General features: G+C 73.8%; 37 protein-coding genes (1 of these 37 running past the window's edge). 26 read left to right on the top strand and 11 right to left on the bottom strand.

The window, feature by feature from the left end; genetic code table 11:
- The coding region (locus tag GYH36_RS19175) for a DUF8453 domain-containing protein (protein WP_203231471.1) at positions 1–625 on the top strand (625 nt) is incomplete at its 5' end.
- Between the two features lie 339 nt (positions 626–964).
- On the opposite strand, the gene GYH36_RS01200 is transcribed toward GYH36_RS19175, so the two are convergent.
- Positions 965–1,759, bottom strand: coding sequence for a sigma-70 family RNA polymerase sigma factor (locus GYH36_RS01200; RefSeq protein ID WP_162288871.1), 795 nt, complete (start codon positions 1,757–1,759; stop codon positions 965–967).
- A gap of 166 nt (positions 1,760–1,925) precedes the next feature.
- On the opposite strand from GYH36_RS01200, the gene GYH36_RS01205 reads away from it, so the two are divergent.
- Complete coding sequence (locus tag GYH36_RS01205; protein ID WP_312028452.1) at positions 1,926–2,411, top strand: MarR family winged helix-turn-helix transcriptional regulator; 486 nt, start codon at positions 1,926–1,928, stop codon at positions 2,409–2,411.
- A gap of 183 nt (positions 2,412–2,594) precedes the next feature.
- The gene (locus GYH36_RS01210; RefSeq protein ID WP_162288872.1) at positions 2,595–3,800 is read left to right on the top strand and encodes an SGNH/GDSL hydrolase family protein; all 1,206 of its coding nucleotides are present in this window, start codon (positions 2,595–2,597) and stop codon (positions 3,798–3,800) included.
- A 75-nt stretch (positions 3,801–3,875) separates the two neighbouring features.
- Here the strand turns inward: GYH36_RS01210 and GYH36_RS01215 are convergent, their stop codons facing one another.
- Positions 3,876–4,277 (bottom strand): hypothetical protein, encoded by a 402-nt coding sequence (locus GYH36_RS01215; RefSeq protein WP_024840891.1) that lies wholly within the window; start codon positions 4,275–4,277, stop codon positions 3,876–3,878.
- A gap of 202 nt (positions 4,278–4,479) precedes the next feature.
- The gene (locus GYH36_RS01220; RefSeq protein WP_034604514.1) at positions 4,480–5,514 is read right to left on the bottom strand and encodes a LacI family DNA-binding transcriptional regulator; all 1,035 of its coding nucleotides are present in this window, start codon (positions 5,512–5,514) and stop codon (positions 4,480–4,482) included.
- A 620-nt stretch (positions 5,515–6,134) separates the two neighbouring features.
- On the opposite strand from GYH36_RS01220, the gene GYH36_RS01225 reads away from it, so the two are divergent.
- The 8 genes from GYH36_RS01225 (at position 6,135) to GYH36_RS01260 (ending at position 26,257) form a co-directional block, all read left to right on the top strand.
- Complete coding sequence (locus GYH36_RS01225; RefSeq protein WP_162288873.1) at positions 6,135–9,125, top strand: family 20 glycosylhydrolase; 2,991 nt, start codon at positions 6,135–6,137, stop codon at positions 9,123–9,125.
- 222 nt (positions 9,126–9,347) lie between these two features.
- The gene (locus tag GYH36_RS01230) at positions 9,348–12,980 is read left to right on the top strand and encodes an alpha-L-fucosidase (protein WP_162288874.1); all 3,633 of its coding nucleotides are present in this window, start codon (positions 9,348–9,350) and stop codon (positions 12,978–12,980) included.
- 138 nt (positions 12,981–13,118) lie between these two features.
- On the top strand, positions 13,119–16,184 hold the full coding sequence (locus GYH36_RS01235) for a glycoside hydrolase family 84 protein (protein ID WP_162288875.1): 3,066 nt from the start codon (positions 13,119–13,121) through the stop codon (positions 16,182–16,184).
- 232 nt (positions 16,185–16,416) lie between these two features.
- Complete coding sequence (locus GYH36_RS01240; RefSeq protein ID WP_162288876.1) at positions 16,417–17,724, top strand: ABC transporter substrate-binding protein; 1,308 nt, start codon at positions 16,417–16,419, stop codon at positions 17,722–17,724.
- A gap of 174 nt (positions 17,725–17,898) precedes the next feature.
- A complete protein-coding gene (locus GYH36_RS01245; RefSeq protein ID WP_024840897.1) occupies positions 17,899–18,843 on the top strand; it encodes a carbohydrate ABC transporter permease in 945 nt (314 codons plus the stop codon).
- A complete protein-coding gene (locus GYH36_RS01250; RefSeq protein ID WP_024840898.1) occupies positions 18,840–19,793 on the top strand; it encodes a carbohydrate ABC transporter permease in 954 nt (317 codons plus the stop codon). Before GYH36_RS01245 ends, GYH36_RS01250 begins: the two co-directional genes overlap by 4 nt.
- The gene (locus GYH36_RS01255; RefSeq protein WP_162288877.1) at positions 19,790–21,721 is read left to right on the top strand and encodes a glycoside hydrolase family 35 protein; all 1,932 of its coding nucleotides are present in this window, start codon (positions 19,790–19,792) and stop codon (positions 21,719–21,721) included. Before GYH36_RS01250 ends, GYH36_RS01255 begins: the two co-directional genes overlap by 4 nt.
- Positions 21,722–21,916: 195 nt before the next feature.
- A complete protein-coding gene (locus GYH36_RS01260; protein ID WP_162288878.1) occupies positions 21,917–26,257 on the top strand; it encodes an endo-alpha-N-acetylgalactosaminidase family protein in 4,341 nt (1,446 codons plus the stop codon).
- A 55-nt stretch (positions 26,258–26,312) separates the two neighbouring features.
- Here GYH36_RS01260 and GYH36_RS19475 read toward each other — a convergent pair whose 3' ends face one another.
- Positions 26,313–27,926, bottom strand: coding sequence for a helix-turn-helix transcriptional regulator (locus GYH36_RS19475; RefSeq protein ID WP_162288879.1), 1,614 nt, complete (start codon positions 27,924–27,926; stop codon positions 26,313–26,315).
- 337 nt (positions 27,927–28,263) lie between these two features.
- On the opposite strand from GYH36_RS19475, the gene GYH36_RS01270 reads away from it, so the two are divergent.
- A complete protein-coding gene (locus tag GYH36_RS01270) occupies positions 28,264–34,581 on the top strand; it encodes a CLIPPER-2 domain-containing protein (protein WP_162288880.1) in 6,318 nt (2,105 codons plus the stop codon).
- Between the two features lie 107 nt (positions 34,582–34,688).
- Positions 34,689–35,219: a hypothetical protein gene (locus GYH36_RS01275; protein WP_162288881.1), complete on the top strand. Its 531-nt coding sequence runs from the start codon at positions 34,689–34,691 to the stop codon at positions 35,217–35,219.
- 37 nt (positions 35,220–35,256) lie between these two features.
- Here GYH36_RS01275 and GYH36_RS01280 read toward each other — a convergent pair whose 3' ends face one another.
- On the bottom strand, positions 35,257–35,715 hold the full coding sequence (locus tag GYH36_RS01280; protein WP_155098148.1) for an SRPBCC family protein: 459 nt from the start codon (positions 35,713–35,715) through the stop codon (positions 35,257–35,259).
- A gap of 25 nt (positions 35,716–35,740) precedes the next feature.
- The gene (locus tag GYH36_RS01285; RefSeq protein ID WP_162288882.1) at positions 35,741–36,475 is read right to left on the bottom strand and encodes a hemerythrin domain-containing protein; all 735 of its coding nucleotides are present in this window, start codon (positions 36,473–36,475) and stop codon (positions 35,741–35,743) included.
- Positions 36,476–36,812: 337 nt separating this feature from the next.
- Here GYH36_RS01285 and GYH36_RS01290 point away from each other — a divergent pair, with 337 nt between their 5' ends.
- The 8 genes from GYH36_RS01290 (at position 36,813) to GYH36_RS01325 (ending at position 44,726) form a co-directional block, all read left to right on the top strand.
- Entirely contained in the window at positions 36,813–38,093 is a 1,281-nt protein-coding gene (locus tag GYH36_RS01290; RefSeq protein ID WP_162288883.1) for an extracellular solute-binding protein, read from the top strand.
- Positions 38,094–38,158: 65 nt separating this feature from the next.
- A complete protein-coding gene (locus GYH36_RS01295; RefSeq protein WP_162288884.1) occupies positions 38,159–39,148 on the top strand; it encodes a carbohydrate ABC transporter permease in 990 nt (329 codons plus the stop codon).
- Positions 39,145–40,071, top strand: a complete 927-nt coding sequence (locus tag GYH36_RS01300; RefSeq protein WP_024840908.1) for a carbohydrate ABC transporter permease — start codon at positions 39,145–39,147, stop codon at positions 40,069–40,071. Before GYH36_RS01295 ends, GYH36_RS01300 begins: the two co-directional genes overlap by 4 nt.
- Positions 40,068–40,916, top strand: coding sequence for a DeoR/GlpR family DNA-binding transcription regulator (locus tag GYH36_RS01305; RefSeq protein ID WP_024840909.1), 849 nt, complete (start codon positions 40,068–40,070; stop codon positions 40,914–40,916). The genes GYH36_RS01300 and GYH36_RS01305 overlap by 4 nt, the downstream gene beginning before the upstream one ends.
- A gap of 63 nt (positions 40,917–40,979) precedes the next feature.
- Complete coding sequence (locus GYH36_RS01310) at positions 40,980–41,876, top strand: SIS domain-containing protein (protein WP_024840910.1); 897 nt, start codon at positions 40,980–40,982, stop codon at positions 41,874–41,876.
- Positions 41,873–42,928 (top strand): ROK family protein, encoded by a 1,056-nt coding sequence (locus tag GYH36_RS01315; RefSeq protein WP_162288885.1) that lies wholly within the window; start codon positions 41,873–41,875, stop codon positions 42,926–42,928. The genes GYH36_RS01310 and GYH36_RS01315 overlap by 4 nt, the downstream gene beginning before the upstream one ends.
- Positions 42,925–43,890 carry a 1-phosphofructokinase family hexose kinase gene (locus GYH36_RS01320; protein ID WP_024840912.1) on the top strand — a complete coding sequence of 322 codons (966 nt, stop codon included), beginning with the start codon at positions 42,925–42,927 and terminating at the stop codon, positions 43,888–43,890. The genes GYH36_RS01315 and GYH36_RS01320 overlap by 4 nt, the downstream gene beginning before the upstream one ends.
- Positions 43,890–44,726: a class II fructose-bisphosphate aldolase gene (locus GYH36_RS01325; RefSeq protein WP_024840913.1), complete on the top strand. Its 837-nt coding sequence runs from the start codon at positions 43,890–43,892 to the stop codon at positions 44,724–44,726. Before GYH36_RS01320 ends, GYH36_RS01325 begins: the two co-directional genes overlap by 1 nt.
- Positions 44,727–44,812: 86 nt before the next feature.
- On the opposite strand, the gene GYH36_RS20195 is transcribed toward GYH36_RS01325, so the two are convergent.
- Complete coding sequence (locus GYH36_RS20195) at positions 44,813–47,806, bottom strand: discoidin domain-containing protein (protein ID WP_162288886.1); 2,994 nt, start codon at positions 47,804–47,806, stop codon at positions 44,813–44,815.
- Positions 47,807–48,103: 297 nt separating this feature from the next.
- Between GYH36_RS20195 and GYH36_RS01335 the strand changes: the two genes are divergently transcribed.
- The 5 genes from GYH36_RS01335 to GYH36_RS01355 all read left to right on the top strand — a co-directional run bounded on the left by GYH36_RS01335 (position 48,104) and on the right by GYH36_RS01355 (position 55,064).
- Positions 48,104–52,237 (top strand): NPCBM/NEW2 domain-containing protein, encoded by a 4,134-nt coding sequence (locus GYH36_RS01335; protein WP_162288887.1) that lies wholly within the window; start codon positions 48,104–48,106, stop codon positions 52,235–52,237.
- 134 nt (positions 52,238–52,371) lie between these two features.
- Positions 52,372–53,640 (top strand): hypothetical protein, encoded by a 1,269-nt coding sequence (locus GYH36_RS01340; RefSeq protein ID WP_162288888.1) that lies wholly within the window; start codon positions 52,372–52,374, stop codon positions 53,638–53,640.
- Between the two features lie 61 nt (positions 53,641–53,701).
- Positions 53,702–54,262, top strand: a complete 561-nt coding sequence (locus GYH36_RS01345; RefSeq protein ID WP_034604515.1) for a universal stress protein — start codon at positions 53,702–53,704, stop codon at positions 54,260–54,262.
- Complete coding sequence (locus tag GYH36_RS01350; protein WP_312028453.1) at positions 54,250–54,693, top strand: CrcB family protein; 444 nt, start codon at positions 54,250–54,252, stop codon at positions 54,691–54,693. The genes GYH36_RS01345 and GYH36_RS01350 overlap by 13 nt, the downstream gene beginning before the upstream one ends.
- Entirely contained in the window at positions 54,690–55,064 is a 375-nt protein-coding gene (locus GYH36_RS01355) for a fluoride efflux transporter FluC (RefSeq protein ID WP_162288889.1), read from the top strand. The genes GYH36_RS01350 and GYH36_RS01355 overlap by 4 nt, the downstream gene beginning before the upstream one ends.
- A 22-nt stretch (positions 55,065–55,086) precedes the next feature.
- Here the strand turns inward: GYH36_RS01355 and GYH36_RS01360 are convergent, their stop codons facing one another.
- The 4 genes from GYH36_RS01360 to GYH36_RS01375 all read right to left on the bottom strand — a co-directional run.
- The gene (locus GYH36_RS01360; RefSeq protein WP_115941495.1) at positions 55,087–55,692 is read right to left on the bottom strand and encodes a flavodoxin family protein; all 606 of its coding nucleotides are present in this window, start codon (positions 55,690–55,692) and stop codon (positions 55,087–55,089) included.
- 117 nt (positions 55,693–55,809) lie between these two features.
- Positions 55,810–56,208, bottom strand: a complete 399-nt coding sequence (locus tag GYH36_RS01365; RefSeq protein ID WP_162288890.1) for a PRC-barrel domain containing protein — start codon at positions 56,206–56,208, stop codon at positions 55,810–55,812.
- Positions 56,205–56,621 (bottom strand): hypothetical protein, encoded by a 417-nt coding sequence (locus GYH36_RS01370; protein WP_024840921.1) that lies wholly within the window; start codon positions 56,619–56,621, stop codon positions 56,205–56,207. Before GYH36_RS01370 ends, GYH36_RS01365 begins: the two co-directional genes overlap by 4 nt.
- On the bottom strand, positions 56,618–57,671 hold the 3' portion of the coding sequence (locus GYH36_RS01375) for an NRAMP family divalent metal transporter (RefSeq protein ID WP_162288891.1). It continues 176 nt past the right edge of the window; the window shows 1,054 of its 1,230 coding nt (coding positions 177–1,230); its start codon lies off the right edge, out of view — the gene reads right to left on this strand; the stop codon is at positions 56,618–56,620. Before GYH36_RS01375 ends, GYH36_RS01370 begins: the two co-directional genes overlap by 4 nt.

Below are 57,671 nucleotides of genomic sequence, written 5' to 3' on the forward strand. Positions count from 1 at the left end.
TCCACCTGGGCCTGGCCGACCCGCTGACCCCCAACTTTCCCGAGACCCAAAACCTGCCAGCAGCTTGACGCGGGACAAACCCCAGGTTGTTGCGTACCTTGAGCAGGACCCCGACATCCCGGAGGCGGTCGAGATCGTCATCGGAAACTTCGGCACAACGGCCGCTACAGATGTCAGTGTGAGAGCGAGCGTTCCCGTGCGTGGAACGAGCGGTGCCGGGCCGGAGAAGGCGCCCGTCGCGGTGGCTATCCCGTCTCGCTTCGGAACGCTTGCACCGGGCCAACGGTGGCGCACCATGTGGGACTGGGGGCCTGCGCGAGCGGCTCACTCCGCCCTCGCGGACGAGAACTCCGTGACTCTGACGTTCGAGTACGTCGGCGTTGACGGCAAGGTCCAGACCAACGTTTCCTACCTGGACTGGTCTGAGATAAACGCCCGGACTTACGCAGTGAAGAAGTCTGTGCATCATGTCGCCAAAGAAATGGCCAAGATCCAAGAGATCCTCGAGAAGCGAGCGGCGCCCTTACGGCGGAGGGAACAGGGGACCGGTCCGGAGCCTACCCGGCAGCAGCCTGGGGTTCTGGCGAGGATCTACGAGCGTCTGACCGGAGGCCTGGGCCAGTAGTCACGTCCTGGCCGACACCCACCACCCCTGCGGGCAGCCTAGATTTCGTGACTCTGGCGACACGCCCGGGATCACGCAAAGTACAGCGGCGTGTCTGCGCAATCTGCGCTGCACGTCAACAGCGTCTGTGTCGACGTGCAGTCCGTCGACGTGATGTGCAGCCGTGATTGCAGAAATCCTGCACACACGCTGCACGGGGAGTGCTGGAGCTCACGGAGCACTGCCGACTCCTGCGTCGTTCTCCTGCTGCACGCCGTCTTCGACGTCGGCAGCCTTGAGCCAGTGACGAAGGCAGGACTCGTGCTCCCGAAGTCCTTGGTCGGATCGCGCTCCTGGCGGTCAGGCGTCGGCGGTCTGCGGTGTCGCGAGAGCCGGGGCGCGCGACCCGCGGCGCGGTCGGGACACGGCGCGCCGAACGTCCCGGCGGACGGTGCGTGGGCGTCCTCGTCGCGGCTGTTCCGTGCTCGCGAGGACGTCGGCGGCGAGGAAGCGCTCGAAGCGCGCGAGGTCGCCTTCGTGCGTGGCGGCGGTGAGCGCTTCGACGAGCCGCCGGTGCTCGCGGGGGTCGACGGCGACGGCGTCGCGCTGGGCGAGCCGCGCTCGGGCGCGTCGTGCGAGCTGGCGAGTGTTGGCCTCGCTCAGGTCGAGGATCTGGGCGACGTGACGGTGGGGGTACCCGAAGGCCTCGCGCAGGACGTAGATCGCGCGCTCGACGGGCGTGAGCCGTGCGAGGAGCGTGAGAGCCGCGACCTGGATCGCCTCGACGCGTTCGGCGCACGTGGACGGGTCCGGGGACGTGTCGACCGGCTCGGGAACCCACGGCCCGACGCCGGTCTCTCGCCGTGCCCGTGCCGAGGCGCGCACGTTGAGGGCCAGGCGTGTCACCACGGTGGTGAGGAACGCGGCCGAGTTCACGACGCGTGACCGGTCGGTGCCGTGCCACCGCACCCAGGCGTCCTGGACGACGTCCTCCGCCTCCGGGGCGCTGCCGAGGATGCGGTGCGCGACGCCGACGAGCTGCGGCCGGACGGCGAGGAAGTCGGCGAGCGCTTGCGGATCCGGGTCGCGACGGGGTCTCTCCGCCGTCGTTCCCTGCGCGACGTCACGGATGCTCGTGCGTTCGGTCCTGGACATGACGGGTCTCCTCGCGTGCTGCGCACCTCATGTCGCGGAGCCGTCGGGTCGGTCGCTGGCGGGTCGCCGGTGACCTCTCGACGTGCCTCGTGCTCGATTACCTAGCACACCATTACCTCGTGCACGAGTCAATAGCGCACGCTTACCTCGTGGTAGCGTGAAAACCGTGACCGAGCAGCAGGGCGGCTCCGTACCGCTCGACGAGATGGTGTGCTTCAACCTCCAGGCCGCCGCACGCGCGGTCACCGCCGTGTACCGCCCGCTGCTCGAGCCGCTGGGCGTGACGTACACGCAGTACCTCGTGCTCGCCGTCCTCTGGGAACAGGGCGACAGCGCCGTGCGCGACCTCGTCGCCCGGCTCCAGCTCGACTACGGCACCCTCACCCCGTTGCTCAAGCGGTTGGAGCAGCGCGGCCTCCTGACCCGGCGACGCAGCGACCAGGACGAGCGGACCGTCATCGTGTCGCTGACTCCCGAGGGTGACGCGCTGCGCGAGCAGGCCACCGGGATCTACCCGGTGATCTGCGAGACCTTCGGCTTCACGCCCGAGCGCGCGGCCGAGGCGCTCACGGTCCTGACGTCGATCGTCGACCACGCCGCGGGCGCCCACGGCATCGGACCCGACCGGCAGGGGGCGGGCAGCACGCAGTGACGCGGACGCGATCGCCTGTCGCGCCGGGCGGGACGCCCCGGTGGCGACGATGAACGCCTACCGCGACCTCGCGGCGGGCCGACGGCACGCCGCCCGCGCCTGGCCGCACGTCGTCGACGCCAGGGACCGGTTGCTGTCGACAGGGCCTGATCCTTCCCCTGAGTCCACGCCACGGGAGCACCCATGACCGAGCACACCTGGACCTCCGTCCCCCTGACCGACGAGTACGTGCGGGGCGCGGCGCGCCTCGAGCGCACCGCCCGCGGCGTCGCACCGCACCGGCTGCCGGAGCGAGCGGTGTCCCAGGCCGCCGACCCGCAGCTCTCGATGGTCGAGGCGCAGCCCTCCGGCGTGCGTGTCGCCCTGCGCACCGCGGCGACGGCCGTGCAGGTCGTCGGCTTCCGCTCCCGCGTGACGTACACGGGCGTGCCGCCGCGCCCGGACGGGGTCGTCGACCTCGTCGTGGACGAGGAGGCGGTCGCGCACGCGACGACGTCGGGCGGCTCGACGACCGTCGTCGACATGGCCACGGGAAGCACGACGTCGGACGAGGGGGAGGACTTCACCCTCACGTTCGACGGTCTCGCACCGGGGGCGAAGGACGTCGAGCTCTGGTTGCCTCACAACGAGATCGTCGAGGTCGTCGACGTCCGCGCCGACGCCCCCGTCGCGCCCGTGCCCGACGCACGGCCGCGCTGGGTCCATCACGGCAGCTCGATCAGCCACGGCTCCAACGCGGCCCGGCCCACCGGCGTCTGGCCCGTGGTCGCGGCGCGCCGGGCCGGCGTGGACCTGACGAACCTCGGCCTCGGTGGCAGTGCGCTCCTCGACCCGTTCCTGGCGCGCACGATCCGGGACACCCCGGCCGACGTCATCAGCGTCAAGATGGGGATCAACCTCGTCAACGCCGACCTCATGCGGATGCGTGCCTTCCGGGCCGCGATGCACGGGTTCCTCGACACGATCCGCGACGGCCACCCGACGACGCCCCTGCTCGTCGTGTCGCCGATCTTCTGCGCGATCCACGAGACCACCCCCGGCCCCGGCGCGTTCGACCTCGAGGCGCTCGCGGAGGGCAGGGTCGCGTTCCGGGCGACCGGCGACCCGGCCGACGTCGCGGGCGGGCGGTTGACCCTGACGACGGTCCGCGCCGAGATCGCGCGCATCGTCGAGGAGCGTCGCGCCGACGACCCGAACCTGCACCACCTCGACGGCCTCGTCCTGTACGGGGAGGAGGACGCCGCGCTGCGGCCGTTGACCGACGCCCTGCACCCGGACGCGGAGACGCACCGGATCATGGGCGAGCGCTTCGCCGACGAGGTCTTCGTGCGCGGACCCTTCGCCGACGTGGTCCGGGGTCGGGCGACGACGCCCGCCGCCCGGGGCTGAGCGGGTCACCAGGGCGGGTGTCGCCCGGGCGGGCGCCGCGCCGTCGTCGTGGAGGCACCCGGCGGGCGGTCGCGCTCAGGCGGACGGGAGCTCGGTGGCCTTGTCCCACGCGCCGACGACGCGACCGTCGCCGGTCTCGAGGCGGAACGGGGCGAGGGGCAGGTTCCCCGCGCGCCGGCGCGCCCGGAGCACGTCGAGCGCGGCGCCGTCGTCGGCAGCGCCGAACGGCTCCCCGCGGCGCGCTCCGCTCGCGGTGACGACGAGGTACGTCGCGAGCGCGTCGTCGTCGTGGTGGACCTGCTCGGCGAGCGCCGCGACCTCCTGCGCGAGCTCGAGGCTCGGCAGCGCTGCCCAGCTGCGCCGGGGCCCGTCGAGGGTCCACGTGCCGTCGTCGTCCTGACGCGCGACGTACTCGCGCGCGTCGTTGAGCGCGCGCCAGGTCGAGGCGTCGAGTGCGGTCCAGGTGAGCATGTTCATGGCGTCGTCCTGGGTCGGGCGGCGGCCTGGACTCTCGTCGGTCGAGCGTCTCCCCCTGCCTCCGGGTGCGACCCATCAGGCAGCGTACGCGCCGGGCGACCCCGGCGTGTCCTCCCAGAGGCGGACTTCTGCTCGTCCGCTCGGCGTATCCCGCCGACGGCGTCAGGCGCGGCTCACGCGCCGCGGCTCGCCCGGTCGTGGGTCAGGCCGGCGGGGGAGCGGTGCTCGCCCGGACGACGAGCTCGGGGCGCACGACCTCGGGCTCGTGGACCGTCTGCGGGTCCGTGACCAGCGCGACGACGTGCTCGACGGCGCGTCGGCCCATGTCGTGGAACGGCTGGCGCACGGTCGTCAGGGGCGGTGCCGCGTACGGCGCGAGGGCGATGTCGTCCATGCCGACGACGGACACGTCCTCGGGCACGCGCCGGCCCAGCTCGGTCAGTCCGCGGACGACGCCGAACGCCATCTCGTCGCTCGCGACGAACACGGCGGTGACCTCCGGCAGCCGGCCGAGGAGGAGGCCGTTGCGGTAGCCGGACTCGGGCGTCCAGTCGCCGTAGAGGACGGGCGGGACGTCGCGGCCCGACTCCTCGAGCGTCGTCTGCCACCCGGTCGAGCGGCCGAGCGCGTCGTTCCACGACTCGGGGCCGGACACGTGCCAGACCGTCGTGTGCCCGAGGCCGAGGAGATGCTCGGTGGCGAGGCGGCCGGCCTCGACCTGGTCGACGGCGACGATCTCCGTCGCGAGCGAGCGCATGCCGTCCACGACCACGGTCGGGACGTCGCGCGTGACCTGGGCGAGCGCGCCCTCGTCCCGCACGGGGACCGCGATGACGAGGCCGTCGACGCCCTGGTCCAGGAGCCGGGCGGCGGCCTGCTCGATCGCGGCGGACGACAGCGAGGACGTGGAGGCGGTGCTGACGAAGTAGCCGGCGGCGCGGGCGCCGGTCTGCATGCCGAGGAGGAGCGCGCCGCCCGAGTAGAAGTCGGTCTCGTGCGTGATGACCCCGAGGGTCCGGGTGCGGCCGGTGACGAGCGCCCGGGCGAGGCTGTTGCGCCGGTACCCGGTCTCCTCGATCGCCGCGCGCACGCGCGCGCGCGTGACGGCGTTGACGTTGGGGTGGCCGCTCAGGACGCGCGAGACGGTCTGCGCGGAGACGCCGGCGACGCGCGCGACGTCCGCCATCGCGGGGCCTCGGCCGCGGGGCGACGGCTCGGGCGGTGACGCTGGAACCACGGGACCTCCTCGTCGGGTGCACGTCCGCGTGCCCGGCAGCGTAGTGGACGCGACGGACCGTGCCCCGCCGCCGCACCACCGCACGCGGTGCGGATTCGTTGTTGACGATAACAGGCAATGCCTGCCGGAGCGAGAGCCTGGTGCGCGCTTAGGCTGAAGACAACACGGCTCTAGGGGTTGTTATGGATATCAACCCTGTGTCAGAGTGAGCGCGCACGCACAGCATGGTCCCCCCCCTCCGCACAGAGTCGTCAGAAGGAGCGCCATGAGCAGTACGCAGCGCGCGGGCACGCGCGACTGACCGACGCCGCGTCCCCGCACCCCGCCCCTCGGGGCGGTCCTCGACGGCGCACGATCCCTGCAGCCGGTTCGCTGGGTGCCTGCAGCGGGGACCGCGCGCGGTGCGCGCACGGGCCGGTACCGGTCACTACTGGGGGTGACCGGCACCGGCCCGACCCCGCGGCCTCCCCGCTCCGTCGCAGGACGGATCGGCACCGAGCCCGCGAATCCTATGATGTCTGACGTCATACATACTGGTGACCGGCACCGCCGCCGACACCCCTGAACGCCCTCGCCGCGTCCGACGGTCGAGGCCCACCTGGATCGAAGGAGATCGAAGAATGCGGAAACCATCCCGCCACCGCCGGCCGAGGCGGGCAACCGTCGGCGCGGCGCTCTCGGCGGTGCTCGTCGCGACGCTGGCCGTGCCGGTCGCCGCCACCGCAGCGCCCGTCGCGCCCGCAGCCGTCGAGGCGGCCGCCGACCCCGCCCTGCCCGACGTCATCCCGTCGCTGCGCGACTGGACCGACGGCGAGGGGTCGTGGACGCTCGTCCCCGGCACCCAGGTCGCCACCGGCGGCGACGGCGCGCTCGACGGCGCGGCCGACCTCCTCGCGGGCGAGCTCGGCGAGCTGCTCGGCGAGGACGTCCCGGTCGTGGCCGACGCCACGGCCCCGAGCGCCGTCGCGCTCGACCTCGACGCCACGCGCACCGACCTGGGCGAGGAGGGCTACGCGCTGACGATCGACGCGGACGGCGTGACGATCGTCGGTGCGACCGCGCAGGGCGCGTTCTACGGCACGCGCACGCTCGCGCAGATGCTCGTGCAGCAGACGTCGCTCCCGGCGGGGTCGACGGTCGACGTGCCGCAGTACGCCGAGCGCGGCGTGACGCTGTGCGCGTGCCAGATCAACGTCTCGGAGGAGTGGATCGACCGCCTCCTGGAGGAGATGGCGTCGCTCAAGCTCAACTACCTGCTCGTCGAGCTCAAGCTCAAGAGCTCGGTGCACCCCGAGACGGCCACGTGGAGCTACTACACGCCGGAGCAGCTCGGGCGCGTCGTCGAGAAGGCGACCGCGCTCGGGATCGACGTGATCCCCGAGATCAACTCCCCGGGGCACCTGGAGATCTGGCTCGAGAACAAGCCCGAGCTCCAGCTCGTGGACAAGAACGGCGTGCGGGACGAGGTGCGCCTCGACATCACGACGCCCGAGGCGTTCGAGTTCTACACCGACCTGCTCGACGAGTACCTCGGCGTGTTCACGTCGGACTACTGGCACATGGGCGCGGACGAGTACATGATCTCGACCGGCTTCCAGAACTTCCCGCAGATCGAGGCCTACGCGAAGTCGCTCTACGGCCCGTCGGCCACGCCGGACGACGCGTTCGTGAAGTTCGTCAACGACGTCAACGAGTACGTGAAGACCGAGCACGGCAAGACGCTGCGCATCTGGAACGACGGCCTCGTGGGCCGCAACACCCAGCCGGTAGATTCCGACATCGTCGTCGAGCACTGGCTCGGCACGCCCGTCAGCCCGCAGGCGCTGCTCGACGCCGGCCACCCGGTGATGAACTCGTCGTACTCGCTGTACCTCGTGCGCGGCGGGCTCAAGATGAACACGAAGAACCTCTACGACCAGCGTTGGGACGTGGGCGACTTCTACGGCGGCACCGTCGACCCGTCGCACCCCGGCCTCACCGGCGCCAAGGTCAGCCTGTGGCCGGACAGCGCGGCCGCGCAGACCGAGAACTCGGTCGAGGAGGAGATGTTCATGCCGCTGCGCTTCATCGCGCAGACGACGTGGACCGCCGAGTACGCGAAGAGCACGTACGCCGAGTTCGAGAGCGTCGCGCGCTCGGTCGGCCGCCCGCTCGGCTGGGAGAACGTGGACCGCACGCCCGTCGCCGACGGCGCGTACACGCTGACGACCGGCGCGGGCACGCTCGGCGCGACGTCGTCCGGGGCGCTCGCGGCGGGTGCCGACGTCCGCGACGCGTGGGTCCTCACCGCGACGGACGACGGCTATTACACGGTCCGGTCGACGGCCACGGGCCTGTGCCTCGACGTCGTCGACGGCAAGCGCCGCCTCGGTGTGCCCGTGGAGATCGGCGTCCCGGTGGTCGCGTCCGCGTGCGGGACGTCGAACATCCAGAAGTGGCAGCTCCTCGAGGACGCGGACGGCCTGCAGGTCGTCAACGCCTCGACGCGCCAGCTCCTCGCGGTCGACGAGGACGGCGCCGTCGTCCAGCTCCCGCCGGACGTGACGAGCACGCGGTGGGCGGTCGAGGCCGCGGTCGCGGTCGACGTGACGGTCGACGCCACGCGCGTCCTTCCCGGCGCCGCGGCGACCGCGACCGTCACGGTCGAGAACACGACGGACGCGCCGCTCGAGGGCCTCGTCGTGGGTGCGCAGGCGCCCGCGGGCTGGACCGTCGAGGGCGGTGCGGAGCTCGGTGAGCTCGCCCCGGGCGAGTCCGCGTCGGCGACGCTCTCCGTCGCGCCGTCGACGGGCACCTGGGGCCGCGGCACGGTCCCCGTGGCGATCTCGTGGACGACGGACGGCCAGGAGCGGTCGGCCGGCGCGACGCTCGACCTCGTCGCGGTGAGCACCGAGCAGCCGACGCGCCCCGTCGCGGTGATCGACGTCGACAGCGAGGAGACGCAGGGCGAGAACGGCCGGGCGACGAACGCGATCGACGGCGACCCGGCCACGTTCTGGCACACGCAGTGGAGCGCGGCCAACCCGACGCCGCCGCACCACATCTCGCTCGACACGGGTGCGGACCAGCAGATCTTCGGTCTGACCTACACCCCGCGCACGGGGACGAACGCGGGCGTCGCCAACGGCCGCATCGGCGCGTACGAGATCTACGTCTCGGCCGACGGCGAGACCTGGGGCGAGCCGGTCGCGACCGGGACCCTGCCGAACGTGGGCACGCCCTCGACGATCGGCTTCGCGCCGACGCCGGGCCGCTACGTCAAGCTCGTGGCGCTGCGCGAGGTCAACGGGAACCCGTGGACGACGGCCGCGAAGATCGCGGTCGACGTGGCGCCGCTCGCGGCGCCCTCCACGATCACGGCGCAGGCCGCCCCGCGCTGCCTCGGGAGCAAGGCGTACGTCGCGGTGACGGCCAGGAACACCGGGACGGCGCCGGTGGACGTGACGCTGCGCACGCCGTTCGGCGAGCGCACCGTCACGGGCGTCGCCCCCGGCGCCTCGGCGTACCAGTCGTTCGCCACGCGCGCGAAGGCGGTCGACGCCGGGACCGCCGAGGTCGAGTCGTCCGCGGGGACGGTGCACGCGGAGTTCGCCGCTCTCAGCTGCCGCTGAGCCGCGGCTGACGGACCACGTGCGGGGGCCGGTGCCGGCCGGCCCCCGCACGTGCCCACCGCGCCGGCCACGCGAACGTGCGGCTCGACACGAGACGGCGCACATGATTCGATCTCGGACAACAGATGTCTGATGAAAGGCCATCGGACAGGCCCACGGGAAGCGTCCGGCAGCGTCGACCCATCTCCGGCCCGCAACGCGGGCCCGTACGAGAGGATCGTCATGCCCCTGGTACGTCCCCGCACCACCCGCGCGCGGCGCTCGCGCCCGGCCGCGGCGGTCACGGCGCTCGCCGCGCTCCTGCTCACGAGCGTCGCCACGACCGTCCCGAGCACCGCGAGCGCGGCCGAGCCCACGACCCACCTCGACGTCACCTTCAGCGGCGCGTTCTCCTCCGGTGACTCCTACACCGCCGCGACCGGCGAGACGATGAGCGGCGAGCTCCGCCGTCGCACCGGCGCCGAGTCGCTCGAGTTCGGCACGGGCGTCGTGCTCGGCGGGGGCCAGGAGGGCGTCGAGCTCACGCCGGCCGACCTGCCGCTCGGCACCACGACCCTCGACACGGCGCTCGTCGTCGAGACCGTGTTCACCCCCGCCGCGGCGCAGGGGAGCCTCGCGACCGTCGTCGGCGTGGGCGGCAACCTCTTCGCCCGCTACGAGTCCGGGCGGCTGCGCTACGGGTTCGAGCACGACGCCGGCACGGCCTGGACGGCATACGCCGCGACGACGGACGTCCCGTCCGCGGACCAGGCGCACGCGCTCGCGCTCGCGTACGTGCCGCTCCCCGGCGGCGGCGCGACGCTGCGCGCGTTCCTCGACGGGTCGGAGCTGGCGCCCGTCACCGCGGCGGGCGGCCGCGCGACCCTGAACCCCTCCCGGTCCGGCGACGTCGCGTTCGGCAACGACGTGCACCCGCAGGCGCTCGCGCGCGGCCTCTCCGGCTCCGTCGGGGCCGCGCGGCTCGCGACGTTCGACGGCGAGTTCGACACCGCGCTGCTCGCGTACCAGGACGTGCTCCAGGTGACCGACGTCCTCGACGTCGGGTTCGCCGGCACGTTCGAGGGCGCCGCGTACGTACCCGCGGAGGGCGAGACCGTCGCCGGCGCCGTCGAGCGCCGGGCCGGCACGGAGACCGTCGGCGCGTCCGGCCTCGCCCTCGGCGGCGGGACGCAGGGCGCGCACCTCCTCGCGCCGGACGTCGCGCTCGGCACGACGCGCGCCGACGTGCCGTTCGTCGTCGAGACCCGGTTCACGCCCGGCGCGAGCCAGGCCACGATGGGCACGCTGCTCGCCGTCGGGGGCAACTTCTCCGCGCGCTACCAGGACGGCCGTCTGCGCTACGGGTTCGACTCCGACGCGACCGGCTCGTGGGCGTCCCACGTCGCGGCCGTCGACGCTCCCGCCGCGGGCGCCGAGCACGTCCTGTCCCTCGTGTACGTGCCCGACGCCGCGAGCGGCGCCAGCGTCTACGCGTTCCTCGACGAGGAGCAGCTGCCCACCGTGACGGCGACGACCGGGCGCGCCACCCTCGCCTCCGGCACGCGCGGGCTCGTGGGCGTCGGGAACGACGTGCACGCGGCCGCGCTCGGGCGCGGGTTCGTCGGGACGGTCACGGCCGCGCGGTTCGCGACCTTCTCGGGCGCCTTCTCGACCGACGTCGTCGCCTACCAGGACGTCACCCTCACCCCGCCGCCCCCGTGCGACCCGGTCGAGGTGGACCCCGCCGACCGCATCGAGGTCACGCCCGGCGAGTGCGCGGAGTCGGTGCTGGCCAAGGCCTCGGCGCTGCGCCCCACCGAGCGCCAGCTCTCGTGGCAGGAGGCCGAGCGCACCGCGTTCCTGCACTTCGGCGTCAACACGTTCACCGGGCAGGAGTGGGGCTACGGCGACGAGGACCCGGACCTGTTCCAGCCGACCGCTCTCGACACCGACCAGTGGGCGCGCACGCTGCGCGACAACGGCTTCCGCATCGCGATCCTCACCGTCAAGCACCACGACGGCTTCACGCTGTATCCCTCGCGCTACACCGAGCACGACGTCGCGTCCTCCTCGTGGCGCGACGGCCGGGGCGACGTCCTGCGCGACTTCACGGAGTCCGCGCGCCGGTACGGGCTCCGGGTCGGCGTCTACCTCTCCCCGGCGGACGAGAACCAGTTCCACCAGGGCGTGTTCGCCAACGGGTCGCCCAAGACGCCGCGCACCGTCCCGACCCTGGTCGAGGGCGACGACCGCGCGGGCCAGGACCTGCCGACGTTCTCCTACGACGCGACCGACTACGGGGCGTTCTTCCTCAACCAGCTCTACGAGGTGCTCACGCAGTACGGCGAGATCGACGAGGTGTGGTTCGACGGCGCTCAGGGCCGCATCCCCGCGGGCTACCACGAGGACTACGACTTCCCCGCGTACTACGACCTCATCCGCGAGCTCATGCCGGACGCGACGATCGCGGTGACGGGCCCCGACGTGCGCTGGGTGGGCAACGAGGGCGGGCTCGCGCGCGAGAACGAGTGGTCCACGGTCCCGGTGAGCACCGGCTCCGACGGCCGGCCGAACGTGCTCCCCGGCGCGTCCGCGCCCGACCTCGGCTCCGACGCGGCGCTCGCGGCGGCGGTCGCGAGCGGCGGGGCGAGCGCGCTCGCGTGGTGGCCCGCCGAGGTCGACGTGTCGATCCGGCCGGGCTGGTTCTACCACGCGAACCAGTCGCCGAAGTCCGTCGCGCAGCTGCGTGACATCTACTACCAGTCCGTGGGCCGCAACTCCGTCCTGCTGCTCAACGTCCCGCCGGACACCGATGGCCGGCTGCCGCAGGCCGACGTCGCGCGGCTCGCGGAGTGGAACGCGCGGCTGCGCCAGGACATGCCCGTCGACCTCGCGGTCGGCGCGGACGCGGTGGCCGCCGGGAGCCCGGCCGACGCCGTCGTCGACGGCGACCTGCGCACCGGCGTGGCGCTGCCCGCCGACGGCACGGGGTCCGTCGAGATCGACCTCGGCGGTGCCGTGACGATCGACCGCGTCGCGGTGTCGGAGGACATCGCGGACGCGGGCCAGCAGGTGCGGGCCTTCGCCGTCGACGCGAAGGTCGACGGCGCGTGGCGTCAGGTCGCGGCCAGCGGGACGGTGGGCCACCGCAAGATCGTGGCGCTCGGCTCGCCGGTGACGACGAGCGAGGTGCGGGTGCGCGTGACGAGCGCGCGCGGCGAGACGGTGCTGTCGGGGGTGTCGCTCTACGGGGCGAGCGGCACGGCGGTCGCCGCGCCGACGGAGTACTACCTCGACTGCTCGGCGGACCGCCCGGGCACCGGGACGCAGGACGACCCGATGCGCACCCTCGGGCAGCTGCGGTCGGTCGACCTCCCGCCGGGCGCGACGGTCCACGTCCGGGCCGGGACGACGTGCGCGGAGCCGCTCGAGCTGTGGGGCTACGGCACGGCCTCCGCGCCCGCTCGGCTCGTCGCGTGGGGCGACGGCGCGGCCCCCGTGCTCGCCGCACCGGGCAACGCGGCGGCCGTCGCGCGGCTCGCGGAGCAGGGCTGGGAGGTCGACGGCGTCGTCGTCGCCGACGAGGTGCCCGTGGGCGACGTGGACGTCGAGGTCTCGGCCACCACCCGCTCGCTGGCCGGGAGCCCGTACGTCGCCGTCCGCGCGCTCAACGGCGAGGACGTCCCTGCGGACGTCGAGATCGTCACCCCGTACGGGTCGCGGACCTTCGCGGGCGTCGCGCCCGGCGCCTCGGCGTACGTCGCGTTCAACGCGCGCGGCCCCGTGACGGCGGGCGAGGCGACGGTCACGGTCACCGTCGTCCGCGACGGTCACGTCCGCACCGTGACGCGTGCCGCGGCGTACGGGAGCTCCTGACCCCAGCGCAGCCGGGCGGGCGCGGCCGGGGTCCGGCCCCGCCCGTGCCCGTCCGGCGACCGTGACGCGCGGCCGACGCCGCCGGGCGTCCCGCAGCACCGCGGGCACCGCCGCCCGCGGACCACCGAAGGGAACAGCATGGCCACCTCTCGACTCCTCACCCTCGCGGTCGCGGCCGCCCTGACCGGCGGAGGGCTCGTCGCCCCCGTCGCGGCGGGGGCCGCACCCCCGGCGCCACCACCGCCCGGGGACGAGACGTCGTCGAGCGCGGCCTCCGCGGGCGCCGCGCTCCTGCCGACGCCGCAGGAGCTCACCGAGGACGGCGTCCCGGTCGCGCTCGCGGGCGACGTCGCCGTCGTCGTCGGCGAGGACACCGACGGCCCGGCCCGGCGCGCCCTGGTCGAGGTCGTCGAGGCGGCGGGCGGCACCGTCTCCGCGGCGACCGAGGTGGTGCCCGGCGTCGTGACCGTCCTCCTGGGGACCGCGGCGGACAACCCTGCGACCGCGTCGGCGCTCACGGCGCTCGGCGTGCCCGGGGCCGAGGACCTCCCGGCGGAGGGCTACGTCGTCGCGACGGGCCGCGTCGACGACGCCGACGTGCTCGTGCTCCAGGGCGCCGACGCCACGGGCACGTACTACGCCGTGCAGACCGTGCGCCGCCTCGCGGCCGACGGGACCGTGCCGGGCGTGCGCGTGCGCGACTGGCCGCTCATGAGCGTGCGCGGCGCGATCGAGGGCTTCTACGGGATCCCGTGGTCGCACGAGGCGCGCCTCGACCAGCTCGCGTTCTACGGCGAGCACAAGATGAACACGTACGTGTACACGCCCAAGGACGACGACTACCTGCGCTACCGCTGGCGCGAGCCGTACCCGCAGGACGAGCTCGACCGGATCGCCGAGCTCGTCGACCAGGCGAACGAGCACCACGTGAAGTTCACGTTCGCGCTGTCCCCGGGGAACGACGTCTGCTACTCGTCGGACGCGGACCTCGACGCGACGACCGCGAAGTTCGACCAGCTCCGGGCGCTCGGCGTCACGTCGTTCTACGTCGCGCTCGACGACATCCCGCTCACGCTGCACTGCGCCGAGGACCGCGCACGTTTCACGGCGTCGAACTTCCGGTACCTGGCCGACGCCCAGGCGTTCTACCTCAACCGGCTCGTCGACGAGTACGTGGAGCCGCTCGGCCTCGAGCCGCTGCAGACCGTGCCGACGAACTACAGCGGCTCGGGGGAGGACCCGTACAAGGCCCGGTTCGGCGAGAACGTGGACCCGTCCGTGCGCATCCAGTGGACCGGTGAGGGCGTCTTCTCCGACCAGGTGACGTACGAGTCGACGCAGCGCGCGACGCGGTCGTACCGCACCGAGCACCTGTACATCTGGGACAACTTCCCCGTGAACGACGGCCAGCGCGACCGCCTGTTCCTCAACCCGCTCGACGGGCGCGACCCGAGCCTGCACGAGCTCGTCGACGGCTTCACGTCCAACCCGATGATCCAGCCGTACGCCTCGCTCATCTCCCTCGCCGGGTACGGCGACTACACGTGGAACGGCCCGGCGTACGACGCCGCGGCGTCGCTCGACGCGGCGGTCGTCGAGCTCGCGGGTCCCGACCCGCAGGTGCAGGAGGCCCTCGCGACGTTCGTGGACCTCAACCAGAGCTGGAAGCCGTACCGCCCGTCGTCGCAGACGGCGCCGGCGCTGTCCGCGGACGTGGACGCGTTCTGGGCGGCGTACGACGCGGGCGAGGACGTCTCGTCCCAGCCGCTGCTCGACCGTCTCGCGACGGTCGAGGCGCTGCCGGAGACGCTCGCGACGATGGCCGAGCCGGGCTTCTACGACGACGCCCTGCCGTGGATCGAGGCGGCGGCCGCGTGGGCGCGCGCCGCGAGCCACCACGTCGACGCGCTCACCGCGCTGCGCGCGCGCCGGGGTGAGGCCGCGACCGACGCGGTGCTCGCGGCGGCCGAGGACCGCGCGGCCGCGCTCGAGCCGGCCGTGTCCGACCTCGTGGGCGGTGTGGTGACGCCGGACGTCATCGTGCCGTCCGTGGGCGACGGCCGCTTCGAGGAGCTCGTCGACGCCGCGAGCGCGCGGTACCACGCGTGGCTCGACGCCGTCCCGCTCGCGGGCACCGTGCCGTACCCGGGGACCGCGAGCACGACGATGGGCACCTACTCCGACTACGTGCCCGCGCGCATGACGGACGGCGACCTCGGCTCGCTCTACTGGTCCGACCGCGCACCCGCCGTGGGCACCGGGGTCACGCTCGACCTCGGCCGGGTGGTGCCGGTGGGCGCGGTGCGCGTGCACCAGTCCGACTCGGACACCGCGACGTCGGGCGACATGATCTACCACGCACGTCTCGAGGTCTCCGCGGACGGGTCGTCGTGGACGACGCTCGGGGAGTACGACACCGCGCCCCGCATCGACGCCGCCCCCGCGGAGCCGGTGCCGGCGCGGTACGTCCGGCTCGTCGCGACGGCGGCGAACCCGGGCGGCAAGTGGGTCAAGATCCGCGAGGTCCAGGTCTACGCGCCCGACGGCGGCCTCACGTCCGACCTCGCGGCCGCACCCGGGTCCGTCCCGGGGAGCGCGGTCGACGCGGACGTCACCACGGCGTTCGTGGCCGCGACGGCGCCCGTCGAGGGCTCCCACCTGACCCGGGAGGTCGGTCCGGACGAGGAGGTCGGCTCCGTCGTCGTCGTGGGCTCGGTCGCGGGCGACCTGCAGGTCCGCACGGCGTCGGGGTGGCGGACGCTCGGCGCCCTCGACCCGGAGCGCAGCTTCCAGGAGGCGGTCGTCGACGGCGACGTGTCGGCCGTGCGCGTCCTCTTCGCCCCGGGCGGGGCGGCGCCGGTCGTGCGTGAGCTCGGGGTGCGCCCGGGCGGTCCCGTCGCGGGCGACCCGCTCGTCGGGGGCGCCGACGTCGCCGTGGAGGCCACGGCGACGGTGCGCTCGCTCGCCGGCACGCCGTACCTCGCGCTGCGCGCGGTGAACGGCGAGGACGTGCCGATGCGCGTCGAGGTCACGAGCCCGCACGGTGACAAGACGTTCGAGGACGTGGCGCCGGGCGCGTCGGCGTACGTCGCGTTCAGGGTGCGCGGCGCGCTCGAGCCGGGCGAGGCGGTGTTCACGGCGAGCGTCGTCGAGGACGGCGTCACGCGGACCGCGTCGCGGGTCGTCGCGTACGACGTGCCCTGACGGGAGGTCGTGGGCCCCGGGGCCGGGCGGACGAACGCCCGGCCCCGGAGGGCCGAAAGGCCCGGATTGTTGACGATAACAGTCAAACCAATCCTCCCGACGATGCACGTTCTGCGCGGTTGCAAACTCGTTGTGATGGAACGCTTGTTATGGATATCAACTCTGTGCCAGAGTGTGCCGGAGCAACCGGGCACGGTCGCCCCCTCAGCACAGCGTCGTCAGAAGGAGTGTCATGAAGTCATCGATCGTCCGGTCCGCGGGAGTCGCGTCCGTCGTCACCCTCGCCCTCGGCTTCTCCGCGTGCAGCTCCTCGGACGAGGGCTCCGGAAGCGGCTCCGACGCGTCCGGCGAGCCCACCACGATCCAGCTCTGGACGTGGGCCGCGGGGTTCGACAAGGCCGCCGAGGCGTTCAACGCCGCGCACGACGACGTCCAGGTCGAGTACACGCAGATCGAGGCCGGCAACAAGGGCGGCTACGACAAGATCCGCAACTCCGTCGCCGCGGGCAACGCGCCGTGCCTGGCCCAGGTCGGGTACGAGACGCTCCCGAGCTTCGTCTCGGAGGGCAACGTCGTGGACGTCACCGAGTTCGCCGCGCCCGACGAGGACGCCTACACGCCGGCCGGCTGGGCGGGCGTCACCGTGGGCGACAAAATCTACGGAGCCCCGCAGGACCAGGGCCCGATGGTCCTCTTCTACAACAAGGCCGTCTTCGAGGCGAACGGCATCGAGGTCCCGACGACGTGGGCCGAGTACCAGGCCGCGGGCGAGCAGCTCAAGGCCGCGGGCGTGAAGCTCACCGGCACCTACGAGGACTACGACTACACGGGCTTCGCGTGGCAGGCCGGCGCCCCCTGGTACGCCGTCGAGGACGGCGCGTGGTCCATCACGCCGGACTCCCCGGAGAACCTCGAGGTCGCCGCGTACTGGCAGGGCCTCGTCGACGCCGACCTCATCGGCGCGAACATCTGGAGCGACGACTGGTCCGCCGGCCTCGGCGACGGCTCGATCGCGACGATCGTGGGCGCCGCGTGGTTCGCGGGCATCCTCAAGGACTCCGCCGCCGCGGCCGCGGGTGACTGGGCCGTCGCCGAGCTCCCGCAGTGGGAGGAGGGCGACGACCTCACGGGCAACGTGGGCGGCTCGCTCTCGGCCGTCCTCAAGGGCTGCGACGACCCCCAGGCCGCGTGGGAGGTCGCGCACTGGCTGAGCACCGACCCCGCCGCGGTCGACGCGCAGATCGAGGGCGCGGGCATCTACCCGGCGTCCGTCGCGGGCCTGGAGTCCGAGCTCCTCACCTCCGGTGACGACTTCTTCGGCGGCCAGGTCATCGCCGAGGTGTTCAAGTCGGCGTCCGGCAAGGTCAACCCCGACTGGGCCTGGGGCCCCGGCGTCTCGACGCTCGTCGGCACGCTCGCCACGAACATGCAGAAGGCGTACGCGAAGGACTCGGGCGCGACCGTCGCCGCCGCGCTCACCGCGGCGGGCGAGGCCACGGCCGCCGAGCTCTCGCAGCAGGGCATCGCGGTCAACGAGTGACCGTCGCCCCCCCCCCCCCCCCCCCCGGCCCCCCCCCCCCCCGCCCCCCCCCCCCCCGGCCCCCCCCCCCCCCGCCCCCCCGCCCCCCGGAGGCCCCAGGCACACAGGCCCCCCCCGCCGGCCCCGGCCCCGGCGGGTCCGCCCGACCGATGACCGCCGTCCCGAGGAAGACCCATGACCACTGAGACCCTGCCGGCGTCCGTCGGCACGGACGAGCAGGTGCGGCCACCGCGCCGGCCACGGAGCAGGACCGCGCGCTACGCGATCTGGTTCGTCGGCCCGTTCGTCGTGCTGTTCCTCGCCATGTACGTCGCGCCCATCGGCTTCGCGATCTACAAGAGCCTGTTCCGCGTCCAGCGCGACGCGCTCGGCCTCGGCGGCACGCAGGAGGTCTTCGACCCGTTCGCCAACTACGCGTACGCGCTCGGCGACACCGCGTTCCTCGTCTCCATCGGCCGCGTCCTGCTGTTCGGCGTCGTGCAGGTGCCCGTGATGCTCGTGCTCGCGCTCGGCATCGCGCTGCTCGTCGACTCGGCCTCGGCGCGGTGGAAGGGCTTCTTCCGGCTCTCGAGCTTCGCGCCCTACGCCGTCCCGACCGTCCTGTCGGCGCTCGTGTGGTCGTTCCTCTACGCGTCGAGCAGCAGCCCGATCAACAGCCTCCTCGACCTCGTCGGCCTCGGTGACGTCAACCTCCTCGGCGAGAACCTCGCCCTGTGGGCCGTCGCGAACGTCGTGACCTGGGGCTGGACCGGCTACAACATGATCATCATCTACGCGGCGCTGCAGGGCGTGCCGGGCGAGGTGCTGGAGGCAGCGAAGCTCGACGGCGCGTCCGCGTTCCGCACCGCGTGGAGCATCAAGATCCCGCTCGTGCGGCCCGCGATCCTGCTCACCACGATCTTCTCGATCATCGGCTCCGCGCAGCTCTACAACGAGCCCTTCGTGCTCAAGCAGAGCACCGGCGCGATCGACTCGAGCTTCACGCCGATCATGGCCGCCCAGGCCTCCCTGCAGTCGGCGAACTACCCCTACGCCGCCGCGCAGTCGGTGATCCTCGCCGTCGGGGTCGCCGTGCTGTCCATCCTCTTCTTCCGCCTGACCTCCCGGAGGGCCTCATGACCACGCGGAGCCCGTCCGCCGAGGCGGAGGCCGTGACGCGCGCGCCGGAGCCGGCTGCGCCGCGACGGACCCGCCGCCCCGCCGGGACGCCCGGCCTGCGCCCGGACTCCCTCGAGACGACGGCGCGCAGCCGCTGGGCCGTGACGTCCGTCCTCGTCCTGACGGCGATCTACTTCCTGTTCCCGCTGTGGTGGCTCCTCGTCGCCGCGACCAAGGACGCGGGCTACACGTTCGCGGGCAGCCCCCTGTGGTTCTCGCACTTCGACCTGTTCGGCAACCTCGCCGACCTGTTCGGCTACCAGGACGGGATCTACGGCGTCTGGCTCGCGAACTCCGCGCTGTACTCGATCGTGGGCGCCGGGCTCGGCACCCTCATCGCCGTCGCGTGCGGGTACGCGCTCGAGAAGTACGACTTCCCGGGGCGCGGCGTGCTGTTCGCCGTCGTCCTGGGCGCCGTCCTCGTGCCGAAGGTGCTGTTCACGCTCCCGCTGTTCCTCATGTTCGCCCAGACCGGGATCATCGACACCTACCTCGCCGTGATCCTGCCGAGCGTCGTCAGCCCGTTCGGCGTCTACCTCGGTCGCATCTTCGCGGCGAGCTCGGTGCCCGACGAGGTCATCGAGGCCGCGCGCCTCGACGGCGCGAACGAGGGCCGGATCTTCTTCGGCGTGAGCCTGCGCATGATGGCGCCCGCGCTCGTCACGATCTTCCTCTTCCAGTTCGTCGAGATCTGGAACAACTTCCTCCTTCCGTCCCAGGTGCTCATCTCGGGCGAGCTGCGGCCCGTGACCGTCGGGCTCGTGAGCTGGAACGCGCTCGTGCAGGCCGGCCAGATCGAGCGGCACATGGTCATCGTCGGCGCGTTCGTCGCCGTCGTGCCGCTCGTCGTCGCGTTCCTGTGCCTCCAGCGCTTCTGGCGCTCGGGCCTGGCCGCCGGGGCCATCAAGTGACGGGCCCCGGCCGCCCGCCGACCCTCGTCCAGGACGGTCGTCGCCTCCTGCGGCACGGCGTCGAGCACCGCATCCTCTCCGGGTCCGTGCACTACTTCCGCGTGCACCCCGACCTGTGGGCCGACCGCCTGCGCCGCGTGCGCGCGATGGGCCTCAACACCGTCGACACCTACGTGCCGTGGAACTGGCACGAGGCCGAGCGCGGGCGTCCCGTGTTCGACGGCGACCGCGACCTCGAGCGGTTCCTGCGCCTCGTCGGGGACCTCGGCATGGACGCGGTCGTGCGACCGGGCCCGTACATCTGCGCCGAGTGGTCGAACGGCGGCCTCCCCGCGTGGCTCACCGGGACGCCCGGGGTGCGCCTGCGCACGTCCGACCCGGTCTACCTCGACGCCGTCGCGTCCTGGTTCGACGAGGTCGTGCCGCGCGTCGCCGCGCTCCAGGCCAACCGCGGCGGGCCTGTCGTCGCCGTCCAGGTCGAGAACGAGTACGGCAGCTACGGCGACGACCACGCATACGTCGCGTGGGTCCACGACGCCCTGGTCGCGCGCGGCATCGACGAGCTGCTGTTCACCGCCGACGGACCCACGCACCTCATGCTCGACGGCGGCACCATCCCCGGCGTGCTCACCACCGCGACGTTCGGGTCGCGCCCCGAGCAGGCCCTGAAGATGCTGCGCGAGCGCCGCGACGAGCCGTTCGTGTGCGCCGAGTTCTGGAACGGCTGGTTCGACCACTGGGGCGAGCGCCACCACGTGCGCGACCCGCACGACGCCGCGCGCGACGTCGAGCGCCTCCTCGACCTCGGCGGCTCCGTGAGCCTCTACATGGCGCACGGCGGCACGAACTTCGGCCTCACCGCGGGCGCCAACCACGACGGCGCCGACCTCCAGCCGACCGTCACGAGCTACGACTCCGACGCCCCGGTCGCCGAGGACGGCACCCCGACGGCCAAGTTCCGCGCGCTGCGCGACGTGTTCGTCCGCCACCCCTCGCCGCACCTGCCCGCGGACGCGCTCGACGAGCGCTGGACGCAGCCCGCGCCGCGTCTCGCCCCCCGGTGGCTCACGCCCGCCACGACTCGGCCGGCGCTCCCCGTGCTGCGCACGCTCGGCTCCGCGCGCACCGCACCCGGCCCGCTCACGTTCGAGGAGCTGGGCCAGGACGCGGGGCTCGTCCTCTACCGGGCGCACCCCGTCCTGCCCCCGGGCGAGTCCACCGTGAGCGTCATCGGGCTCCACGACCGCGCGACCGTGTACGTCGACGGCGAGCTCGTCGGCACGCTCGAGCGCCGCACCGCCGAGCAGGGCGTGCGCGTGCGCGGCGACGGGCGCGAGGTCGTGCTCGAGCTCCTCGTCGAGAACCTCGGGCGCGTGAACTACGGCCCGCGGCTCGGCGAGCACAAGGGGATCCTCGGCGACGTGCTCGTCGACCGGCGCATCGTCCACACGTGGGAGTCCCGGTCGCTGCCGCTGGACCTCCTCGCGGTCGGTGACCTCCGGGGTGACGGGCCGGACGGCGACCCGGGCACGGCGGACGGCGACGGCTCGGGTACGGCGGGGGGTGGGGCGTCGGGCGTCGGTCTACCGTCCGCCCCGGACGACCGGCTCGGGTCCGGGGACGTCGCGGCGCGGGGGAGCGGCGCGGCGGCGGACACCGTCGCGACGTTCGTGCTCGACGTCGACGAGCCGGCCGACACGTTCGTGGCGCTGCCGGGGTGGACCAAGGGGTTCGTCTGGGTCAACGACGTGCTCCTCGGCCGCTACTGGCGGCGCGGACCGCAGCGCACCCTCTACGTGCCGGCGCCGCTGCTGCGGGCCGGCGAGAACACGCTGACGGTCCTGGAGCAGCACGCGCCGGGCGCGCACGTCGAGCTGCGCGACGCGCCGGACCTCGGGGAGCGGGAGGAGTACGTCGAGGTGCTCTGACCCGCCGCGACGCCGCCCGACGGCGGCGCCGCCCGGTCGCTCGCGCACCGTCGCCCGAACGCCCGCAGCCCACGCACCGCAGCCCGACCGGCTGCGGCCCGGACGTCCCGCGCCCGGACCGCGCCGCCGCAGACCGCACGACCGCACACCGGTCGACGTCGCGTCGCGTCGCCGACCCTGATCGAAGGAGCTCAGATGGCCCGATCGTCCAGACCCCCCGCCGGCGTCCCCGGGGGTCCCCCCGCGCGGCGCCGCCTCACGGCCCGGGGGCTCGTCGCGCTCGCGACCGTCCCGATCCTGGGGCTGCCCCTCGTCGCGGTCCCCGCGCACGCGGGCCCCGGCGCCACCACCGCCGCGGTGGCCGGCCCGGCGTCGTCCCTCGCCGCGGCGGCGCTCGCGGCCGAGAACGCCGCCGACGGCGCGATCACCCTCGCGTCGGACGAGCTGGAGGTGCAGGTCGCGGACGACTTCCCGCGCGTCCTCACCTACACCGACCGCGCGACGGGAGCGAACCTCGCCGGCTCGACCCGGCCCGTGACCCAGGTCCTCCTCAACGGCACGGCGCGCGCCGTGACGGGCGAGGTCGTCGCGCAGTCCGACGGCGCGACGGCCTACCGCCTGACGTTCCCCGACCTGGAGGGCGTGACGATCGACGCGTCGCTCACGGTGGAGGGGCGCACGGTCACGTTCGAGGTCACGGGCATCGAGGACACCGCGGCGTTCCGCGTCGCGAGCCTCGAGATCCCGGGCCACGACCTGCTGTCCGTCGCGTCGGCCGACGACGGCGCGAACGTCGCGACCGCCGTCATCAGCCCGGACCGCGGCTCGGTGGGCGACACCTTCACCCCGGTCACCGCGCAGACGCCGACGAACGCGAACCCCGTGGGCTCGGCGTACGCGATCGTGTCGACCTCGGGCCTCGCCGCGTCGATCGTCACGAACAGCGTGTACGACGAGGCGTCCGGCAAGGCCGCGAACGAGGGCAACCGGCTCCAGCGCCAGGCCTTCGCCGCGGACGGCGGCGTGCGCGTCGGCGTGTGGTCCGGCGCGTGGACGTACCGCGCGCAGGGCTCGCCGACCACGGAGGAGCTCCCGCGCGCGACGGTCGTCGTGACGCCGGACGCGAACGACGACGGCACGGTCGACTGGCAGGACGGCGCGATCGCGTACCGCACCGTCGCGCCCAAGGCGCTCGGCGCCGACCAGGTGCCGGACCGCGTCGTCTCGCACATCCCGTTCAACTTCGCCTCGCAGGCGACGCACCCGTTCCTGCGCACGCTCGACGACGTCAAGCGCATCTCGCTCGCGACCGACGGCCTCGGGCAGATGGCCCTGCTCAAGGGGTACGGCTCCGAGGGGCACGACTCCGCGCACCCCGACTACGGCGGCAACTACAACGAGCGCGCCGGCGGCCTCGACGACCTGCGCGAGCTGCTGGTCGAGGGCGGCGAGTGGAACGCGGACTTCGGCGTCCACATCAACGCGACCGAGTCGTACGCCGAGGCGAACGCGTTCTCCGACGAGCTCGTCGACGCCGGGGCCAAGGGCTGGAACTGGCTCGGGCAGTCGTACTACATCGACCAGCGCCGCGACATCAACAGCGGCGACCTCGCGTCGCGCATCGGGCAGCTCGCCGACGAGACCGGCGGCGACCTCGACATGCTCTACGTGGACGTCTACTACAACTACGGCTGGCAGGCCCGGGCGCTCGCGAACACCGCGCGCGAGAACGGCTTCTCGATCGCGTCGGAGTGGTCCGACAAGTTCGAGGCCGACTCCCTGTGGAGCCACTGGTCCGCGGACGAGAACTACGGCGGCGCGACGAACAAGGGCCTCAACTCGCAGATCGTCCGCTTCGTCCGCAACGCGGAGAAGGACACGTGGAACCCGCACCCGCTGCTCGGGAACGCGCGGATCGTCGAGTTCGAGGGCTGGACGGGCCAGGTCGACTGGAACGCGTTCTACCGCAACGTGTGGCAGACGAACGTGCCCACCAAGTTCCTCCAGCACCACGAGATCGTGCGCTGGGACGACGACGAGATCGCCTTCACGGACGACGTGACCGCGCGCGGCACGACCGCTGCGAACCGCGAGATCCTCGTGGGCGACGCGGTGGTCGCGCGCGGCGGGACGTACCTGCTGCCGTGGTCGGCCGCCGACGCCCCGGGCGTCGAGGGCGAGGCCGCGGACGGCCAGAAGCTCTACCACTACAACCCGTCCGGCGGCGCCACGACGTGGACGCTCCCCGCGGACCTCGCGGGCGCGACGTCGCTCACGCAGTACCGCCTCACGGACACGGGCCGCGTCGAGGTCGGGTCCGTCCCGGTCACGGGCGGGCAGGTCACGGTCCAGGCCGACGCGGGCCAGCCGTACGTGCTGTACCCGGTGGGCGTGCCGCAGGCCGCCGACGTCGACGCGGACTGGGGCCAGGGGACCGGCATCGTCGACCCGGGCTTCAACGCGGGCGACCTCGACGCCTACGACACGACGGGTGACGTGAGCGTCGAGCGCCTGTCCAACGGCCAGCACGTCGCCGCGCTCGGCGCGGGCGAGGCGTCGCTGTCGCAGGAGCTCGGCGAGCTCGAGCCCGGCACCTACGCCGCGAGCGCGTGGGTCGAGGTTGCGCCCGGCGCGTCGCGCCCGACGACGCTGCGCGTGAGCGGCGACGGCGTCGAGGAGGCGAGCGTCGTCGTCGAGCGGTCGACCGCGAAGAACCTCGTCGCGGCCGACGACAAGCACAGCCGGTACTTCCAGCGCGTCCAGGTCGAGGTCGACGTCACCCGGACGACCCGGCCGGCGCTGAGCGTCGAGGCCGGCGCGGGCACCGCCGTCGTGCGGGTCGACGACCTGCGCGTCGTGGCGACCGAGCGGGCCGAGGTGCCCGACGGCCTCGCCGAGGACGGCTCGACCGTCGTCGCGTTCGAGGACTTCGAGTCCGTCCCGCAGGGCTGGGGGCCGTTCGTCAAGGGCGACGCGGGCGGCGTGACCGACCCGCGCACGCACGTCGCGAAGCGCAACGCGCCGTACACGCAGGCCGACTGGAACGGCAAGCGCGTCGACGACGTGATCGGCGGCGACTGGTCGCTCAAGGCGCACGAGGAGAACCAGGGCCTCGTCTACCGCACGGTCCCGCACACGGTCCGCTTCGAGGCGGGCCACCGCTACCGCGTGAGCTTCGACCACCAGAACGGTCGCGGCGGCCTCTACACGTGGGTGACGGGCTACGACTCGGTCGCGAGCGGGTCGCCGGTCTCGGTCGAGACGCGCGCGACGCCGCTCGGCGAGCAGCGCACGACCGCGCGGTTCAGCGAGGAGGTCGTCGCGAGCGCGTGCGGCGACACCTGGGTGGGCCTGCGCAAGGCCAGCGGTGGCGGCGACCAGGCCGACATGATCCTCGACGACTTCCTCGTCGAGGACCTGGGCCCGGCCGAGGCCGTCCCGGCCTGCGCGTCCCTCACCGTCTCGGGCGGCACGTCCGCGCTCGAGCCGGACACCGCGAACACCGTGACCACGCGCCTGCAGGTGCACGAGCCCGCCGCGGTGAGCGACGTCGTCGTGAGCCTCGACGTGCCCGACGGCTGGGAGGTCGAGGCCACGGGCGCCACGACCGCCGCCACCCTGCCGGCCGGCGGCGTGCTCACCACGACGTGGACCGTGACCCCGCGCGGCGACCTCACGGCGCAGGCGTACCGCCTCGACGCGAGCGCGTCGTACGCGACGACGGTCGACCCGGTGGGCGAGCGCACGACGACCGCCTCGCGCGACGTGTACGTCGTCGTGCCGCCGTCGGCGGGCGAGCACTGGGTCTCCGACCTGCCGTTCGTGTCGTCGACCAACGGCTGGGGACCGGTCGAGCGCGACCTGTCCAACGGCGAGCAGGGCGAGGGCGACGGCACGCCGCTCTCGCTGCGCGGCACCGTCTACCCCAAGGGCGTGGGCGCGCACGCGAACGGCACCGTGCGCCTGTTCCTCGGCGAGCGCTGCGAGGCGTTCACGGCGACCGTCGGCGTGGACGACGTCCAGTCGCGCGGCTCCGTGGTGTTCGAGGTGCTCGGCGACGGCACGTCCCTCGTGAAGACGCCCGTGCTCCGCGGCGGCGGCGCGACGCAGGACCTCGCGCTCGACGTCACGGGCGTGCGGTACCTCGACCTCGTGGTCACCGACGGCGGCGACGGCAACGGCAACGACCACGCCGACTGGGCCGCCGCGAAGGTGACGTGCGCAGGCGGCGTCGAGCCGGAGCCCGAGCTGCCCGTCCAGGTGACGGCGGAGCCGCGGTGCCTCGCGGGCAAGGCGTACGTCGCGGTGCGCGCGACGAACGCCGCCGACGTCGCGGTGTCGGCGCGCCTGGTGACGGCGTTCGGCGAGAAGGCGTTCGACGCCGTCGAGCCGGGCAAGGCCGCCTACCAGTCGTTCGCGACGCGCGCGGCGTCGGTCGACGGCGGGACGGTGACCGTGGAGGTTGCGGGCACCGTCGACGGCGTCGAGGTCTCCGGCAGCGCGGAGGCGTCGTACGACGCGCTGAGCTGCGCCTGACGGCGCGCGCCGGCCGCGCCCTCCCTCGCGGGGGGCGCGGCCGTCGGGGCCGCGCTCAGGCGGCGACCAGCCCGAGCTCACGGGCAGCCGCGACGGCCTCCTTGCGGTTCGAGACGCCCAGCTTGCGATAGATGTTGCGGATCTGGGTCCGCACCGTGTTGACCGAGACGCTGAACCGAGCGGCCGCCTGCTCCGCGGTGCAGCCCTCGCACAGCGCCTCCAGCACCGCGCGCTCGCGCGGGGAGAGTCGTTCGGTCAGCGCGACGCCCGCGACGTTGTGCCGCACGCGCACCACGCCTCCCGGCAGCAGGCTCGGGGCTCCGGCGAGCCGTTCCAGCGTCTCGCGCTCCTCGGGCCGCATCCCGAGGAACGGGCCCACGTGCTCGGGTGTCGCACGCAACCGCAGCGCGCGCTGGAACCAGGAGCGTGCCCTGTCGTCCCGTCCCGCGCGCAGGTGGGCGACCGCCATGACGACGTGGAGCTCGAGCGCGTCCGCCGGCGACGGCTGCGTCCGGCGGAGCGCGGCCGAGGCGAGGCTCACGGCCTCGAGGTTCTCGCCGACGACCAGGTGCGCCCAGGCGTGATGGGTCGAGAGCCACTCGGCGTCCGGGTCGTGGTCGTGGGCGAGCTGGAGGACGCGGGCGGCGCCTCCCGCGCGGAGCAGGAGCTTGGCCTCGCCCCGCAGCGCCAGGCGCCCGGCCGCCGTCTCGGTCTCCCGGTCGACCGCGCCGTGCAGCAGGCGCAGCTCGTCGATCTCCCGCAGCCCGTGCAGCGGGTCGCCGTAGTGCGCGTGGTAGCCCGCGAGGACGTACGCGTGGAACGCCCAGAGGTCCGCCCGGCACGGCGCGACCCGGGCGTAGTCGGCGAGCGCGGTGCGCGCCGACTCGGGGTCGCCCTCGTGGACCGCGAGCTGGGCGGTGGCGAGCACGTCCGCACCCATGTGGACCGAGGCGACCCAGTCGGGGAACGGCGGCTCGTCCCTCAGCGTCCGCAGGTGCCGGCGGGCGAGCCGGTGATGGCCGCGGCACGCGCTGAGCAGCGCCAGGTGGGCCGCTGCGGTCACGCGCGCGTAGTGCGCGAGCGGACGGTCGCCCGCCTCGTCGGCGGCGCGCGTGAACAGGGTGACGGCCGCGTCGTCCGCACCCGAGAGCATGGCGGTGACGCCGCGCTGGGCGCTCAGCCACCCCGGTCGTCCCGCGGGTCGCGCGGCGGACCACGGGAGGGTCGCGTGCGGGGCGCCCTGCATGCGGGCGTCCAGCCAGGCGCCGACCCGCTCCGACGCCGCGTAGTCGCGGCGGTTCCGGTGGGCGACGACGGCCGCGGTGCCCGCCGAGGCCACGTCCGCGAGCCGGCTCAACCCGTGGAGGCGCCGGACCGACCGCAGCCCGGACCGGACGTAGAGCTGGAACGACCGGGCGACGCCCGCGTGGTCGCCGAGCGCGTACGCCCGCCGCCGCTGCGCGAGAAGGGCGAGATGGGTCAGCCGGGGACGGCGGTCGAGGACGTCGGGCGGCACCTCCGCGAGCGACCGGGTGACCTCGTCGGCGAGCTCGTCGGGCAGGCCGTACCAGAGGGCGTCGAAAGCGGTCTCGACGGCGTCGAGGTCACCGGAGTCCAGGGCCCGCAGGGTCTCTTCCCTGGTCAGGGGCACAACCGGTGTGCGGGTCATGGGCCGATCATCGTTGAACCTGAAACTTCTGCAAACGCTTCCCGCCCCCTGCCGAGGGTGAATTCGGCAGCGGGTGAGTTTCTTCACGTAACTGGTGATGCGGCTGGTGAACTTTCGCGTCTCGGTCGTCATCCACCCCGCTGACCACGGTCCTATGAGGTGTTCAGCGCGGACGCGAGGGGCGCGTCCGCACGACGAAGGGGACAGCCGGATGCATGGTCTTGGACGGAGCGACGGTTCCGCCGCCGCTCGGAGGTCGTCCGCACCGCGAGGTGCGCGTCACGCACGCCCGACGCCACGCCGCGCGCCGCGTGCGCGCCGGTTCCTCGTCGGGATCGTGGCGCTGGTCACGGCGGGATCCGGCCTGGCCGCCGCGGCGGCGCCCGCGAACGCGGCGACCGTGTACGAGCTGGAGGGCGCCTGGTCCGCCGGCACGCCCACGACGGTCGCGACGGGCGACGCCGTGTCGGCGTCCTGGTGGTTCAACCTCAACGACGACGCGGCGGCGCCCGGCAACGCACCCGTCGACGACGTGACGATCACGGTCACCGGCCAGGGAGCCGTCTTCGACTCGATCCCGCCGGTGTGCCTCACCGACGGCGTGGACCCCGCCTCGAGCATCTCCGACGACGGTGCGACGCTCGTGTGCAACGTCGGGACGCAGGACGAGGGCACCGCGTTCGCGCTGACGACCCCGATGCGCGTCACGGCCCAGACGGGCGAGCCGGTGAGCGCCGGCGCGACGGTCGCGGACCAGGAGGCCACGGTCCCGGACCTCGTCGTGCAGAACGCCTTCCTGCAGGACATCCGCTGGGTCCAGGCGACGACGCAGTCCGGCAACACCGCGACGTACCGCGACATGGTGTTCAACTGGACCCTGTTCCACGGCACTCACAGCCCCGCGGGCCCGTCGGAGGTCACGTACGCGCTCACGCTGAGCAACACCCTGGGGGCGACGATGCAGCTCGGTCCCGACGGGTGCCGCGCCTTCACCAGCGGGTCGGCGAGCGGGCACCCGTGGTCCGGCGGCTCGAACGACCCCAGCCAGACGGCACCGTTCGTCGGCACGTGCACGCTGACGCGCAACAGCAGCACGTCGTACTCGTTGACGCTCTCGGGCATCGACTACAGCCACACCCAGGTGCCCACCAAGGACTCCGCGGGAGCCAACCTCCCCACGGACCGCGTCGCGGTCGCCTCCGGCCAGGTGCAGATCCGCGTCATGACGGCCTCGAACTCCGGCGGGATCACCCTGACCTCGAACGCCCCGACCTACACCGCCGTGGACGGGCAGACGTACACGGACGACGCGTCCAACAACTCCGTGAACCGGACGTGGACGGCGGGCTACTGGTCGCACGCCTGGACCCCGGCCTACACGGGGCAGAGCGGCAGCTCGTGGTCGGACACGTACCGGGTCGCCGCGGGCACCGAGGTGAGCTCGTTCGCGTCGGTGAACTACCCCAACGTCTCGACCCCCAACGCGACCCAGGGCGGCCTGTGCGTCGTGCTGGACACGCAGAACGTCGAGTTCACGGGGGCCACCACCCGGTTCGACAACAACCGGACCGGTCCGGAGGCGGGACTTCCTCTCGCGTACTACACGGGCACGTCGGCCCTGCTGAACCCCGACAGCGGGTCGTACCAGCCCAACGACTTCACGTGCAACGGCACGACGGGCTGGACCACCACGCGGCCCGCGGACCTGTCGACGATCAAGGCCGTGCGAACCGTCTTCACCCCGACGAACGCGATCAAGGAGCGCCTCGTGGCGCTGCAGGTCACGCAGCGGGTCAAGGAGACGACGCCGGTCGGCCGCGACGTCTGGACGTGGGGCGCGTACATCAACGCCGTGAACACGTCGAACGTGTGGGTCCACCCGAACCGGTCCTCGAACACGGCGGACATGCCCCTCAACGGCACCGCCACTCCTGGCTCGCGCTACGCGTACGCCGCGGGCGGCCGTGACGTGCTGCGCGTGATCGGCGTGACCCCGGACGTCCGGAAGTCCGTCCTGCCGATCACGGTCGACCCGAGCGGTGAGGCGACGTACACCCTGACCTACTCCGCGAACGGCACCGGCGCGGTCGCGCCGACCGTCGACGACTACGTGCTCGTCGACACCCTGCCTGCCGGCGCGACGTACGTGGGCGGTTCCGCGAGCCCCGAACCGGCGGTCACCACGAACGGCAGCGGGCAGCAGGTGCTCACCTGGACGCTCGACGGCGTGGCGACCAACGCCGAGCACTCGCTCTCCTACGTCGTCCGCTTCCCCGACGACCTCCAGGGCGGCGACCGGCTCGTCAACACGGTCAACGCGGCCGTCGAGGGCGTCACCTCGGACGACGCGACCGCGTCGGTCGTCGTGAGCGACTCAGGCCTGACGAAGATCATCAAGACCGCGGACCAGGCGTTCATCCCCAACCTCGCCGGCGACGGCGTGGGCACCGGGTCGTGGACCGTGCTCGTGCGTTCGCAGGACCCGATCGCGCAGTCCTTCGTCGACGTGATCGACATCCTCCCGTACGTGGGGGACGGGCGGGGGACGGCGTTCTCCGGCTCCTACCTGCTGGACGGGCCCGTGACCTCCTCGATCGGCGGGACGGTCTACTACACGACGGCCGACCCGACGACCCTGACCGACGACCCGGCAGACCCCTCGAACGGCTCGGCGGGAAGCGTCGCGGGCAACACGGTGGGCTGGACGACGGAGTACACCCCGGACGCCACGGCGGTGCGCGTCATCACGGGCACGCTCGCGCCGCGGGGCGAGCTCACGATCTCGGTCCCTGTGGTCACGGACGGCATGGTCGGGGGCGACACGCTCGTGAACCGCTCCCAGGGTCGTGCCGAGAACACGCGGCTGGTCATGCGGACGTCGGCGCCGACGTCGATCGCGAACTACTACTCGGCGTCGTTGAAGAAGTACGTCCAGGACGCCGACGGCGAGTGGCGTGACGCCAACGACCCGCTGGACTACCCGCAGCTCCGCGTCGGTGACACGGTCCGGTACCGGATCGTCGTGGAGAACACCGGTCAGGGGACGCTGACGAACGTCGTCGTGTCCGACGACCTGCAGCCCGAGCTCGGGTCGTTCACGATCGAGTCGCTCGCTCCGGGCGAGGTCGAGAGCCACGAGTTCGAGATCGTGCTCTCGGAGCCGGTGGACGACGCGGTCGTCAACACGGCGTGCGCCGACGCCGACGTCCCGGAGGACTCCGGCGTCGAGCCGACGATCAACTGCGACCCCGCAGGGTTCACGGTGGTCGGCACGCCGACGCACACCAAGGAGATCGTCTCGGCCACCCCCGTCGGTGACGGCCGGTGGGAGGTCGTGTACGAGGTCGTCGTGTCGAACACGCAGACCCCGTCGACGACGTACTCCCTGACGGACGAGCTGCACTTCACGGACCAGGCGACCATCGTCTCGGCCACCGTGACGCAGGCGCCCGACGGCGTCGTCCTGGCCGACCCGGCCTGGGACGGCCAGGAGAACCTGACCATCGCGTCCGACGTGCCGCTGGCCGGGAACGACGACGACGGCTACGAGCCCCACGTCTACCGGGTCACCGTGCTCGCGGACGTGCCGCTGCAGCTCGACGGCGCGGGCTCCGGCGCGGACGACCCGACGGCGTGCCCGGCGGAGGGGTCGGACGCCGACCAGGGGTTCAACAACACCTCCGGGCTGACCGGCCCCGACGGCGAGACCGAGGAGGACCAGGCGTGCGCGCCGATCCCGTCGATCGACGTCGAGAAGCGCGTCGCGGCGGGACCGACGCCGAACGGTGACGGCACGTGGACGGTGACGTACGACGTCGTCGCCACGAACAGCGGCACCGGCGACGGGGTCTACGAGGTGACGGACCGCATGACCGCGGACGGTGACCTCGAGGTGGTCTCGGGGGCCGTGACGTCCGCGCCGGACGGCGTGACGCCGTCGGCCACCTGGACGGGTCTCGGCGCCGAGGGCGCACCGGAGAACGTCATCGCCAGCGCGGTGACCCTGCCGGCCGGCACGTCCCACGCCTACGAGGTCCAGGTCGTGCTGACGATCGCGCCCGGGACGGAAGGAGCCCCGGTCGTCACGCCCTGCTCGGCGGAGCCCGGCGGGTCCTCGGGCGGGCTGTCGAACGCGGCCGGGGTCGAGCACAACGACCTCACCGACACCGCAGAGGCCTGCGTGACCCTGGCGGCCATCACGGTCGAGAAGTCGATCTCGGCGGGGCCGACGCCCAACGGTGACGGGACGTGGACGGTCGTCTACGACGTCGTCGCGGAGAACGTGGGTGCCGCCGCCGGGGAGTACGACGTCTACGACCGTCTCCGGTACGGCGACGGGATCGAGATCGTGGACGCCGCCGTCACCGCCGGTCCCGACGGCGTGACGACGAACGCGGCGTGGACAGGACTCGGAGAACCGGACACGGCGGCCGAGAACCTGGTCGCGGCCGACGTCGAGCTCGCCGCCGGGGGGCTGCACACGTTCCAGGTGGAGGTCACCGTCCGGATGGACGAGGCGACCATCGACCCGGTCGCGCTCCAGTGCCCGCCTCCGGGCAGCGGCGCGAGCGGCGGGCTGGCGAACTCCACGAGCCTCGACCACAACGGGATCGTCGCCGAGGACGAGGTCTGCGCCTCCCTGCCCCTGATCGGCGTGGAGAAGTCGATCTCGGCCGGACCGGTGCCCCAGGGCGACGGGACGTGGGCGATCACGTACGACCTCGTCGCGACCAACGCGGGCGAGGCGGCGGGCGACTACGACCTCGTCGACCGGCTGCAGTACGGCGAGGGCATCGTGGTGGAGTCCGCGGCCGTCGTCGCCGCGCCCGACGGCGTTGCGACGGAGGCGGGCTGGACCGGTCAGGGCGCCGCCGGGTCGACCGAGAACGTCGTCGCCGCGGGCGTGACGCTCGGCGCCGGCGCCGCGCACACCTACCAGGTCCAGGTCGTGGTCTCGCTCGACCGGGCCGTGGTGACGCCGTCGACGCTCGCGTGCCCCGAGCCCGGGTCGGGCGAGGGCGGCGGCCTCGCGAACGCCACCGAGCTCACGCACAACGGGGAGACCTCCGCCGACGACGCGTGCGCGTCGCTGCCGCTGATCGACATCGCCAAGTCCCTGTCGGGTGCGGTGACGCCGGTCGAGGGCGAGCCGGGCCTGTACGACGCGGTGTACGAGATCACGGTGACGAACGCGGGCCCGGGTGACGGCCTCTACGACCTCACGGACGAGCTCGCGCCGGGTGAGGGCGTCGAGGTGCTCGGCGTCCAGGACGTCGTGACCGACGCGCCGGAGCCGGTGGGGCTCAACCCCGGCTTCGACGGCACGAGCGACACCCTCGTGGTGGCCGGGCAGCCGATCGCCGGGGCGACGACCGCACCCGTCGTGCACACCTACACGGTGACCGTGCGGTACGCGGCAGACCTGTCCGACGTCGAGATCCCGGACACCGACGCGTGCACGACGGGTGACGGGTCCACGGTTGCGGGCGGTCTGGCGAACACCGCGACGGTGGGCTGGAACGGCCTGGACGGGACGGACGACGCGTGCGTGCGCCCCGGCAAGCCGACCCTCGACAAGGCGCTGGTCTCCGCGGCGCCGGCCGGCGACGGGACGTGGGAGGTCGTCTACGACCTCACCGTCGGCAACGTCGGGGGCGAGGCGACGACCTACGACCTGGACGACGAGCTGCTCTTCGCCCCGGTCGTCACGGTCGACTCGGTCGCCGTGACCGGCCCCGAGGGCGTGGCGGTCAACGCCGGGTTCGACGGCGCCGCCGACCAGCGCATCGCCACGGGCGTGTCGATCGCGGGCATGGACGACGAGGGCTACGCCCCGCACGTCTACCGGGTCACGGTGGTCGCGCACGTGCCGCTGTCCTTCGCCGCGGACGACGTGGACGGGGACGGGACCGGCTCGCCGGCCTGCACGGTCCCCGCCGGGTCGAACACGCTGCAGCAGGGTCTGAACAACGCGGCCACCCTCACGGACGAGACCGGTGGGACGCAGACGGACACCGACTGCGCCCCGCTGCCCTCGATCGACGTCACCAAGTCGACGGACGGCGACCCCGTCCAGGGCGATGACGGCTCGTGGACCGTGCGGTACGCCGTCACCGTCACGAACGACGGCGGCTCGGCCGGGGCGTACGACCTCACCGACCGCCTGCGCTACGGCGCGGGCATCACGGTGCGGTCCGCCACGGTGACGGCGACGCCCGAGGGCGTGACGGCGTCGGCGACGTGGACGGGTCAGGGCGCGGAGGGCGACGACGCGAACGTCGTGGCCGTCGACGTGGACCTCGCCCCTGGTGCGACCCACGTCTACCGCGTCGAGGTCGTGGCGGCCGTCGACCCGGGCAGGGCCGACGCGACGACGTTCGCCTGCCCCGCCCCGGGCTCGGGCGAGGCCGGTGGGTTCGCCAACACGGCGGGCGTCGGGCACAACGACCTGACCGACTCGGCCGACGCGTGCGCCGCGCCACCGGAGCCGGTCGACCCGGCCCAGCCGGGGACTCCGGGAGCGCCGGGCAAGCCCGGAAGCTCGCTCGCCACCACCGGCGCGACCCTGGCGTGGGTCGCCGGGGGAGCAGCGCTCCTGCTGCTCCTCGGGATGCTGGCCCTGCTCGCGGCGCGTCGCCGCCGGCTGACCAGCTGACAGCGGGACCGGACGGCCCTGCCCGCGACCTCCAGCGCGGGCAGGGCCGTCCTCCACCGGCGACGCGAGGGCGCTCGTCGGACGACCCGTCTCGAAGGAGGGCGATGATGCGTGGCGGTACGGTGCACCGCGTGCTGCGCCCCACGATCTGGGGCTACGCGACGCTGACCCGTCGCAGTCATCCCGCCCTGGCGGGCGGCGGAGGCACGCGACGCGTCGACACGGTCCTTCCGCCGGTCCTCACCCCGGACGAGCTCGACGGGTTCCACGACGTGCTGCGCGGGCGTGCCGGCCCGCCCGGCCCGTGGCGCGTCGGGGTCACGGGCTCCGCGCGCGTGCGGCGCGCCCTGCGTCTCGCGGTCGACGTACGCACGACCGCCGCACTGCACCCGGAGCCGGACGTGCCGCGACGAACGACGGACGTCGCGCTCGCCGCGCTCGTGCGCGCGATGCGCGAGGCCGACCGCGCACGGCTCGGGACCGCGCACCAGGCTCTTGCGCGCGAGCTCGTCTGGTGCGCCCTCGTCGCGGCGCGCACGGACGAGGCGAGCGAGGTGACGCACGCGGCCCGCGCGCTGGCGCTCCTCGCCTCGACCAACGTCGGGGGCGGCGCCACCGACCGCATCGACCACGGGTGAGCCGCCGCGAGTCCCGGCTCGCGGCGGCACCGGGACCTCAGGACGAGCGGGCGGCGGTACGGTCCTCGGCCTCGAGCACCCGGCGCAGGCCCGCGAAGTCCCGGCGCAGGACGCGGGCGAGGACCGCCGTCGGCAGGAGCGCGAGCACACGGAGCCACGCCGAGACGTCGCCGTCGTAGTCGGCCCGCACGCGCGTGCCCGGGCCGTCGGGCGTGCACACGTACTCGACGCGCGAGCTCCAGGGCGAGGTGGAGTACCAGACGACCCGCCTGCCCGGGTCGACGGCCTCCAGCACGTCGGTGAACCGGACGGGGAACGGGCCGATGCGGTCGACGCCGGCCCACCGCTGGCCGACGCGCAGCGGGCCGTCGTCGAGCGGGCGGCGGGAGTGCACCGCGGGTGCGAAGAGCGGCCACCGGCACGGGTCCGCGAGGTAGGGGAAGACGCGCGACGGCGGGTGGTCCAGGTGCTCCTCGATCGTCACGCGGCGCCGCACGGTCCGTCCTCCTCGGTCCGGGGTGTCACGCCATCGCGGGGACGGGCCGGCCAGGGTAGAGCTCGCGCATCGCGTGGTCGTAGCGGCGCTTCATGAGCAGCAGGTACAGGACGCGGACCGGCGCGGGCACGTTCGTGCGGAACCACTCCTCGCGCTCGTCCGCGGGGACGCTCGCGAGGAGGAGCCCGAGCTGGAGCGCCAGGAGGTCCTTGCCGAGCTCCTTGCGGTGCGACTGGAGCTCGGCGCGCGTGTGCCGCTCCATCCATTCCCACTCCTCCTGGGACAGGAGCGCGCCCGCGACGGGGAGGACGTCGTCCTCCTCCTCGCGCAGGTGCCCGGCGAGCGCGTCGCGGACGCGCTCGACGTCGGTCGCGAGCGCGTCGCGGAGCGCGGGGTCGGCGGTCGTGACCCAGGGGTCGATCTGCGGCTCGACGCGGTCGAGGTGCCGGGCGACCTCGGCGTGCTGCGCGCGCATCCGGCCGACGTGCAGCGCGCACGCGGGGTCGCGCGCGACGAGCCGGTCCCACAGCGCGAGGTCCTCCGTCTCGTGGTGCAGGTGCAGCGCGAACACGTCGAGGTGCGCGTAGCGGCCCACGACGGCCGAGCGCGCGGTGTCCCCGGGCGCGACGTCGCGCACCAGGACGGGGAGCTCGCGGTACAGCCAGCGGAAGATCCGGTGCACGAGGAGCATCCCGGACGTGTCGCAGCCGGGGTGCTGCCCCGCGGGCAGCGGCCCCGGGGGAGGCAGTCTCGTGGCCATCGCGTCCTCCGCCCCGTCCTCGACCTCGGCGTCGTGGTGGCGCTCCAGGAACGACGGTACTCCGCGGGCCGGGCGCCGTCGCGGGCCCTCGGGACCGCCGTACGCGCCCTCGTGCGGGTGCGCGACGCCCCGCTGGTGCGCGAAGGTGACAGTTCGATGACGGAATCTGCTCGACTCTGGACGCGGTCTGGCGTAACGTGCTTCTATGTGATCGTAACCAGCAGGAAATGATCGTGATCTATCAATGACGATGACAGATCCGGTCGTTCCTCCCGGGCTCGTGCCTCACGTGGTCCGGACCGATCGACCTCATGGCAACGAAGCGGAGGACAAGGACATGAAGGACCCGAACACGCGGCGCACGACCCTCTCGGCGGGTCGCCCGCTGCGTCTGGTGGCGCTCACGGCGGTCGCCGGGCTCACGCTCTCGGCGTGCGGCTTCGGCGGCCAGGGCGGCGGTGGCGACGAGGGTGACGGCACCACGCTCGACCTGCTCGTCCCCACGTACTCGGACCAGACGAAGGCCCTCTGGGAGGACGTCATCGCGGGGTTCGAGGAGGAGAACCCGGACATCGACGTGAACCTCGAGGTCCAGTCCTGGGACAACATCAACGACGTCGTCCGCACCAAGGTGCAGTCGGACCAGGCGCCGGACATCCTCAACATCGACGCCTTCGCCGGGTTCGTCGAGGACGACCTGCTGTACTCCGCGGACGAGGTGCTCTCGCCCGAGACGATCGCGGACTTCCAGGAGTCGTTCGTCGAGAACGCGTCCATGGACGGCACCCAGTACGGCCTGCCGCTCATCGCCTCCGCGCGCACCATGTTCTACAACAAGGACCTGTTCACGCAGGCCGGCCTCGACCCCGAGGCCCCGCCGGCCACGTGGGACGAGCTCAAGGACGCGGCGGCGAAGATTTCCGCGCTCGGCGGCGGCACCTACGGCTACGGCCTCCCGCTCGGCTCCGAGGAGGCGCAGGCGGAGGCCGGGATCTGGTTCTTCGGCAACGGCGGCGGCTACGGCGACGCGTCCGAGATCACGATCGACACCCCGGAGAACGTCGAGGCCGCGCAGTTCTTCCAGAGCCTCGCCGCGGAGAACCTCACGCAGCCCGACGCCGGCGCGACCGACCGCACGCCGCTCATCGACGTGTTCATCCAGGGCAAGATCGGCATGATCGTCGGCCTGCCCCCGACGATCGGCCAGATCGCGGACAAGAACCCCGACCTCAACTACGGCACCGCCCCGGTCGCGACCAAGGACGGCTCGCCCGTCACGCTCGGCGTCGCCGACCACCTCATGGCGTTCAAGAACGAGGGCGACAAGCAGGACGCGATCAAGGCGTTCCTCGACTACTACTACTCGCCCGAGGTCTACGTGCCGTGGGTCGACGCCGAGGGCTTCATCCCGACCACGAAGTCGGGTGGCGAGGAGCTCGCCACGAAGGAGACCATCGCGCCGTTCCTCGAGCTGCTGCCGAACGCGCAGTTCTACCCGTCGACCAACCCGAAGTGGTCGGCGGCCCAGGGCGCGATCCAGTCGCTCATCGGGCAGGTCGCGCAGGGCAAGGAGGCGCAGGCCGTGCTCACGGAGATCCAGGCGAAGGCCGACCAGTGACGCATCGGTGACGACCGCCGGGCGCACCCGACCCAGACCTCAACCCGGCACCCGAGGACTCCACGATGACCACCGACACGACCGGCACCCAGGCCGGTGCCACGACGGCGAGCGCCGCGCCGCCGTCGGACCACCACGCCGCGCCACCGGGCGCGGACGACCGCTCGCGACGCACCTGGCGCGGCACCCTCACCGCCCTCCCGTGGATCGGGCCCAGCCTCGCGCTCATCGCCCTGATCGTGCTGTTCCCCGCGGGCGTCATGATCTTCAACTCGACGCGCGACATCTCGCAGTCGGGCGTGGACCGCGGGAGCGCCGGGCTCGAGAACTACGCCGACGTCTTCGCGATCGACGCGCTGCCGCGCGTCCTGCTCAACACCGTGGTGTGGGTCGTCGTGGTCGTCGGCCTCACCGTCGTCATCTCGCTCGCGCTCGCCAACTTCCTCGACAAGCAGTTCCCGGGCCGCCAGCTCGTGCGCCTCGCGGTGATCGTGCCGTGGGCGGCGTCCGTCGTCATGACGACGACCGTCGTCTACTACGGCCTCCAGCCGAACTACGGCATCTTCAACCAGTTCCTCGCCGACATCGGGATCCTCGAGGTCGGGGACTACGGCTTCACGAAGAACGCGACGTCGGCGTTCATCGTCGCGATCGTCGTCGCGGTGTTCGTGTCGCTGCCGTTCACGACGTACACGATCCTCGCGGGTCTGCAGGCCGTGCCGCACGAGGTGGTCGAGGCGGCGCGCATGGACGGCGCGTCGCGGTCGCGCACCTACTTCTCGGTGATCCTGCCGCAGCTCAAGCCCGCGCTGTCCGTCGCGGCGCTCATCAACATCATCAACGTCTTCAACTCGCTGCCGATCCTGCGCATCATGACCGGCTCGATCCCCGGCTACGACGCGGACACCACGACGACGCTGATCTTCAAGCTCATCCAGTCCGACCGCCGGGTCGACCTCGCCTCCGCGCTGTCGGTCGTGAACTTCGCGATCGTCATCCTCGTGATCGTCGCCTACATGCGGATCGTCAAGCCGATGAAGGGAGTGGACGAGTGAGCGCCACGACCCAGCCCGCCCCGGCGACTCGCGAGGCCGTCGCGCGCGAGAGCGCGCCCCGGCGCAAGGCGTCGAAGTACCGCACCGGCGGCCCCGGAGCCCACGGCTCGGTCACGGGCCGCGTGATCGCGGGCATCGTCATCGCCGCGCTGTTCCTCGTGCCGTACGTCGTCATGCTGCTCGGCTCGCTCAAGAGCCGGCCGGAGATCCTGCGGATCCCGCCGACGTACCTGCCGCAGGAGTGGCACTTCGACAACTACGTCTCGATGTGGTCGACGCCCGAGACGCCGCTGCCGCAGAACCTCGTCTCGACGATCGTCATCTCGGTCTTCGCGACCCTGCTCGTGCTCCTCGTCGCCGTCCCGGCGGCGTACTACACCGCGCGGTTCCGCTTCCCCGGTCGCCTCGCGTTCCTGTTCCTCGTGCTCGTCACGCAGATGCTCCAGCCGGCGGTGCTCGTCGCGGGCCTGTTCCGCCAGTTCCTCGCCTTCGGGATCGTCGACACGTGGCTCGCGATGATCCTCGTCAACGCCGCGTTCAACCTCGCGTTCGCCGTGTGGATCATGCACTCGTTCTTCGCGAGCGTCCCCAAGGAGGTCGACGAGGCCGCGCAGATCGACGGCGCGGGCCGCTGGACGGTCCTGTTCCGCATCAACCTGCCGCTCGTGTGGCCCGGCATCGTCACCGCGATCATCTTCACGTTCGTCGCCGCCTGGAACGAGTTCGCGGCGTCCCTCGTCATCCTGTCGACGGCCGGCAACCAGCCGCTGTCGGTCGCTCTGACGAAGTTCATCGGGCAGTACGACTCCGCGTGGCAGTACGTCTTCGGGGTCTCGATCGTGGCGATCGTCCCCGTCATCATCCTCTTTGCGATCATCGAGAAGCGCCTCGTCGGAGGCCTGACCGCAGGGAGCATCAAATGACGACGACCCACGACGAGCTCGCCGACAACGTCGGCCTCGCCGGCCTCAGCAAGTCCGTCCGGTGGGAGCGCATGCTCGCCCTCCTCGCCGACCGCCGCCGCCTGTCCGTGACGGAGGTCGCGGACGAGTTCGGCATCTCCGAGTCGACGGTGCGCCGCGACTTCGACCAGATGGCCGCGCGCCAGCTCGCGCACCGCACCCACGGCGGCGTCGTCGCGGCGTCGGTCGCGTACGGGCTCCCGCGCCGGTACAGCAAGCAGGTCGAGGACAAGCAGCGCATCGCCGCCGCGGCGGCCGCGCTCGTCCTCGAGCGGTACACGGCCCCGGTCGTGGGCCTCAACGGCGGCACGACGACGACGCTCGTCGCCAAGGCGCTCGGCGAGCAGACCGAGGAGACGTCCGAGGACGCGCTCCAGCAGAGCGGGCACGCCCTGACGGTCGTCACGAGCGCGCTGAACATCGCGACCGAGCTCGTGCTGCGGCCCCAGGTGCGCACGGTGTGCCTCGGCGGCACGGCGCGCGCCCAGTCGTACGAGCTCACCGGCCCCGCCGCGATCCAGATGGCCCGCACGCTGTGGCTCGACGTCCTCGTGCTCGGCATGCTCGGCATCGACGCGGCCGCGGGCCTCACGTGCGGCGACCCGGACGAGGCCGGCGTGACGACCGCGCTCGTCGAGCGGTCGCGCTCGGTCGTCGCCGTCGGCACGTCCGACAAGGTCGGCACCCGGTCCTTCGCCCAGATCTGCGAGATCTCGCAGGTCACCACCCTCGTCACCGACAGCGGCGCCACCGCCGACGCCCTCGACCCCCTCCGCGAGGCGGGCGTCGAGGTCGTCGTCGTGTAGCGGCGTCGGTCACGCGCGGCCGGCGCCCGCCGGCCGCTGCATCGCAGAAAGGTACTCAGCACCATGAGAACGACCCACGTGAGCGCAGAGATCGCCAGCCAGCCCGAGGTGTGGCGCCGCGCCGCGGAGCTCGCGGCCCGGAGCACGGAGATCCTCCCGCAGGCAGGTGAGCGCGTCGCCGTCGTGGGGTGCGGGACCTCGTGGTTCGTGGCGCAGGCGTACGCGGCCCGGCGCGAGGCGCTCGGGCTGGGCGAGACCGACGCGTTCGCCGGGAGCGAGTACCCGACCGGTCGCCGCTACGACCGCGTCGTGGCGATCACGCGGTCCGGCACGACGACCGAGATCCTCCAGCTCCTCGACGCCCTGCAGGGCGAGCAGCGCACGCTCGCGATCGTGGGCGACCCCGAGTCCCCGGGCGCGACGGCGGCGGACGACGTCGTCGTCATGGAGTTCGCGGACGAGCGCTCCGTCGTCCAGACGCGGTTCGCGACCGCGGCCCTCAGCCTGCTGCGCGCGTCGCTCGGCGACGACGTGGCCGCCCTCGCGACCGCGGCCGAGGAGGCCGTGACGTGGGAGGTGCCGGCCGAGCACCTCGCGCGCACGCAGTTCACGTTCCTCGGGCGCGGCTTCTCCGTGGGCCTCGCGAACGAGGCCGCGCTGAAGATGCGCGAGGCGTCGCTCGCGTGGGCCGAGTCGTACCCCGCGATGGACTACCGGCACGGGCCGATCAGCATCTCCGACGAGACGAGCGTCGTGTACCTCCTGGGCGAGGAGGTGCCGGGCCTGGTGGACGACGTCGAGCGGACGGGCGCCCTCGCGGTCCGGTTCGACGAGGACCCGCAGGTGACGCTCGTGCGCCTCCAGCGGCTCGCGGTCGCGAACGCGGAGAGCAAGGGCCTGGACCCCGACGCGCCGCGTCACCTCACGCGCTCGATCATCCTCGACACGACGGCGTCGTGAGCGGCGAGACCCACCACGGCGACGGGGCCCGGACCCTCGCGGGCCAGGGCCCCGTCGTCGTCGCGCTCGACGTCGGGGGCACCGACATCAAGGCCGCGCTCGTCGACGCGGACGGCGTGCTCCTGGAGCAGGTCACGCCGACGCGCGCCGCCCAGGGCCCGCAGGCATCGTTCGCCGCGGTGCTCGCCGCGGTCGCGGACGTCCGCGGGCGCGTCCCCGCCGGGCGGACCGTCGCGGCCGTCGGGCTCGCGGTGCCCGGCACCGTGGACGAGGAGGCCGGCGTCGTCCTGAGCGCCGAGAACCTCGACTGGGTCGACCTGCCCGTGCGAGCGCTCGTCGCGGAGGCGACCGGCCTGCCGGTCGGCTTCGGTCACGACGTGCGCGCCGGCGGCCTCGCGGAGTGGCGCCTCGGCGCCGCGCGCGGGGCGCACGACCACGCGTTCCTCGCGGTGGGCACGGGCATCGCGGCGGCGGTCGTGCTGCGCGGCGAGCCGTACCCGGCGCACGGCTGGGCGGGCGAGGTCGGGCACGGCGGGGCGCGCGACGGCGAGCCCTGCCCGTGCGGCGGGCGCGGCTGCGCCGAGACGTTCGCGTCCGCGGCGGGCATGGCCCGCACGTACCGGCGCCTCACCGGGGCGCCCGTCGCGGACGTCCCCGGCGCGCGCGAGGTGCTCGCGCGGGCGCAGGCGGGCGACGACGTCGCCCGCGGCGTCTGGGACCGCGGCGTCGACCGGCTCGGCGAGCTCGTCGCGGAGATGACGCGCCTCCTCGCGCTGCCGACGGTCGTCGTCGGGGGCGGGCTCGTGCGCGCGGGCGACGCCCTGCTGCGCCCGCTCGACGAGGCGGTCCGCTCCTACCTCACGGTGCACCCCGTACCGCGCCTCGTCCCGGCGGAGCTCGGCTCGGCCGCGGGCATGCACGGGGCCGCCCTGCTCGGCTGGGACGCCGCGCGCGCCGCGGGCCTCGACGTGCCGCACCGGCACGCGGTCCGCCCGGCGCCGGGCTCGGCGCCGCTGGGCGGGCTCGTCACGGCGGACGGCGTCGCGCCGTGACGCGCGTCGTCGCGCTCACGCCCAACCCGGCCTGGGACGTCACGTACCGCGTCGACCGGCTGCTGCCCGGGGAGTCGCTGCGCGTGCGCTCCGTCGTCGCGCGCGCGGGCGGCAAGGGCGTCAACGTCGCGCGCGTCGTGCGCGCCCTCGGGTCCGCGAGCGTCGCCGTGTGCCCCCTGGGCGGGCCGCTCGCGGGGCCCTTCGCGGACGACCTCGACGCCGACGGGCAACCGGCCGCCGTCGTGCCGGTCGCGGGCGCCGTGCGCCAGTCTGTCGCCGTGGTCCCCGCCGAGGCGGGCGCGGAGGACGGCGGGCACCCCACGGTGCTCAACGAGCCCGGCCCCGCGCTCGACGACGCGGAGTGGGCGGCGCTCGTCGCCGCGTGCGTCGCGCAGGTCGGCACGGCGCCCGCCGCCGTGGTCGCCACGGTCTCCGGCTCGCTGCCGCCCGGGACGACGCGCGAGCGGGTCGTCGGGCTCGTCGGCGCGCTGCGCGCCGCGGGCGCGCGCGTCCACGTCGACGTCTCGGGGCCCGGTCTCGTGTGGGCCGCCGAGGCGGGCGCCGACCTCGTCAAGCCCAACCGGTCCGAGCTCGTCGAGGCGACCGGGGTCGACGACCCCGCGCGCGCCGCCGGGGAGCTCCTGCGCCGCGGGGCGCGCGCCGTCGTCGTCACCGACGGGGAGCGCGGCCTCACCGCGTACGAGGCCGGCCCGGACGGGCCCGTGATGCCCGCGGTCGTGGGCCGCGCGCGCCTCGCCGCGCCCGTCGCGGGCAACCCCACCGGGGCGGGCGACGCCGCGATGGCGGCGCTCGCCGTCGACCCCGACCAGCCCTGGGCGCACCGTCTCGCGCTCGCCGCGGCGACCTCCGCCGCGGCCGTCCTGCAGCCCGTCGCGGGCGCGGTCGACCGCGCCGACGTCGACCGCCTGCTCACCCACGTCGTCACCGAACCGGAGTCCTGATGCCCCTCGTCACCACCGACCACCTGCTCGACCCCGCCCGCGCCGAGGGGCGCGGCGTCGGGGCGTTCAACGTCATCCAGATCGAGCACGCCGAGGCGTTCGTCGCGGCGGCCACCGAGGTCGGCGCCGGCGTCGTGCTGCAGATCAGCCAGAACGCCGCCCGCTGGCACGGCGGGCTCGAGCCCGTCGCCGCCGCGTCGCTCGCGATCGCGCGCGCGGCCGAGGTGCCGGTCGTCGTGCACCTCGACCACGCGGAGGACCGCGACCTCGTCACCGAGGCGATCGAGCTCGGGTTCACGTCCGTCATGTACGACGGCTCCGCGCTCGACTACGAGGACAACGTCGCCGCGACGGCGGAGGTCGTCGCGCAGGCGCGCGCCGTCGGCGTGTTCGTCGAGGCCGAGCTCGGCAAGGTCGGCGGCAAGGACGGCGTGCACGCGCCCGGCGTGCGCACCGACCCGGCCGAGGCGGTCGAGTTCGTCGACGCGACGGGCGTGGACGCGCTCGCCGTGGCCGTCGGCTCCTCGCACGCGATGACGGACCGCACCGCGTCGCTCGACTTCGCGCGCATCGCGGAGCTGCGTGCCGCCGTGCCCGTGCCGCTCGTGCTGCACGGCTCGTCGGGCGTCCCCGACGCCGACCTCACGCGCGCCGTCGAGACCGGGATGACGAAGATCAACGTCTCGACGCACCTCAACAACACGTTGACGACCGCGCTGCGCGCGTACCTCGACGAGAACCCGACGGTCGTCGACCCGCGCAAGTACCTCGGCGCCGGGCGCGACGCGATGCGCGCCGAGGTCGTGCGTCTCCTGGGCGTGCTCCGCGCCGCCTGAGAGCTCCACCGCCGGGCCGTCAGGCCGTCCGACCGGCGGGTGGACCACGGTGCGGCGGCCCGGGCTCCCGGGCCGCCGCACCCGCGTCAGCAGGTGCGCGCGTCGTACGGCGCGACGACCGTGCCGCCGCCCGCCTCGACCGTGACCTCGCCCGCGTCCACGTGCGCGGAGCGCGTGCTGAACGACTGGTACGCGGACGCGCCCGGGGCGACCTCCGCCGCCTCGTGCGTGCCGAACGGCGTGACGAGGCGCACCGCGAGCGGGGCGTCGTCGTCGTTCACGGCGCGCACCGCGACGTACGCGGTGCCCGCGAGGCAGCGCGTCTGCGCCGTCACCGTGACCGGGGCCTGAGTCTCCTCGGGTGCCCCGAAGAGGTCGATCTCGGCGACGCTCGTGTACCCGGCGCCGTTGACGGACCCCGTGGCGCGCAGCTGGACGAACCGTGCCGTCGTCGGCTCGAGGTCGACGAGGTCCGGCTCGGACGTGCCGTTGAACGTGCCGCTCGCGACCGTCGTCCAGCTCTCGCCGTCGAGGCTCGTGCGCACCTCGTACGTCGAGATGCGCCCGTTGACGCCGCCGTCCTGACGGGACACGTGGCGCAGCACGCCGACGCGCTGCTCGCTGCCCAGGTCGATCGTCAGCGTGTGCGGCAGCGGGTCGATCCCCGTCGCGTACGACGTGTGCCAGATCGTGCCGGCGTTGCCGTCGATCGCGTTCGCCGCGGCGCCGTTCTCGTACGTCGTCTCGGCGCTGTCCGCGGTCGCGGTCCACGCGGACTTGTCGAGCGGGACGGCGCCCGGCTCGCTCGGCGTGGGCTCGGCGTCGCTCGGGACGCCCTCGAACACCGTGACCTCGAACGGCTCGAGCTCGATCCAGTAGTCCGTCCCGGCGCGCGCCACGAACCCGTCGCGGTTGCCGTCGCGGTCCGTGAACGCGTACGTCTGCTCCGCGCCCGCGGGCAGCTCGAGCGCGTCGCCCACCTCGACCCGGAACGACTGCGGGTACGGCGTGGGGTTGCGCAGCATGAGCATCGCCTGGTCGGTCGTGCCGGCCTCGTCGTCGGCCGCCGCCCACGCCGCGGTGCCGTAGACCTCGCCGACCGCGGGGTCGCCGCCGACCCAGTGGACGTCGGAGAGCAGGTTCTCGTTGTCGCGCGCCCAGCGCGCGTTGGCCGCGAGCTCGTCCCAGAACCACTCGGCGCCGGGCTGGTCCGGGCGGACCTGCGTGTTGCGCACGTAGAGCTCCTGCAGCCCGAGACCGAGCGCGAAGTAGGCGCGCATGTCGCGGCCCACCTCGGCGCGCACCGCCGGGTCGGACAGGTCGTAGTCCGCCGTGAACTGCGGGGTGCGCTCGCTGAACGTGAACCCGTGGTTCATGAGGGACGGCACGGGGAACAGCGGGTTCTCCACGACCGTGTTGCGGTAGGTCTGCGAGTCGCGGTAGCTCACGTAGCGCTCGCGCACGCTGCCCGCGCCCGCCTGCCCGGCGTCGTGCCCGTCGCGCCAGATCGAGTCGGTGAACCACAGCCAGTACGGCGAGCCCCACGTGCCGACCGTCGCGTTGATCCACACCTCGGGCTGGTGCTCGCGCAGGTCCGTCATGAGCTGAAGCATCGCCTCGTAGTCGCCGAGGTAGGTCTCGTTGGGGCCCGTCTGGTACAGCCCGCCGCCGATCCCGTCGAACTTGAAGCCGCGCACGCCCTGGTTGTCGGCCATGTCGAACGCGACCGACCGGAAGCGCTCGTAGTAGCGCTCGCCGCCCAGCGCGAACGCGCCGCCGTGCGTCTCGAGGCGCTCGGCCTCGGGCTTGCTCGCGTTGAGCTGCTGGCGCGACCACGCGCTCTGGCCGTACCCGCCGAACGGCGACATCCACACGGACAGCGACGCGTCGTACTGCTCCGCGAGGGCCTTCTGCGGCGCGAACCCGTCGGGGAACTCGGTCGGGTCGAAGTCCCACACGTGCAGGTCGCTCTCGTCCGCGACCGCGGGGTCGCGCACGTAGTCCCAGCCGTCGTCGATCCAGAAGCTGTCGATCCTCGCGCCGCGCCCGGTGAGCTCGTCGCCGAACAGCGCGATCGCCTCGTTGAGCTCGGCGGAGTCGATGACCTCCGACGGCGGCTTGAGGTCGAGCCAGCTCTGGTAGTGCAGGAACGTGCGGCGGTCGTGCACGCGCTCGCGCTCGACGTAGTACTGGAAGCCGCGGCGGAGCTGGCCGTCGGGCACGACGCCGACGCTCGCGGTGTAGCCGAGCGTGTCCCCGGTGGTCAGGTCGCCCGCGCGCGGGACGTCGACCTGGACGGCGTCGCCGGAGACCGCGGGCTTCGACAGCGGCGTCTCGACGCCGAGGAAGAAGCGCTCGGCACCCTGGTCGCCGACGACGACGGGGCTGCCGTCGTCGCGGCCGTCGACGCGCGCGCCGGGCAGGGACACGTCGACGAGCCGCAGCGCGGTGACGTCGAACGTGCCGGTCACGTTCGTCAGCTCGAACGCCTGCTGGACGGAGCTGGCGCCGTCGCGCAGGGAGACCGTCCACACGAGGTCGAACGCGCGCGTGCCGTCGTCGAAGCGGTACGTCGCGCTCACCGCGGCGCCCGCCTCGCGCTCGGACCAGCGCACCGCGTCCGGCTCGGGCGCGAGGTCGGTGCGCACGGGCGTGCCGACGGCGGTGAGGTCGTCGCCGGTGATCGTCGTGCCGTCCGCGAGCGTGAGGGTGACGAACCCGGCCGCGCCAAGGGCGACGTCGGTCCCGGTCTCGGCGTGGTGCAGCGCGGTGAGGGCGGGCGTGCCGCCCGCGAACGACCACGTGGCGGACAGGACGGCGTTGGACAGCGTGACCGCGTCGCCGGAGAGCTCGACGCTCGCGGTGCCGGGCGCCGTGCCGGGGTACGCCGCGGGCTCGGCGACGGGCGCGAGCTCGGAGGCGGCCGCTCCGGCGGCGGGCTCGGCGGGCAGCGGTCCGGACGGGGACGCGGTCGCGGCGGGCACGCCCGCGAGCGCGACGGCGCCGGTGGCGACGAGCGCGACCGCGGCGGTGCGGCGCCGGCCGCGTGGCCGGGCGGGTGGCGGGGGAGAGAGGCTCACGATGACTCCGTTGCTATCGATGAGTGGGCGCGGGGCCCGGGGCTGCGCGGCGACGGCACCGCGCGACCGCACCCGTTGACGTTTTACGACCGAACGAGGCGCGTATCGCGTCGAATCTTGCAGAGATCAGATGTGTTGTCCAGAGAAAGGGTCTTGCGCGATGGCAGGTGATACGTGATGCTTGGTGCGTGATTCGACGTGGAATCACGCAGATTCATGCAGTACCGCACGAACACTGACCAACGGTTGCTCAGCGTCCAACGCACTGCACGCGAGCGGCCCGGGCGAGGGAGCTCCATGAAGCCACTACGTCAGCGACACCCGGCGAGCGCCGCTCGCCGGCGCAACCCCAGGGCCGCGGCGGCCGCGCTCGCCGCCGCCGCGCTCGTCGCCACGGGGCTCGTCGCAGTCCCCGCGGGCGCCGCACCGGCGCCGAGCACCACCGAGGCCGCCACGACCGCCGACGGCCCGACGCCGATCACGCCGAAGCCCGTCACGCCCGAGGTCCCGGTCGCGGCGAACGGCACCCCGATCGGCGCGATCACGGCCGTCGAGCAGGACGGGAACGTCGTCACGCTGCGCGCCGAGAACGGCGCCGCGCGCGTGACCTTCCTCGACGACACGACGCTGCGCGTCGAGGCGGACCCGAGCGGCTCCTTCACCGACCCGGCGAACACGCCGGAGGGCGACCCGGCCCGGACGGCGGACATCGTCGTCGGCACGGACGAGTTCCCCGGCGCGACGCCGACGGTCGAGGACGGCGACGTCGTCACGCTCTCGACGGGCGCCGTGACGCTCACGGTCGACCGCGCGACGAGCCGCATGACCCTCACGCGGGCCGACGGCTCGGTCGTGTGGGAGGAGTCGGCGCCGATCACGTTCGGGACGAACAGCGCGACCCAGCACCTGACCCCGCGCGAGGGCGAGCAGTTCCTCGGCGGCGGCATGCAGAACGGCCGCTCGATCCACACGGGCGCGACGATCAACATCGCGCGCTCGTACGACTGGGACGACGACGGCTACCCCAACGCGGTGCCGTACTACATGACGAGCGCGGGCTACGGCGTGCTGCGCAACACGTTCGCGCGCGGCACGTACGCGTTCACGCAGGACGCGACGACGACGCACGAGGAGCGGCGGTTCGACGCCTACTACTTCGTGGGCGACTACAAGGAGTCGCTCGACGGGTACACGCTGCTCACGGGCCGCCCGCACATGCCGCCGGTCTACGCGCTCGAGTACGGCGACGCGGATTGCTACAACCGCTCGTCCGAGTCGTACAAGTCGCGCAACCCCGGCTCGTGGAACGTGCCCGGCAAGCTCCGCACGCCGGACGCGCTCGAGGTGGCGCGCGACTTCGTCGAGCACGACATGCCGGGCGGCTGGATGCTCGTCAACGACGGGTACGGCTGCGAGTACGTCGAGCTCCCGGAGACCGCCGCCCAGATCGAGGAGGAGACGGGCCTCAAGACGGGTCTGTGGACGGAGCGCTCGCTGACCAACCAGGCGTACGAGGTGGGCGAGGCGGGCATCCGCCTGCGCAAGCTCGACGTCGCGTGGGTCGGCTCCGGCTACCGCCTGGCGCTCACGGGCTGCGAGGCCGCGCACGACGGCATCGAGGCGAACTCCGACGCGCGCGGCACCGCGCTCATGGTCGAGGGCTGGGCCGGCTCGCAGCGCTGCGGCATGCAGTGGACCGGCGACCACTCGGGCAACCTCGACGCGGTGCGCTGGCAGGTCCCGGCGCTGCTCAGCTCGGGCAACTCGGGCCAGGCGTTCACGACGGGCGACGTCGACGGCATCTTCGGCGGGTCCGCCGAGTCGTACGTGCGCGACCTGCAGTGGAAGGCGTTCGCGCCCGCGCTGTACTCGATGAGCGGCTGGGCGTCGGTCGACAAGCGCCCGTGGCTCTACGGCGACGAGGCCACCGAGATCAACCGCACGTACCTCCAGCTGCGGCAGCGGCTCATGCCGTACATCTACACGCTCGCGGCCGAGTCGCACGCGTCCGGCACCCCGATGATGCGCTCGCTCGCGCTCGAGTACCCGGACGACCCGTTCGCGTACGGGGCCGAGGCCAACAGCGAGTTCCTGCTGGGCGAGGACTTCCTCGTCGCGCCGGTCTTCACCGACACGGACGTGCGCAACGGGATCTACCTGCCCGAGGGCCAGTGGGTCGACTACTGGACGGGCGCCCTGTACGACGGCGGCCGCGTCGTCGACGGGTACGCCGCGCCGCTCGACACGCTCCCGCTGTTCGTGCGCGCCGGGGCGGTCGTGCCGCAGGGCGAGGTCGCGCGCAACGCGTCCCTCGTGCCCGAGGACTCGCCGATCACCCTCGACGTGTACCCGCAGGGCGAGAGCAGCTTCGAGCTCTACGAGGACGACGAGGTCACGCGTGCGTACGCCGAGGGCGCCGCGTCGCGGCAAACCTTCACGGTGACGGCGCCGGAGCAGGACGGCGGCGACGTCGTCGTGACGATCGGCGAGCGCGAGGGCGAGTACGCCGGCAAGGCGGACGCCCGCCCGTACGCGCTCGACGTCCACACGGGCTCGGCGCCCGACGCGGTGAGCGTCGACGGCGCGCCGCTCGACGAGGTCGCGGACGCCGCGGCGCTCGACGCCGCCGAGACCGGCTGGTTCTACGACGCCGACGCGCGCGGCGGCGTCGTGCGCGTGAAGGTCGCCGCCGTCGGGTCCGATGCGACGGCGACGATCACGCTCACCGGCACGAGCGCCGTCGGCGGCGAGGACTCGGACGCGCAGCGCGCGCACGTGTCCGTCGTGGTCGACGACCAGGTGTTCCAGGGCGAGGAGACCACGGCCCGCGTGACGTTCCACAACACGGGCACCCGGGCGAAGGACGACGTCACGATCACGCCCGTCGTGCCCGAGGGCTGGACGGTCGTGAGCGCGGAGGGCACCTCCGCGGCCTCGGTCGAGCCGGGCGGCTCGCTCAGCGCGACGTTCGTCGTCTCGCCGGGCAGCGGCTCGTCGGCCGGCGCGCAGAGCGTCGGCGGCACCGCCACGTACCGCGACGCCGCCGGGGGCGAGCGCACGGTCGCGGGCACCAACCAGATCGACGTCGCGTACGGCAGCCTCGCCGCCGCGTTCAACCACGTCTCGATCACGTCGGTCGCGACGAAGGACGCGGGCAACTTCGACGGCGGGGGCGCCTCGTTCTCGGAGGACGCGCTCGCGGCCGCCGGGGCCACGTGGGGCCAGCCCCTCACCGTCCGGCGCGGCGAGGACACGATCGAGTTCGTGTGGCCGGACTCCGAGCCCGGCGTGCCGAACTCGATGGCGCTCAACGGCCAGACCGTCGCCCTGAGCGGAAAGGGCACGCACCTCGCGTTCCTCGGCTCGTCCGCGACGGCGTCGGGCGTCACGCCGGAGGTGACGATCACGTACGCGGACGGGACGACGTCGAAGCAGACGTTCTACTTCCCGAACTGGCTCATCCAGGCGTCCGGCCCGCTCAAGGACGCGGCGGTCGCCGTCGCGAGCAAGGGCCGCAACAACGCGAACAACCCGGACGGCTACGAGTACGCGGCGTACACCTACCAGGTCTACGCGAACGTCGCGCCGCTCAATCCCACCAAGGAGCTGCGGTCCGTGACGTTCCCGACCGGGACGACGGCCAAGCTGTTCGACGTGCGTCCCGTGACGCTCGGGCTGCCCGACGCGCCGACGGGCGACGTGTGGGCGTCCGACCTCGAGTGGACGTCGGCGACGAACGGGTGGGGCGTCATCGGCATCGACGTGGCGAACAAGGACTCCGCGTCCTCGCCCGACGTGCCGCTCGTCATCAACACGACGCCCGAGCTGAGGAAGACGTACGCGAAGGGACTGGGCGTGCACGCCGCGTCGAGGATCACGTACTACCTGGGCGGCCAGTGCACGCGGTTCACCGCGGACACGGGCCTCGAGGACGGCTTCAACGGCTCCGTGATCTTCAAGGTGAACCTGGACGACGTGAACCGCTACCAGGGCACGACGTTCCAGGCCGGGTTCCCGACGGAGACCGTCGACCTCGACGTCACGGGCGCGCACTACGTCGACCTGATCGTCGACGCGCCCGGCTCGATCAACGGCGCCCACGGCGTGTGGGGTGACGCCCGGTTCGAGTGCGGCGGCGAGGAGCCCGAGGTCGCGTTCTCGGCCGAGGCGCAGCCGCGCACCCTGGCCGGGAAGGTCTACGTCGCGGTCCGCGTCGTCAACGACGAGGACGTGCCCGTGGACGTCACGGTCACCACGCCGTTCGGCGACAAGTCGTTCGCCGACGTCGCGCCGGGGGCCAGCGCCTACCAGTCGTTCGCGACCCGCAGCACGTCGGTCGAGGCGGGCGAGGTGACGGTGACGGTGACGAAGACGGTCGACGGCGAGGACGTCACGTCGTCGAGGACCGTCGGCTACGACGCGGCCGGGTAGCCGGCCGTCGCCCCGGCTCCGGCCGGGGCGCGCAGCGCGGGGCGGGTCGTTGCCGGACGGCCCGCCCCGCGCTGCGTCGTGCCCGGTCACGGGCGCTACCCTGCACGGGCGCCGCGACGAGAGGACCCTCCCCGATGTCCCACCCCACCCAGCCGTACGAGCCGGTCGACGACCAGACCGTGATGCGGCCGCCGCGACGGTACGGGGACCCGGGGACCGCACCGGGGGCCGGTGCGCCGCCCGGACCGCCGGCACCGCCGTCGCCCGCCCCGGCGCCGTACCCGCCCGCGTACGGCACGCCGCACGTGCAGGCGCCCTACGGGACGGACCCGTACGGGCCGCTGCGCGGCGGCACGGCGTGGGGCGACGACGGCGGCGACCCCCACGCGACGCTCCCGCCCGCGCACACCGGGGCGACGTGGCCGCCCGCCGGGGCGACGCCCGGGCACGCGGGCGCCGGTCCCGTGCACGACGCGCCCGTCGACGCGACGGTCGTGCCGGGCGCGCTCGCCCCGCCTGCGGACCCGTACGCGTTCTCCCCGTACGCGCCCCCGACCGGTCGCGGCCCGCGCCCGTGGCTCGTCCCGACCCTCGTGGGCGTCGGCGCGTTCGTCGTCGTCGCGGGCGGGCTCGGCGTCTGGCTGGGGCTGCGCGACGACGCCCCGCCGGTGGACGTGACCGTCACCGCGGAGCCCGACCCCGCCACCCCGGCGGCGCCCGCCGACCCGGTCGATCCCGACCCGGCGCCGTCGGACACCGGCGGCGCGGACGCCGAGGACGACGACGAGCCCTGGCTCGACGCGCAGTACCGCGCCGGGGCGGAGATGGACCCCGCGTCCGGGCCGGACCTCGCGCCGATGTCCTGGGAGTTCTTCTCGGACAACGACTACCGCGTCAACGGTGACCGCATCGCGCTCACGGCGCGGCGCGACTTCGCGTGCGACGACCTGCCCGCGATCCCCGCGGTCGAGTCGTTCGCGGACGTGTGCCAGGGCGGCTTCGAGGCGCGCGTCGTGTCCCACGACGGGGCCACGGTCGCGCTCGACGCCGTCGTCGTCGAGGTCGGGTCGGTCGAGGAGGCGGACCGGGTCGCCGCGGCGTACGACGCCGCCGCGGACGGCGACCCGGCCGCGGACACGAGCGGCCCGGCGCACCCGACGCTCGCCGCCGCGGTCCCGCAGCCGGGGTTCGAGGCGTCGTACGCCGTGCTCGACGCGGGCGAGGGGCCGGGCGTGCTGCTGTCGACCGGGAGCGTCGTGCTGCTCCTGCGGCTCGGGATCGACGACGGGATCGAGCGCGAGCAGCTGCTGCCGGTCGCGCAGGCCGTCGGGCTCGTCGTGACCGACCACGAGGTCGCGCAGAGCTTCGGTGAGAAGCCGCTCGCGAAGACGAAGGCCGGCTGAGCGCCCGCCGGACCCGCTCGGTAGCCTGGTCCGGCGGGGCCCCGCGCGTGGAGGAGGACCCATGAGAGCACGCCCGCACGCGGGCCCGGTGCCGCAGCCGGCGCTCGACCGGATGGTCCCGTTCGCCGGGCACGCCGTCGTGGTCGGCGTCGTCCCGGGCGGCCACCCCCTCGTGGTGCGCACGGCCGCGGCCTGGGCGGCGGCCGCGGACGGCCGGCTCGTCGCCGCCTACGCCGACACGTCGCGGCACGTGGTCGCCGAGCACGCGGACGGGTCCGTGACGCACGCGCCCCTCGACCCGGACCACGCCGACGACGCGTGGCAGGACGTCGAGGCACGCCTGCGCGCCGAGGTCGAGGAGCACGTGCGCGGCTCGGGCGTCCCGTGGGACCTGCGCTACCTCGCCGGCCGTCCCGACCGCGCGCTGACCCACCTCGCGCGCGCCGTCGACGCCGCCGTGATCGTCGTCGGCACGCGGTCGCCCGGGACGCTCGCGCTGGCCCGCGAGCTCGTCGAGGGCTCCGTCGCGCTGCACCTCGCGCACCACCAGCACCGTCCCGTGCTCACGGTCCCGCTCACCGTCGTGGACTGGGAGGAGATCCGCGCGCCGTGGGAGACGTGACACGCCCGACGCCGCTGCTCGCGCTCGCGGGCCTCGTCGCGGCGGGGGGAGCGGTCGGCACGACGGCGCGCGCGCTGCTCGAGCACGCGTTCGCGCCCGCGCCCGGGGCGTGGCCGTGGACGACGTTCTGGATCAACCTCGCCGGGTCGTTCGTGCTCGGCGCGCTCCTCGAGACGCTCCTGCGCTCCGGCCCGGACACGGGACGGCGGCGCGCGGTGCGCCTCGGCTGCGGCACGGGCGTGCTGGGCGGGTTCACCACGTACTCGACGTTCGTCGTCGAGGTCGAGCGCCTCGCGGACGGCGGGCACGTCGCGCTCGGCGCCGCGTACGGGCTGGGGAGCGTCGTGCTCGGCGTCCTCGCCGCGCTCGGCGGGATCGCCCTCGCCGCGGCGGTCCGGCGGCGCGCGACCCGGGGCGGTGGGGCCCGGTGACGCCCACGGACCTGGCCCTCGTCGCCGTCGCGGGCGGTCTGGGCGCGGCGGCGCGGTTCCTCCTCGACACGCTCGTCGCGCGGCACAACCGCTCGTCGACGCCGCTCGGCACCGTCGTCGTCAACGGCACCGCGTGCTTCCTGCTCGGCCTGCTGACGGGGTGGGGCGTGACGCACCACGGCAGCGGCGACGTCGTGGCCGTGCTCGGGGTCGGGTTCCTCGGCGGCTACTCGACGTTCTCCACCGCGAGCGTCGAGGCCGCGCGCCTGCTCCTCGCGGGGCGCGGCGCGGTCGCGCTCGTGCACGCGCTCGGGATGCTCGTCCTGTGCCTCGCGGCCGCGGTCGCGGGGATCGCGCTGGGCGGTGCGTGACCGCCGGTCGGGGCCTCGCCTGTCACGAGCCCGGGGCGGGCACGGGCCGCGCCTCGAGCGCGGACGCCACGGCGTGCAGGTTGTGCGCCATGAGCCGCCCGGTCTCGCGCGCCCACTCGTGGCCGTGGCCGGTCTGCACGTAGTCGGGCCCGGGGCCCGGACCCTGGTTCCAGTACGTCCACGCCTGACCCGGGATCGTGTACCCGATGTCGGCGAGCGCACCGCTGATCTCCGAGATGACGTGGTGCGCGCCGTCCTCGTTGCCCGTCACGACCACCCCGGCGACCCGGCTGTACGCGACCGGGACGCCGTCGGCCCCTTCCTCGGAGATCATCGCGTCCATGCGCTCGAGCATGCGCTGCGCGACGGACGACGGCCGCCCGAGCCACGTCGGCGTCAGCACCACGAGGATGCGCGCGTCCAGGAGCCGCTCGTGCACGCGCGGCCACGCGTCGCCCTCGCCGAGGTCGGTGACGACGCCGGGCGGGACGTCGAGGTCGACGAGCCGGACGTGCTCGACCTCGACACCGCGTCCCTGGAGCTCCTCGGCGACCACGCGCCCGAGCGCCTCGGTGTTGGACGGTTCCGGTGACTTCTTGAGCGTGCAGCTCACGAACAGGGCCTTCATGGGACCTCCCGCTGCGCCGGACGGTGTCCGGGACGGCAGACGGCGGCTGCCTCACCGTCCCGACCAGCGTCAGGTGCCCGCGCCCCGCTCGCAACGCGCGGGCACGCGCGGCTCGGGTCAGGGGAGCGCGGCGTCCTCCTGGCGGTAGCCCGCCGCGAGCCGCACCTCGCCCGGCCCGACGGCGGCGACGTCCTCCCACGGCACGAGGAACGTGCCGCGGTGCCGCCGGCGCACGAGCTGGGGCACGGGCCACGGCGCGGTGACGCCCGTGCGCTCGTACCCGAGGAGCGGCGCGCCGGAGCGCGGGCTCACGAGGATCCCCACGACGCGCGCGCGCCCGACGCGGTCGCGTCGGCGGACCTGCGCGCTGAGCGCGCGGGCCTCGCGGTCCGGGTCGTCGGGGGACGGGTCGTCGCCGCGCAGGGTCTCGAGCGCGAGCCGCACGTCGACGAGCGTCCCGAGGTGCTCGCCCCCGGGCCCGCGGACCCGCGCGTCGAGCAGGTCGCCGAGGATCACGAGGCCTCCTCCGGGTCGTGCCGACCACCCGGGATGCGTCCGACGACGTGCTCGCGCAACCAGCCCTCGGGCCAGTGCACGTCGAGGGAGTCGGCCCGGACGGTGAGCTCGAGCGCCGTGCCCACGTGCCCGACGTCGCGCCACGGGACACGCTCCCAGCGCGACGCGGGAGGGCGCCCGCCGAGGAGGCGGGTGACGAGCACGGGTCCGGTGAGGATCGCGCCGAGCTCGGCCGGCTCGCCGGGGGCGGCGTCGCGCGGCGCGTCGTCGTCCCGCGCGTCGGCGGCGACGAGCTCGAGGTCGTCGACGGTGGTCACGGGCTCGCCGTCCACGTCGAGCACCTGGCGGCTGAGCAGGTGCAGGCGTGCGTCGACCACGCGGACGCCCGCGCCCGACGACGACTCCCGGCTCACGAGCCCGCTCCCGTCGCGATCATCAGGGGGATCGCCACGACCGCTGCCACGACGACGATCACGAGGTACACCATGCCCAGCGCGTTGGTCACGCGCCCGTTGACGTGCTCGCCCATGTACTCCGGGTCGTTGGCCACGAGGAGGATCGGCACGTACGTGAGGGGCAGCGCGACGGCGGAGAACACGACCGACATCTCGGTGACCGTCACCGGGTCGACGCTCGTCATGAGGATCCCGACGGCGAGCAGGAGCGCGACGACCATCGTCAGGTGGAACCGCGCGGCCCGCGCCGGGCGGCGGAACTTGCCCCACGACCAGCCGAGGTACTGCGCGAGCGTGTACCCGCTGGACAGCGCGGTCTCGAGCGCCGCGCCGAACGTCGCGGCGACGATCCCGACGATCACGACCGCGAGCAGCAGCGTCCCGCCGGCCTGCGCCACCGGCAGCACGATCTGCGAGAGCGACGACACCTCGATCCCGGCGGGCAGGAGCACGACGGCCGCGCACGCCGCGATCGCCACCGACAGGAGCCCGCCGAGCGGGAACCCGACGAGCACGTTGACGCGGTTCTGCGCGAGGTCCTTCGCGGTCCAGCCCTCCTCGACGGCGCCGGAGGAGAAGAAGAACACCTCGTACGGCGTCATCGCCGCGCCGAACAGCGCGACCGCGTAGTACCAGTACGTGGCGACGTGCTCGGTGGCCGGCGGTGACGGGGGCACGGCCTGGCGCACGAGCTCGCCCCAGTCCGGCCCCAGGAGGAAGAGCGCGACGCCGAACCCGACGAGGAGGAGCCCGAGCAGCCCGGCGACGTTCTCCATGACCTCGAACTTCACGCGCCACAGCACGAGCCAGACGGCGAGCGCCGCGACGGGGATCCACAGCCGCGGCTCGACGCTGCTCGCGAGGTGCAGCGCGAGCGCGATGCCGCCGACCTCGGCCGTGAGCGTGAGGAGGTTGATCGCGAACGACGCCGCGAGGTTCGCGCCCGCAGCCCGCGGGCCGAGGCGCTCGCGGATGATCTCGAACGTCGCGCGCCCGCTGACGGCCGCC

This window comes from Cellulosimicrobium composti (genome assembly GCF_010287905.1).
Lineage (GTDB): Bacteria > Actinomycetota > Actinomycetes > Actinomycetales > Cellulomonadaceae > Cellulosimicrobium > Cellulosimicrobium composti.

What these genes read in the sequence shown, in the direction of transcription:
- GYH36_RS01200 (WP_162288871.1), bottom strand. Translation starts at nt 1,759, where the DNA reads ATGTCCAGGACCGAACGCACGAGCATCCGTGACGTCGCGCAGGGAACG.
- GYH36_RS01210 (WP_162288872.1), top strand. Translation starts at nt 2,595, where the DNA reads ATGACCGAGCACACCTGGACCTCCGTCCCCCTGACCGACGAGTACGTG.
- GYH36_RS01215 (WP_024840891.1), bottom strand. Translation starts at nt 4,277, where the DNA reads ATGAACATGCTCACCTGGACCGCACTCGACGCCTCGACCTGGCGCGCG.
- GYH36_RS01225 (WP_162288873.1), top strand. Translation starts at nt 6,135, where the DNA reads ATGCGGAAACCATCCCGCCACCGCCGGCCGAGGCGGGCAACCGTCGGC.
- GYH36_RS01230 (WP_162288874.1), top strand. Translation starts at nt 9,348, where the DNA reads ATGCCCCTGGTACGTCCCCGCACCACCCGCGCGCGGCGCTCGCGCCCG.
- GYH36_RS01235 (WP_162288875.1), top strand. Translation starts at nt 13,119, where the DNA reads ATGGCCACCTCTCGACTCCTCACCCTCGCGGTCGCGGCCGCCCTGACC.
- GYH36_RS01240 (WP_162288876.1), top strand. Translation starts at nt 16,417, where the DNA reads ATGAAGTCATCGATCGTCCGGTCCGCGGGAGTCGCGTCCGTCGTCACC.
- GYH36_RS01245 (WP_024840897.1), top strand. Translation starts at nt 17,899, where the DNA reads ATGACCACTGAGACCCTGCCGGCGTCCGTCGGCACGGACGAGCAGGTG.
- GYH36_RS01250 (WP_024840898.1), top strand. Translation starts at nt 18,840, where the DNA reads ATGACCACGCGGAGCCCGTCCGCCGAGGCGGAGGCCGTGACGCGCGCG.
- GYH36_RS01260 (WP_162288878.1), top strand. Translation starts at nt 21,917, where the DNA reads ATGGCCCGATCGTCCAGACCCCCCGCCGGCGTCCCCGGGGGTCCCCCC.
- GYH36_RS19475 (WP_162288879.1), bottom strand. Translation starts at nt 27,926, where the DNA reads ATGACCCGCACACCGGTTGTGCCCCTGACCAGGGAAGAGACCCTGCGG.
- GYH36_RS01275 (WP_162288881.1), top strand. Translation starts at nt 34,689, where the DNA reads ATGCGTGGCGGTACGGTGCACCGCGTGCTGCGCCCCACGATCTGGGGC.
- GYH36_RS01285 (WP_162288882.1), bottom strand. Translation starts at nt 36,475, where the DNA reads ATGGCCACGAGACTGCCTCCCCCGGGGCCGCTGCCCGCGGGGCAGCAC.
- GYH36_RS01290 (WP_162288883.1), top strand. Translation starts at nt 36,813, where the DNA reads ATGAAGGACCCGAACACGCGGCGCACGACCCTCTCGGCGGGTCGCCCG.
- GYH36_RS01295 (WP_162288884.1), top strand. Translation starts at nt 38,159, where the DNA reads ATGACCACCGACACGACCGGCACCCAGGCCGGTGCCACGACGGCGAGC.
- GYH36_RS01305 (WP_024840909.1), top strand. Translation starts at nt 40,068, where the DNA reads ATGACGACGACCCACGACGAGCTCGCCGACAACGTCGGCCTCGCCGGC.
- GYH36_RS01310 (WP_024840910.1), top strand. Translation starts at nt 40,980, where the DNA reads ATGAGAACGACCCACGTGAGCGCAGAGATCGCCAGCCAGCCCGAGGTG.
- GYH36_RS01325 (WP_024840913.1), top strand. Translation starts at nt 43,890, where the DNA reads ATGCCCCTCGTCACCACCGACCACCTGCTCGACCCCGCCCGCGCCGAG.
- GYH36_RS01335 (WP_162288887.1), top strand. Translation starts at nt 48,104, where the DNA reads ATGAAGCCACTACGTCAGCGACACCCGGCGAGCGCCGCTCGCCGGCGC.
- GYH36_RS01340 (WP_162288888.1), top strand. Translation starts at nt 52,372, where the DNA reads ATGTCCCACCCCACCCAGCCGTACGAGCCGGTCGACGACCAGACCGTG.
- GYH36_RS01345 (WP_034604515.1), top strand. Translation starts at nt 53,702, where the DNA reads ATGAGAGCACGCCCGCACGCGGGCCCGGTGCCGCAGCCGGCGCTCGAC.
- GYH36_RS01360 (WP_115941495.1), bottom strand. Translation starts at nt 55,692, where the DNA reads ATGAAGGCCCTGTTCGTGAGCTGCACGCTCAAGAAGTCACCGGAACCG.